Origin of the sequence: Clostridium sp. HBUAS56017, assembly GCF_007115085.1 — a bacterium.
GTDB lineage: Bacteria > Bacillota > Clostridia > Clostridiales > Clostridiaceae > Clostridium > Clostridium cibarium.
This window is the reverse complement of sequence record NZ_SULK01000019.1, coordinates 20,111-77,781: the sequence shown is the minus strand read 5'-3', so window position 1 is coordinate 77,781 and position 57,671 is coordinate 20,111. Positions and strand designations below refer to the sequence as shown.

Below are 57,671 nucleotides of genomic sequence, written 5' to 3'. Positions count from 1 at the left end.
TTTACCGAATCCCTTAATATTTCTGCAGTAAGCTTGTCCTTGTCTAAGGAAATACATGCTCCTAACTTAGCTGCTCTTGAAGCCATATAAGGTTGATCTGCTCCTAAAGGAATAGCAACAAATGGTACATTGTTAAACAACAAATCATTTGTACTGTTCATACCTGAATGAGTTACAGCTGCATCAGCATATTTTAAAATTTCCGATTGAGAAATATAATTTTTAACTACAAAATTTTCAGGAACTTCAAATTTTGATAAATCTGTATTATAAGCTGTCATAACAACAACCAGGTTTTCATCTTTAAAAGCTTCAAAGAATATATTGTAAAGGTTTATATCGTAGCTGCTAAATACTGTCCCTAGTGAAATATATATAACCTTCTTCCCTTCTATCTCTTTATAAGGAAAATCTTTTGTATCTTCTTTTCTATCATATATAGGAGGACCTATAAATTTAAAACTTTCATCATATTTTTCAATATTTGCAACGAAATATCTTGAAGTGTATGCAAAATTTATATCACCTTTATTAAACATTAAATTTTTTAACTTAGGCATCTCTATATTGTATTTTCTATTAAGTCTATCAGAAACTTCTTTGTACTTACCTTGTATAGGACTGGTTTTAAAAAACTCTTCAACTTCTTTTTTAAATTCTTTTGGAAGCATTTCTTCTGGAGTAGCAAATACTGCAAAAGAAGAAAATGAAGGTATTTTTAATATTTTAGCTATGACACCACCAAAAGGAAAGTTAGCCGAAAATCCAACATAGTCAAACCTTATGTCTTTGATTTCTTCCAAAATACTTTCAATGCTCTTTTCAAAGTTCATTACAATGTTATCTAAAATTTGAGACAAAAACTCAATATTCATCTTTTTTTCATTAGATGGCCTACTTTTCCCAAAGACATTTATCCACTCGCCGTAGGCTTTAAACACAGCACCTGTCTTTTCTATTCTTTGTCTAAAATCTTCATCGCAAAAATAAATTACTTCTTCTCCTTCTTTAATCAATTCTGAAATTATACCTAGTGTTGGATTTATATGTCCATAAGCTGGTACCCCTAAAAATAATGTTTTCCCCATTTCTTCACATCCTTTTTTTATTTTAGTAAATAAAATATTTAACAAGTAAATATTATTTACTAAATTATTACTCTACTGGATAGTGTTGTCAAGCATTTTTTTGTAAATTTATTTATTTCAATTGAATTAATCTACAAAATTGACATCCTCATAACAAAAATGGACAATCTTTAAATAAATAAGATATACTTATAATAAAATAATATGAATCTTACAATATTTAGTATAGGAAGGATATACCTAATGAATAGTTCAAATACACGAAAATTACAAACTCTTATATACATATCAATTGCTATGATATTACTTTATCCAGCAAATACCTTAAGCTATCTAGTGATCAAAATAAAGATTTCCGATTTTACAAATTTAAATCATTTAAGCTTATTTTTTTTAGTTGTTGATTTAATAGGGTTAATATCATTTAGAAACGTTGAAATTACTGCTGAGACAAAGGAAAAGACTAACTTAAGAACAAGACCTCTTTATCTTTTTAGTATTTTAATTATAGGATATGTTTTATTTGATAATAATTTAAAAACAGCTTCAAACACTAGTGCTTTTATGGCATTTATTATAATGGAAGCATATCTCATATTTATAATTTTATTTACTAAGAATAAGCTATCATTTATTTTGCAGGATAGAAAATTACAATGGATTAAAGCTACTCAAAATATAGCTGTAGATAAATGGAGTAATTTTACTTGGCGGTTGAAGATTTGGATTACTACTCATGAAAAAGTAGATTTTAGAGATAGGCTACCTAATCCTATTAGAGTATTAGCAATAGGACTTATAGTTACTGATCTGTTGGCAAACTATTCAAGTGTTACTTTATTCATAGGAATACTCTTTTTTATCTTGTTTTTTAATAGTTTTCTTATGTGTATTGAATGCTTATTTGGACTTCAAACATCTTTAATAGGCATTTGTACAGGCTATGAATATGTACCTAATAGTGATAGAGACTACTATAATGTATATATCACAGATTACGAAAATAAGCGTGAAATTCATTTTAGATCTTATGAAGAACTAGATTTAATTTATGGTGAAGAAGTTAGAGTTGTACATGGCATTTTTTCAAAATTAGCCATAAGTGTTAATGGAATTGTCTTAGAAAGAAAATCTTAGTACTTAAATATTATTTTAGCTCCCTACAAGGGAGCTTTTATAAAATCAACTATATTATTAATTCTCATTAAATATATGGTAAATAAACTCTTCAAAGTTTTCTCTTTGAGTATGCCTATTATTTATATATATTTTTTTTGAAGTTAATATATTATTTAATTTGTCAGCATCTAAGGAATTCATTTTTAGATATGCCTCTTCTTCATAAAGATTTCTTAGAATTTTCCCTAATGCTAAAAGGCTTTCATAATGGATTCCATTTGAAAAACCTCTAATTTTAGTTCTATCAGTATGATTATTTGAAAAAAATAGAGATTTAGCTAACCAGCCTTCATCTGCCCTTCCCCTATCAGTAGTATTAGTTAAAACATAATTAATATATTCTGTAAACTCAGTAAATCTTCCTGTATAAATCTTTATTCCAAGAATAGGATACCATAATCCTTTTATTTTTCCACTATTAGTTCCCGATGATCTATAAAACGCTAAAGTTACTCTTTCTATTCCATGAACAAATCTTATACTTACATCTATTAAACCAATCATCCTAAATGGCTTTCTTGAATATGAATTGGCTCTGAAACTTTCAGGGTATATTTTTAATATCTCAATTGAACTTGGCAAAACATATACCTCCTCTATTAACTTTTATACTTACAAAGCCATGTGATTTTAAATAGAATATATTAAATCACATGGCTTATTTTAATGTCAATTCATAGTTTTTATTTTTTCAAGCTGTTCTTTTATTTCTTTAATATTTCTATAACTTCCATCGATATTCATGAGCTTTTTTAGGAAAGTTTTTTCTTCTGAATTTAGATCAAGTTCTTCATACCAAGGCTTTTCTTCTAAGTCATTTTCTTCGTAGGAAGAATAATATAAATGAATTAGAAAATCACCTATAAACCAATGATCCATCTCTCTTACATATTTTTTATTATCTATAATTCTGGCTAGTCCAAAATCTATTAAGGCTAGTTCCTTATTTTCTTTTAATACTACATTTGGAAGTCTTATATCTCGGTGTACAATTTTATTATTATGCAATACTTCTACCAAGTCTAAAAGCATACTTCCAACTTCATAAATCTCCTTTTTGCTAAATTCATATCCATCTTCTACTATTAAATCTTCAAAGACTCTACCTTCTATATATTCTAATATATAGCCCTCTCTGTATTGATCTTTGAATTTTGAAATAAATTTAGGAAATCTAGGATCATTTAATCCTTGTAATATCTTTTCTTCGTAAAATAACTTTTCTCTAGTCTTTTCAAGCATGTCCATTTTTAATTGTTTAATTATACATTTCTCACCTTTGTCATTTTTAGCAAGATATGCAATTCCATATCTTCCTTCTCCTATTAGATTAAGAATAGAATACCCATCTACTATTTCTTTAGCTTTGTAATACTTATCCATAATACTAAACTTTCTTTATAATCTCACACAAGAATTATTATCTGCAATAGGACTTTTTGTCATAATTACTATATGATTTTTCCTCTTCGTCATCATAGGACCAACTATATTCTTTACTATAAGAGTCACTATAAGACTTACTATATTGTTTATCATATGAGTCACTATATGACTTGCTATATGATTTATCATATGATTTACTATATGATTTGCTTTCACTGCTCTTAGATTTACTTTCGCTGCTTTTTGATTTGCTTGCATTATCCTTAGAGTTTTTTTTCATTTTATAATATTTATGACCCTTACTTGACTCATGGTAATAAAATCCCATAAAATACACCTCTTTTGTTTTTGGTTAGATTTAGATTCTATACTAATATATTATGAAATGAATTTATGTTATGTTACCTATTTGAAAAATTAAGTATTAATATTAATTAAGCAACATTATTATATATAAAACACAAAAAAGCTTAGCCTAAAAAACTAAACTTTCTTGCATACCTTAATAATACTATTAAATATTATTGAACATTGTACATGCCTTTACTCTCCATATATTTAAATATAGATTCACCATGTTTTTGTTCTTCTTTTTGTATATGATTTAATACATCACGTACTTCAGTGTCCTTGAATTCAAAAATTGCAGTATCATAAGCCCCTGATACGTATTTTTCTGTCATTAATAGATCTGTACATATTTCCTTATCTGATAAGTTACTAGGAGTATCCTGAGCATTATTAACGTTTTGCCCAGCACTCTGATTTTGCTGCTGATTCATTTGAGGAACATTTCCGCTTAATATTTGATTAATTGTATCTAGATGATGCCTTTCAATTTGTTCATTATTCTTACAAATTTGTTTTAATTGCATATCCTTAGCTTGATCGGAATAATTAGAATATTTTCGTATGCACATTTCTTCATGACTTTTTTGATCTTCTAATAACATTCTTTCTTTTTGAGTTAAATTTACTGTCAAATTAAACACCTCCAACTTTATTTTGTGGAATATCTCTTTTTTTATACATATATTGCATCTAAAGCTTATCTTTAGTTCCATTACTATAATTTAATTCTACATATAAAAAAAACAGCAGTGATTATCTCACTGTTGTTTTTTATATACTTAAAGTCTAAATAAACTATTTAGTTCTTTTTAAAACTGTACGTTTAGCATGTCCTGAAAATAGTGGAACCTTTTCTACATAAACATCACTAGTTTCAAGACCAAACCATTTTGCTGGAGTAACGGTAATTTTCTTTATTAATAATTTTAAACCAAGTATAAGTGCATCCCAAGAGTTTAATTGCGATTCACATGAAAGATGTTCTTGAATTAAAATAAAGCGGAAATCACCAACTTTTCTATCTGGCATAGTTGTATAAGTTCTAGATTGTATTTCTATTTCACCACTCTCAACTAATTCAGTTGAAATTTGACGTAAGAAGACATTTAATTTTTGTTCTACTCTAAATCCAAGCTTTAGTTGAACTTTAACAATGTGAGATGTTCCAAAGGTATCTACTGTATATTCAGCTAAATAAGGTTCATCAGTAACTTCAATATTTACAAACCAGTAAACATCTGCTTTCTTAGGTCTTTTATCTAAAATAGAATACATTATTTTTCTTTCAATATGCTTGCGTTTTCTACAACCAGTTAAATATACAAGATTTGTTGCATATTTAGGACGATCCTCATCTTGACGTAATTGATCTAATTGTTCCATATAATCTTCTATTGGAACGTCTTCTAATAAACGCATCTTAATGTAGTAACCTTTAATCCAAATAATCATAACTGATAATATTGCTAAAGCTATTAATACAGCTACAAATCCTCCGTGAGTAAATTTAACTGCATTTGCAATAAAGAAAGAAAATTCTATTGAACCAAAGAAAATAAGTACGAACATAGCCACAATAAGTGGAGTCTTTTTCTTTAATAAATAGTTAAACAATAAAATTGTTGTCATTAACATTGTAACTGTTATAGCTAGTCCATATGCTGCTTCCATATGCTCTGAATTTCTAAAATAAAGAACTATTCCTATACAAACGACACATAAAAGTTTATTAATTGATGGTATGTATAATTGCCCTTTAGACTTAGATGGATACAAAATATGTAATCTAGGGAATAGATTTAACTTAATTGCTTCAGAAACAAGTGTAAATGCTCCTGAAATTAAAGCTTGTGATGCAATAATTGCAGCTAAAGTTGAAATTACTATAGCAAATATCAAAAGACCCTCAGGAACCATTTGATAAAATGGATTTAAATCTTTTATATGCGCATAACTAGGATTATGATTAGATGCCAATATCCAAGCCCCTTGACCAAAATAATTTAACAATAAACATATCTTAACAAAAGGCCAAGAACCATATATATTATCCTTCCCAACATGTCCAAGATCTGAATAAAGAGCTTCGGCACCTGTTGATGATAAAAATATACTACCAAGAATAAAGAAACCTGCCTTATTATCACTGCTAAATAATGTTTGAATTGCATAATGTGGAGACAATGCACGTAGTAATGTCCAATCATGAGCCATATTCATAATTCCAAATATCGCTAAGGTACAAAACCAAACAAGCATTATTGGACCAAATAATTTTCCAATAAAATCTGTTCCAAAGTGTTGAATAAAAAATAAAGCACTTATGATTATTATTACAATTACAACAATATTATTCTGATTATTCCCAAAAACAGAATTAAAGCTTGGAATTAGTTTTAATCCTTCAACTGCTGAAGTTATACTCATAGCTGGTGTTAACATTCCATCAGCAAGTAGTGCTGCCCCACCAATAATAGCTGGAACTACAAGCCACTTTGCACGCCTACGTACTAGAGTAAAAAGAGAAAATATTCCACCTTCACCCTTATTATCCGCGTTCAATGTTATAAGTACATATTTTATAGTTGTTAAAATAGTGATTGTCCAAAAAACCATAGATAATGTTCCAAGGATAAAATCTTCTGATACACTTCCTATTCCACCATTACCATTAAGGACAGATTTCATTACATAAAGTGGTGAAGTTCCAATGTCTCCATAAACTACACCTAACGCTACTAAAATTCCTCCTAAAGTGAATTTAGACATGTTTTTACCTTTAATAATTGATTTCATTTTTTGACTTCCTTTACTATATTTAATTTTTAATATTTGGATTATTTTTAAATTTCAGTCTTAAAGCTAAATAGAATCCAAAGTCTTAGTTAATAAATAGAATTTCCTAAAAATTCAAATCTTATTTATCATAACATTATTATAAAATAAGTCAATTCTTTTGCAATAAATTTATAGTATTTTTATTTTTCCACAAACTATTTAAAAGAAATCTATTCTATACTTCTATAATTACATCAATTAAGCAATAAAGATGTTAACTAATCTGTTGTATTTTTCTAGATATCAATACTAAATCATAGATATCGATTATACCATCATTATTTAAATCAAAACTTAAATCCCATTCTGTTTCTGTATCTTTGGTATTATATTTATTGGCAACTGATGCCATATCTAATAAGCTTACTGTTCCATCCTTGTCAATGTCACATATATCTCTCCACTTCGCATAAAGTTCTGTGTTTGATATTATTTTATCTGTTTCAAACTGCCATGGATTTATGCATTCTGCTTCTTTATACCATCCAGCAAATATATACCCTGCTTTTGTAGGCTCTATTGGCGCTGTTATTAAAGTATTACTATTAGCTTGTACACTTCCTACAGCACTTCCACCTTCACTGTTAAAGGTAACTGTATAATTTATTGTAGGCAGCTCTAGCTCTTGAAATATTATAGAGTTACTACTTGCATAAGTCTGTGCATAAGAACCTACAAATCCCTTAATTTTAAAATATAGATTACAACTATTGAAAGTTAGAAAACCAATATTAGTAACACTTTCAGGAATAGTTACTTCTGTTAAAGATGTACAATAATAAAACGCATAATCCCCAATGCTTGTAACGCTATTTGGAATTATAATATTTGTAAAAGCATAACAATGGGCAAAGGCATTAAAATCTATGATTTTAACAGTGTTTGGTATTGTTATATTCTCGAGAACTTTGCACATAATGAAAGCACGGTATCCAATTTTTATCACACCATTTGGTATTGTTATATTTGTAAGAGCTGTACAATTTTCAAATGCACTATTTCCAATATTCATAAGATTACTTGGAAGTGTCACCCCTGAAAGGGAAAAGCAATTGTAAAATATAAAACTACCAGTATCCGTAAGATTATTTGACAATTTCACACTTGATAGAAGCTGACAATTGTAAAACAAATAATTTCCTATACTTGTTACACTATCAGTCATTGTTGCAGATCTAAGAGCCTTACAATCTTTAAAGGCACCTTCACCAATATTTGTTACACTACTTGGAATAATTATATCCGTAAGAGAAATACATTCTAAAAACGCATAAGTTCCAATACTTTTAACACTATTTGGTATTGTTATCCCTTTAAATGCCTTGCAATCTTGAAAGGTAGAATTTCCTATGCTTCCAAGATTAGTGGGAAGTGTTATACCAGGAAGTGATATACAATATGCAAATGCACTATCTCCTATGCTTGTAACACTATCTGGTATTGATATACTTACAAGAGAGGAACAATAATAAAATGCAAAACTACCTATACTTGTTATACTATCTGGAATTACCACACTGGTTAATGGTTTGTTTTTAAAAGCATTACTTTCTATACTAGTAACAGTATGTCCATCTATGGAACTAGGTATTGTAATATTTGTATCACTGCCATTATAGCCTGTTATGGAATATGTTACTCCATCATCAGACTGCCAAGTAAACCCACTTGCATCTGTGCCAGTTGTACTTGCAACAACAGGCATGCCATTAAAGCTTATAAATAAGCTTATCAAAATAAATACTGACCATATCATCTTTAGTTTTTTGTTTCTCATCCCTATTCTCCTATTAAAAATAAAAATATTATATTGTTAATATTATCGTATTTTCATTTTTTTACTTAATCTCTTTTTAGAAGCTTAGTGATCTGTTGGTAGCATAAGTTTAATCTTTCAAGTAAATTAGAATTTACATAACACTCAAAAAGTTCTTGTTCTTGAAATTATAGCATATTATGTAAACTATGTTATAATAATCATTATATTAAATTCAAATCCAGTAAATGTAAGGAGCATATAGAAAAGAGGAATAAACTTGGAAGTAATAAATGTAACCCATGAAAATATAGAGATTTTTTCAGAAGTTTTAAATGACTCTGCTACATGGCTTAATTCTATAAATCAACCTATGTGGAAATATGAAGATATAACAAGTGAAGAACTACTAAAGAAATATAGCATAGAGGATATGAAATTATGTTATGAGAGAGGAAAATTAATTGGAGTATATATTTTACAATGGTATGACCCTCTATTTTGGGCAAGTTTAAAGAAGAATGAATGTGGAATACTACACAAGTTAGCTGTTTGTAGAGAAAGTGCAGGAAAGGGATATGGCCGCAAACTAATACAATCTGCTGAATTATTGTGTAAGGAACTCAACATCAAATGGTTAAGGTTAAATTGCGGCACATTTAGGGACAAACTGCGAAACTTTTATGAAGGCAATGGTTTTAAAATGGTAGACAGAGTATTTATCGATAATAGAGACCAAATTAGATATGAAAAATTTCTAAATCTATAAGAATTTTATCTACTTCCGCACTGGTCTGATATACTTAAAATACCGTTCCGGATTAAAATAAAAGTAAATTATTCTACCTGGTGAAGTATCAAAGCAGTAACCAGTGCCTGCAAAATCAAAAGTTGCCATTGCCTTTTCAATCTTTTCCTCCACACTACGATTTTCCTGCTCATAATCGAATGGCCCATGTTCAAAAACAATATACTCGGCTTCGGGAACATCAATCATAAGCATTTGTGGTGGCACTTCCCCTTTATAATCAAAAGGAAGACGTACACCATAACACTCTGTACGTGGAATACCCCAATCGCAGAGTCTGCCATCCGGGTCATTAATGTACGCCATAATCTGACCGCTGCCACTGTTAGATTCGCTCCCACCATCATCATCCAATTTACCCTTGATACTATCAAGTAAGCCGCAAATTGTTTCCGAGTCTTGTCCTGGAATAAGACTTTGCTTTTGCCAAAAATCCCAATACCCATTACTCTCATAGTTTTTAATGTGCAAAAATTTGTGTGCGGGAATGGTTACAAAATAAATTTTAACATCATCTGTAGATTTTATCATACCAATCTCTCCTAATCCTAAAAAGTAACGGTCGAAAGGGTTTATTTTTGTACGAAGAACGACAGGATTAGGCTTTTTTCGATATTCACTTGGAGATACACCATATGTTCTCTTAAAAGCTCTAGTAAAAGCTTCATGTGATGAAAAACCATAATCAAAGGCAATATCTAAAATGCATTTTTCGCTATCCCGAACCTCTTTTAGTGCAAATGCTAATTTCCTATGCCGCAGATAATCCCTAAATTGCATACCTGATATTTCTTTGAATTTTCTCGTTGTATAAAATTCGGAATAACCTAGCCTACGAGAAAGAAAGCGTAGTGTCAAGGCTTCATCATTATAATTTTTAATATATTTGTCAATTTCATCAACGATTATTTGAATTTGCTTCTGCCACTCATACATTCGCCTGTTCACCTCGTTTCAACCGTCTGCATTTATTATAAAGAAATAAAGAGGCTGCTGCTTGATTTTACTTGCTATTATAAGAGGTATTTTCTCATTCACAGTGAAAACACCAATATGTTTTCACTGAACCGTTGAGCCCCTTAACCCCAATAATAAACAACTTATTTAACTCTTTCAAACATTGGATGTTCTTTATTAAACTCAACTAAATCCCATAAGTTACCGTATAAATCTTTAAATACTGCAACCGTTCCATAGTCCTGATTTTTAGGTTCCCTAACAAACTCTATTCCTATTTTTTTCATTTCATTATAATCACGCCAAAAATCATCAGTTCCTAAGAAAAGAAAAACTCTTCCCCCTGATTGATTTCCTATAAAAGGCTCTTGTTCTGCCTTAGAAGCTCTTGCTAATAATATTGTTGTTCCATTTGAACCAGGTGGAGATACTACTACCCATCTTTTATCTTGCGCAGGTTGATATGTATCTTCTATTAATTGAAAATGAAGTTTTTTCGTATAAAATTCAATTGCTTCATCGTAATCTTTTACTACTAAAGCAATATGCACTACTGATTGAATCATAAATTTTCTCCTTCTTATATTACAGTGAATTATGTTTTACTTCCGTCCAAAATTTCTATTTTGTCAAATCATAACTTAAATCAATTAAATTATTGATTTCTTCTTTAGGAAAAGAGCTATTCAAAACAATTGTTATCCAGTGTTCCTTATTCATATGGTATGCAGGCAAGATTCCTTCTTGATCTCTTAATATACTCTTTAATTCTGGGTCACATTTTAAGTTTAATATCTCAACACTTCCTTTTCCAGTTAAGCCTAATTTAATTCTTGGTACATTCATAATTAGTCCATACCATTTGCCACCACCTTCATGCCTAAGCACTGCATAGTCTGGATACTTAAGCCATGGATAATCTGGTTCTGTGTAAAATTTTCCTTTTACATAATTAAAAATTTCTTCTCTTTCTATCATAAAAACACCTTCCGAAATTGCTATTTGTTTGTGTATTATATAAATAGTCTTATTTAGCACTTTTCCATTATGATATAACTGGTATAAAATCTGGTATAAGATCAATAGGCGATAATGCATACCCAATTGTAATTCCTGCAAAAATTTTTGCAATTACAGGTGTTTCTTTCTTCTTTAAAGCAAGGAATAAAGCAAGCACATCTGATTTTAATTTTCTCGCTCTATCTTTTAAATTCATCTTTTAAATCTCCTATATTCATCTTAACAGTTAATACTTATTTTTTATATCTTATCACAATTCCACATATTTTTCGATACACTAAAAACCATCATTAACACCACTGCAATTTTTTAATATTGTGTTGATTCATATGAATTTTATGGTAATTTATGTTACAATATCTTTATAATTTTAATCCAAGCTAATAATTTATGATGGAAAAATACTATTAATAATGAGTGGTGATTATATGATTTCATATGAAGCTGAAATGATTAAAGATGGAAGAAGTGTATATATAATAATACCTTTCAATGCAAAAGAAGTTTTTAATAAACCTAAAGGAACTATTTATGTAAAAGGAACTATAAATAACATCCCTTATAGAAATAAATTAATTTCAAAAGGAAATAACGTTCAAATTTTAATTATCAATAAGAAACTGCAAGATTTACTTGGCTATTGTGGTACAATCATGAAAGTTGAATTAATGATTACAGAAGATAATATTATATCTGATGTTCTAGATACACAAGATTTCATAGAAAATTGTAAGCTTGATGTAATTTCAGCAATTTCAACCCGTAAAAGTATTAGAAAATATACTGAACAAACTATAACAGATAAAGAGTTAAATACAATTTTAAATGCTGGTTTTTGTGCTCCATCTGCTAAGAATAAACGCCCTTGGAATTTTATTGTTGTTAAGAATAAAGACCAGCTAATGGAGTTAAGTAAGATAAATATCAATGGGAAAATGCTGCAAAATGCAAATTGCTGTATTATTGTTTGTGGAGATAAAATTTTGCAAGGTACAAAAGAATTACTAATTGCTGATTGCTCTGCCAGCACACAAAATATGCTACTTGCTTCACATGGTTTAGGGATAGGTGCAGTATGGTGTGGTGTAATTCAAAATTCTGATTGGAGAAAACAAATAGTTAAACAATTTAAATTGCCAGAATCTATTATTCCCATATCGGTTATATCATTAGGTTATCCTAAAGAAATTAGAAAATCTGAAAGTAGGTTTGATTTATCAAAAATACATAATGAAATTTGGTAAGTATAAAATTGTAAGGATTATGATATTCAGAATGTATCAAGGACTTATTTTAATAGTAAGTCCTATTCGCATACCTGAGTTGCTTAAAAAATCTATTTTTTAACTGGTGAATTTGCTAATGAAAATGTGTTAATTTTAGATGACTATTTTTTTGAAAATCACTTCTCCCTATCCCTGATTCATTCTATTATTTAGTTTAATATACTCGCTCATAAATCTAGAAAACTTTCCTTTTATGTTTCTTTTAAAACAAATATCTATATTAGTTAAGTGCTCAATTAACTCTCTTGGCTCTAATCCTACGTATTCAATTTCCAATTCGTAATCAGTAATATTAAGGTATTTATTTAAGTCCAAACAAACCTCAACATTATTGCTCCAATTGCAGACTTTCCTTAAAGTTTGTAGCTCACTTAAATATTTTACATCTCCTAATTTACAACCACATAAATCCTCTAATTCTTTACTTGTAATGAGTGTTGGTAACTCTAAAATTTCTTTTTCATATTCCTTTTTAATATGCAAAGACTCCTTTTTTGATATAGGAATTTTAACTTGCAATAATAACCTTGATTTTTTCTCTCTTACACGTACTGTTATATCTTTATTTATTGTAAAATCATTTACATAGTAATAATTTTTCTGCTCTATTACTTCGTTCCATTTAAATTTTTTATCTATAATGTCATATTGAAATCTACTTAATAAAACTTTATTTTCCTGCTCTATCATCACTAACCTCCTTAAATTATTTTATTGCACTTTATGCAATATTTTCTCTAAAATCTAAATCATCATTTTATTTTTATAATTCATTCTTATATCTCATATTTTACTACTTTTTCTATTTTTATGTAAACCAAATAATTGTTTAGCTTTATACACTTTTTAATCCATTAATGTGATTATTACATATTAATTATAAACTACTCCCCCATTATTAACGCTACTTCAATTTTTTAATATTGTGTTGATTTAAATGTGGTCTTATGCTAAAATTCTCATATATTTATTTTATAAATCACAAAAATATATTTTTTAGTTTTCTAGGGTTCCGCAACTTTTAGTTGGCAGGTCCGAGAGAAAACGCACAGTTATCTGTGTACACGGAAGGATAAAAGCCTGGGAGATATTTAATAATATTTCCATAGGCTTTTTTTATTTTCAATTTTTTAGTCAAAATAAATAATATAGGAGGTATTGTAATGAAAAAGTTTATTATTGAAGATTCCTTTTGGAATCTATTTCCTAATGCTAAAATTGGGGTTATTATCTGTAATGGCATAGATAATTCTATAAAGGATAAGGATCAATATGCAGAAATGATTTTAAATGCTGAAAAGAAAGCATTAACACATTTACAAAATCCAGAATTTAGTATTAACCCTGTAATAAAGGTATGGAGAGAAACATTCCAAAAATTTAAAACAAAGAAAGGTGCAAGATCATCCATAGAAGCACTACTTAAGAGAGTTCGTAATGGAAATCATATAGGAACTATTAATCCACTAGTTGATATCTATAACTCTATTTCGTTAAGGTATGCACTGCCTTGTGGTGGAGAGGATATAGACAAATTTGCAGGACCTATAAAATTAACTACAGCTGCTGGAGATGAAGAATTTATTCCACTTGGAACAGATGAAAACTCACCTCCATATGAAGGAGAAATAGTCTATAAAGATGATAATGGTGCAATTTGCAGATGCTTTAATTGGCGTGAAGCAGTAAGAACAATGCTTACTGAAAATACAAGTAATGCTTTTTTATGTATCGAATTGGTTGATGAGAGTAGATTAACAGAATTTGAAAACGCCCTTAATGACCTATCAAAATCAGTACAGGATAATTTAGGAGGAACAAATAAAATTTCAATTTTGGATATTGATAATAAAGAGCTAGTAATAGAATAATTTTAGGAGGATAAAGGAATGAGTGGTTTTAGCTATAAAGATATTTATATTGAGGATGGAAAAAGGGTGCTAGAAGTAAACATACTTCCTGAAAAGCATTGTAATTTTGATTGCATATTCTGCCCTATTGGAAGATCACACAATAAGGTTGATACACAACAATCATTTGATGAAATAGATAATTCATTAAATGAATTAAACAATATGATAGAAGATAATAATGTAGAATTAGTTTTCATTAATTCAAAGGGGGAAGCCCTTGTAAATGACAAAATTGATGATGTTATAGACCTAATTAAAAGTAAGGGAGTACCAGTAAGGCTCTTATCTAATGGCTACATATTAGGTAGAGATGAATACATAAAAATAGTCAATAAGTGCGATGAAGTTATTGGAGAGATAAAGGCAATTACTGAAGAAGATTTTCAAAAAATCCAAAGGCCAATTGAAGGATACTCTTTAGAAGAATATATCTCTAACATGGTTATATTTAATAAACAATATAAAGGTAAATTTATTTTAGAGGTAACAATTATAAAAGGTTATAATGACACAGATGAATCTATTAATAAGATTAAAGATGTTATTAACAAATTATCTCCACACAAGATAATCGTTGGAAGAATGGAAGATGAAAGATTTAAGAAAAAACTTGGTATAACTGATGAAAGATTTGAGGAAATTTCAAAGGCATTACTAAATAGTTAGTTAAACTAATGTATAAAGGAATTATATTTCAAACAAGGAGTGATTGCTATGTTTAGAGAAATGCGAAGAAAAGACAGAGAACTCAAAAATGATGAGATTATTGAAGTCTTAAAGAATACTAGTTACGGTATTCTATCAACTATAAGTGAAAATGGTTATCCTTATGGTGTACCAATAAGTTATGTCTTCTTTAATGATTCAATATATTTTCATTGTGCTACTAAAGGACATAAGTTAGATAATATATTGAATAACGATAAAGTATCTTTTTGTGTGGTTGGCAACACCTGTGTTTTACCTGAAGAATTTAGCACAAAATATGAGAGTATAATTGTATTTGGAAAAGCAATTGAAGTTTTTGATGATGAAAAAAATATGGCTCTTTTAGAAACTTTAAATAAGTATTCTCCAGACTTTATTGAACAAGGAAAAGAATATATTATTAAGGCAGGTAAAGCAACTAAGGTAATAAAAATTACTATAGATCATATTTCTGGAAAAGCAAGAAGATAGTTAAATGTCCAATCTTCATTTAAGATGCATCAAGGACTTACTTCTAATAGTAAGTCCTATTCCTATTTGAAAACTATTCAACTATTTTAATTTTAATATCTTTTCCCTTAGCATATAATTCTAAACGTTCTTTACTATATTCTAAATATTTTTCAATACTGTTTTTACCACTAAAAGAAAAAATACACATTAAAATTTCACTTACATTATCTGATATCATAGCTCTTTCTGAATCACTTGTAGGACTTCCAAATCTACCAATAGAATCAGTGAGCACAGGAAGATTTGCTATATTTATTTCTTCCTTTCCAATGCCTTTGTATTTTTCACCTTCCTTACCTATCATTAAAGTAACTGGAGACTTAAGGTTCTCAATATTATATGAACCCACAGGTAACTTGAATTTTAATGATATTAAATTATTTATGTCAACAATATTGTTTATTTTATAAACCCCTTTTCCCTGCAAAACTCTTCTAAGTAATGCTTCTGAAGACAATCTATATTTACTAGGTGATTTGCCTAGTTTTTTATATAATTCTCTTCCTTCTTTAATGTTAGGTAATGATGCTAAGTCCTCTATATTTATTTCTTCCTTTAAAACTTCACAATAATCGTTAACTTCTTTCCATAATCTATCACTGCTGCTTTTTAAATCAACATGCGCCTGTATACAGCCTAGTGTAATTTCAGGACAAATTTTCTTAAACTCTTCAGAAATTATAACATCTATCATAATAATTCAAACTCCTTTGTACTTATTAATTTTCTTCATGTTCTTCATTTATCATTATTACGCTTACAATTATACCATATAAAACCAATCCCTTTTGTAATATGATGCTTTACTTTCTGCAGTAAAATTTCTTTTTAAATATTTTAATTTTAAATGGTCATAATAATACAATAAAGAATAAAAGTAGGTGATAATATTGAAGGCAATAGTATACGAAGGCATAAGAAATGTAAAGGTTCAAGATGTTGATGACCCTAAAATTCAAAAGAGCGATGATATAATTGTAAAAGTAACCTCAACAGCAATTTGTGGTTCAGATCTTCATTTAATTCATGGTTTTATTCCAAACCTTCCAAAAGGCTTCATATTAGGTCATGAAACTATGGGAATTGTTGAAGAAGTTGGAAATGAAGTCACTAAAATAAAAAAGGGCGATAGGGTTATAGTTCCCTTCCCTGTTTCTTGTGGCCACTGCTGGTATTGCGAACATGATTTATGGAGCCAATGTGATAATTCAAATCCAAATGGTGAAGCTGGCGGAATATTCGGATATAGTGACACCTACGGAGGATATGATGGTGGGCAGGCTCAATTTTTAAGAGTTCCTTATGCTAATGTAGGTCCTAAAATTATTCCAGAAAACTTAACTGACGAGCAAGTATTATTTTTAACCGATATACTACCTACATCCCTTTGGGGAGTTGATATAGCTGGTGTAAAACCTGGAGATACAGTAGTTGTTTTAGGCTGTGGACCTGTAGGACTATTAGCTCAAAAATGGGCCATTTATAAGGGAGCTAAACGTGTAATTGCCGTTGATTGTATCGACTATAGACTAGAGCATGCTGAAAAATATAATCAGGTGGAAACAGTTAACTTTGAACAATATGATAATACAGGAGAATTTTTAAAGGAAATTACAAGCGGGGGTGCTGATGCTGTAATAGATTGTGTAGGAATGGACGGCAAAATGTCCAATATAGAAAAAGTAGAAAGCTTATTAAAGCTTCAAGGTGGCTCAAAATCTGCCATTGAAATATCAACACAAGCTGTAAGAAAAGGTGGTACCGTTGCACTTGTAGGCGTTTATGGCTCTAGATATAATGCATTTCCTCTAGGTGACTTTTTTGCTAGAAATGTAACATTAAAAATGGGTCAATGCCCTGCTCATTCTTATGTTGATCCTATTTTAGAATTAATTCAAAATGGCAAATTTGATGCAACAGACATAATAACCCATAAACTTTCCTTAGATAAAGGTGAACATGCTTATAAAATTTTTGATGGTAAAGCTGATAACTGTATAAAAGTTATTTTAAACCCCCAAGAATCTTAACATACAAAAAGAGTGGCTTATACCACTCTTTAATTATTTCTATAGAAGTTAAATTTGTTTCTATATTGCACTTAATATCTTTTACTTATTATATTGTATAGGTACACTTCTTAAATATATTATTTCCAATTACCATTTTCTTTTTTGTAAATTTACAGTTTAGCTCTCTGCTCTCAATAAACTCCTTTGTTACATTTACAAGAAGTTGCTTCTGATCCAATTCAACTAAATAATATGCTGACATATTGTTCAAAGAATCTGCTACCTGCAATACCCCAGGCTGTACTAGAAAATCAACAATATTTTCAATGAAACTCAGTTTCTTAAGATGTATCAAGGGATATATAATTGTTGCTTTTGGATACTTAGCTCTTACTACAGCATCATATCTAGAAAGGAATTTGCCTATCTTTTCATAATCCTTAATGTTGATAGTTTCTTTTACTACGGAACTCAATAGATTTCATTCATCATCTAATAAATAATCAATACTCACTCCAAATAACTTGGATATATTTTGAATATTCTCAATATCAGGCATACCTCTATCTGCTTCCCATTTGGTAATAGCTTGTCTTGAAACACATAATTTTTCTGCTAGTTCTTTCTGTTAGAAGAATATACTTCTAACATGGTTTTATTTAACAAGCAATATAAAGGTAAATTTATTTTAGAGGTAACAATTATAAAAGGTTATAATGACACAGATGAATCTATTAATAAGATTAAAGATGTTATTAACAAATTATCTCCAGACAAGATAATCATTGGAAGAATGGAAGATGAAAGATTTAAGAAAAAACTTGGTATAACTGATGAAAGATTTGAGGAAATTTCAAAGGCATTACTAAATAGTTAGTTAAACTAATGTATAAAGGAATTATATTTAAAACAAGGAGTGATTGCTATGTTTAGAGAAATGAGAAGAAAAGACAGAGAACTCAAAAATGATGAAATTATTGAAGTCTTAAAGAATACTAGTTACGGTATTCTATCAACTATAAGTGAAAATGGTTATCCTTATGGTGTACCAATAAGTTATGTCTTCTTTAATGATTCAATATATTTTCATTGTGCTACTAAAGGACATAAATTAGATAATATATTGAATAACGATAAAGTATCTTTTTGTGTGGTTGATAGCATATATGTTTTACCTGAAGAATTTAGCACAAAATACGAGAGTATAGTTGTATTTGGAAAAGCAATTGAAGTTTTGGATGATGAAAAAAATATGGCTCTTTTAGAAACTTTAAATAAGTATTCTCCAGACTTTATTGAACAAGGAAAAGAATATATTATTAAGGCAGGTAAAGCAACTAAGGTAATAAAAATTACTATAGATCATATTTCTGGAAAAGCAAGAAGATAGTTAAAGAAGATAAAATTCCAAATCAAAAATTTTTGGGGGGTAGGTTTATCCCCCCAAAAAACTACTTGTATCTTATCTTGTACCAGCTCATGTACTACCTTACTTTACGAAGAAATATGTCAAATACCGATATTATATCTTCCCCCATGGAAATTAATTAGATAGCAGCTATCAATATATTTTTCACATCTTCCTTTGTCATTTTGATATATCCAGTATTAGGCAAGAAAACTTTTTCTGTTATTCTATCTATATCTTCTTTTGGAATCCCTACTTCAGTTAATGTTATTGGAGCTCCAATTTTAACAAAATACTCTTTTGTCTTTTCAATGCCTTCTAATGCAATCTCTTCATCTGTTTTATTGACTATATCAACACCCCAAACATTAATAGCATATCTTACAAATTTGTTTAATCCATGTTTATATACATACTTCATCCAACTTGGAAACACAATTGCAAGTCCTGCACCATGTGGGATATCGTAAAACGCTGATAATGAATGTTCTATTTGGTGACTTGTCCAATCTTGATTTTTTCCTAAACCAATAACTCCATTGAGTGCCATGGTACTACACCACATCAGGTTTGACCTTGCTATATAGTCAGTTGGATTTAGAAGTACTATTTCTAAATTTTCTATTACATTTTTAATAATAGCTTCACTTAAATCATCACTTAGATTTGAATCATTTGGTTCACTAAAATATTGCTCAAACACATGGGCTAAAATATCAATTGAACCATATATAGTTTGTTCTTTTGGTAATGTATAGGTATATGTTGGGTCTAGAATAGAGAACTTTGGATATAACATTTTGCTCATATATCCAATTTTCAAATTCTTTTCCCAATCCGTAACTACACTACCTAAATTCATTTCACTTCCTGTTGCTGGTATCGTTAAAATAACTCCCAACGGGGTGGCATCATAACATTCTTCATTATTAATGAAAAAAGCTTTCCAAAAATCTCTATCTATTTTAGATCCAGCTGAGATTGCTTTTGAACAGTCAATAACACTACCACCACCAATAGCTAAAATAAAGTCTATATTATTTTCTTTACATATTTTAATTCCTTCATAAACCTTTTCTTTTCTTGGGTTAGACATGATTCCACTTAATTCAAAAACATTTTTATTTTCATTTTTTAATATCTTAATTACACTAGGATAAATCCCATTTCTCTTAATGCTTCCACCACCATAAGTTAAAAGAATGTTCTCTCCATAAGCTTTTAACTGTTCTGATAAATTTTTAATTGAATTTTCTCCAAAAAAAATTTTAGTTGGATTATAATAATTAAAATTATTCATAAGCTATCTCCTTATCATTTTATATTCTTTTATCTTTCAATAAGTTTTAAGTAGAAACTCCACTCCAAGTAGGTTGCCCTGTATATACTACAGCTTCTTCCTTGCCACATACTACCCTAAGAGCTCCAGCTGCAAGAGCTTCCATCTCAAATTCTCCAGCTATTGTCTTGACCACAGAAATCCAACTGATATATTCTTTTAACTTTGCCACTAGATATTGACTATTTGCTATTCCACCTGTCAAAATAATTGCATCTACTTTTCCTTTCAACACACAAGCTGCTGCTCCTACACTTTTACCAATTTGATAAATCATCGCATTATATACAAGTTTTGCATACTTATCGCCTGCTGCAATACGATTTTCAATTTCTTTGACATCGGCTGTTCCTAGGTGAGCAGTCAAACCACTTTCCTTTGACAATTTCTTGTACAAATCTTTTTCTGTAAATTCTCCACTATAACACATTTTCAATACCTTTATAGTGGGCAATGTTCCAGCTCTGGTGGGTGTCATAGGTCCATCACCATTAATAATATCATTTGAATCTATCATTCTCCCATTATGGTGTGACGTTACAGAAATACCTCCTCCAATATGACAAATAACAAGGTTACTTTCCTCATATTTTATATTATTTGCATTACAATACCTTAATGCAACTTCCTTCTGATTCAAGGTGTGGATTCTACTTTCTCTGTATATGCCATATAGTCCAGTAATTCTTGCAACTTCCTCAAATTCATCAACATCTGGAGGATTTACAACATAAGCCTTACCACCATATTTTTCTACAAAGATGTTGCAAATCTGAGCTGCCAGCTGTGCTGGATGCTGTCCTGACATTCCCTTACTAGCATGTTCAAGAAGTTTACTATTTATTATATATGTTCCCCCTTTAATTGGAACCAGACCACCTCCTCTTCCTACGAAGATGTCAATGTTTTTTATAAAAATTCCATTAGCCTTAAGTTCTTGCTCAATAATTTCTTTTCTATATACCAATTGATCCTGTATTTCTTTAAATTCTTTTAATTTATTAGTATCATGAGATACATTTTTACTAAACACTTTTTTTTCATTCTTAAATACTGCTATCTTTGTGGATGTTGATCCTGGATTTATAGCTAAAACCATGTAATCTTTCATTATATTACACTACCTTTCCCAATCAATAACCTTGTGCCACATATGCTGCAAGTACAATAGAATAATATTTGTCAGAAGCTTGAGCTGAACGGGATGTCACTATCACCGGAATTTTTGCACCAACTAATAAACCTGCAGTCTGTGCACCTGCAAATCCTGTTAAACACTTTATTAGTACATTTGCAGACACAAGATCTGGCATTAATAACAAATCTACATCTCCTGATACTGGACTTTCGTATTCCTTTATTTCTGCTGCTTCCTTGCTAGTTGCTAGATCAAATGAAATAGGTCCTTCTATAATGCATCCATGGATTTCTCCATCTTGATTCATTTGTTTTAAATAATTTGCATCCACAGTTTCAGGCATTTTAGGGTTTATATTTTCAACAGGTGCCAAAACTGCTACCTTTGGTTTTTCAACACCCATTGCATTCAAAACATAAACCCCATTTAGCAGAATATCCTTCTTTCTTTCCAAATCTGGATATATATTGACTGCTACATCACTTATAGCAAGCAACTTATGATACTTTTCTGTTTCACAAAAGCCAACTACAGATATAGTTCCACCTTTCTTTAAATCATTTTCTTTTTTTAAAATTGCCTTCATCATAGTAGCTGTTTCCAGCTTTCCCTTCATAAGTACATCTGCAATACTTTCATGAACCATCTTGACTGCTATATCCAAACATTCATCAACATCCATTGCAGGTACGATTTTATAGTCAGCAGCACTTTCACCCAACATTGTCAATATCTCCACAATTCTCTCTTCATTTCCTATCAACAAAGGAATTATCAAATTCTCTTTTTTTGCTTTTATTACTGACTCGAGAGTGTGTTTGTCATGGGCAGCCACCACTGCAATCTTGCTTTTTTTTTCTATACTTTGAACATTTTTAACTAAATCTTGAAAACTCTTAATCTGCATTTTTTCTATCACTCCTTGTATATATCTAGCCCTAAACCATGCCTCTATTATCCATTATTTTGTTACAAAAGATAATTTCCACCATCTGCCATACAAAATCTTCTTCTTCTTACAAATGATTGTGGTCCTGTTACCCCTTCACCTGTTGGTGTAGCAATAGTAGGTGCATTTGTTCCAGTACCGCCAATACCAAATGCTGCCATTGTCCCGCCATTTTGAACAAAAATAGTTGTATTTATAACTTTTCCAAAAGCAGTTACTCTGTTGATATCATTTGACCAAATAGATGCGGAATGTTTGCAATCATGCTCTGCTGCAACTGCTCTTTCCATTGCTTCTTGGAAATCTCTGCAACGTACAATAGGAATAATAGGCATCATCTGCTCAGTCTGAACTAAAGGATCATCATTCTGTGCTTCAAAAATAGCTATTCTAGGATCAATATCAATCTTAATACCTGCTGCATTTAAGATTACATTTGCGTGTTTACCAACATACTTTTTATTTGCAACATAATTGCCATTTGGTGATTTTACAACACAAATATCTGTTAATTTTTTTCCTTCTTTAGTATTTACACGATAAGCACCTACTGCTTCTAACTCTTTCATAAAGTTATCAAATATAGCATCTACTACAAATATCTCTTTTTCTGCTATGCAAAGTAAATTGTTATCAAAAGAGGATGATCCATAAATTCCTGCTGCCGCTTTTTTTAAATCAACTGTTTCATCAACGATTGATGGTGGATTACCTGGACCAGCTGCAATAACCTTCTTACCTGAGCTCATAAGTGTTTTAACCATTCCAGGGCCACCTGTTCCTACCAATAATTTAACTGATGGATGTGCCATAATTTCATCAAGTGTATCTAAAGTAGATTCTCTTGGCATGGTAAACAAATTAACAGGTCCACCAGCTTCATTAATGGCTTTGTTTACTAAATGTACTGTTATGGCTGAGGTTTTCTTAGCTGAAGGATGTACATTAAATACAACTGCATTTCCAGCTGCAACATTAGCAATAGCATTTCCTACAATTGTAGCAGAAGGATTTGTTACAGGTGTAACAGCCCCTACAACACCAAATGGTGCATAATATTCTACTGTAAGTCCCTTATCAGAGGCATACATGTTATGTGGAATAGCTTCTGTACCTTGAGATAGCATAACTGCACCTGTGTTTTTTTCTACTTTATCTTCAACTCTTCCGTAACCTGTCTCATCAAATTCCATCTTACCAAGCATCTCTATGTTTTCCATTATATTTTTACGGATACTGTCTATAAAACGATTTCTATCCTCCAGTGTATATTTAAGCACTAGCTCCTTTTGTGCAACTGTGGCTGCTACGCATGCTTCTGTTGCTGTTTCAAATACTCCTAACTGTCTCATAATTTTTTTCCTCCTATTTTTAATAAATTTAAATTATTTCTTACCTACATGTTTAATGTTTATATTATTGTTAATTTTCATAAGAACACGTTTATATATTTCTATTTCTTCAATTGCAACACCAGATATAATTATTTCAAAAAGACTTCCAAAAAATGGCTCAATCTTCTTCTTAAGACTTACCCCCTTATCTGTTAAATTTAAACAAAAAGCTCTTTTATCTTCTTTACTAGGTTGTCTTACAACCAATCCTTTTCTTTCTAAAATATTTAAAATCCTTGCTAAAGTTGGTTCATCCTTATCTACTTTATGAGCTAATTGCTTCTGGTTAATTTTATTTTCCTGGGATAATTTCAATAATACATTCCATTGTTCAAGAGTAATATCAAATACTTCAAGTTTTGAATTCAAAAAATATATTATTTTTTTATTAGTTTGATTTGTAATCTGTCCTATAGATTCATACATACATTCACCTCCGTATACTTGTTGTAACAATAATTGATATGCTTATTATATGCTTATTACCATTTATTGTCAAATATATATGTGTGTTTATATATTTAGATTAAACATCTACCAAAAACCATATAATATTTAATATCTTTTTTAGTATGTATTTCTTACCTATACCATGTTGGTAGTAATATAAACTATTGAACACATTAAGATTAATAGATAGATAAAAAAGTATAAGAAAACACATAAGAATTCAATTATCTGTATACTTGAATTCTTATGTGTTGTTATTTTCCCCCATTATTACAGCCGTTTTTTGTTCCATTGCTACCCAAACCTCTAGCTGTATAAAAGTTATTCCCCCCCCAAGAATCTTAACATACAAAAAGAGTGGCTTATACCACTCTTTAATTATTTCTATAGAAGTTAAATTTGTTTCTATATTGCACTTAATATCTTTTATTTATTATATTGTATAGGTACACTTCTTAAATATGTTAGTTCCAATTACCATCTTCTTTTTTGTGAATTTACAGTTTAGCTCTCTGCTCTCAATAAACTCTTTTGTTACATTTACAAGAAGTTGCTTCTGCTCTAATTGAACTAAGTAATAGGCTGACATATTGTTTAAAGAATCTGCCATCTGCAATACCCCAGGCTGTACTAGAAAATCAATAATATTTTCAATGAAACTCAGTTTCTTAAGACGTATCAAGGGATATATAATTGCTGCCTTTGGATACTTAGCTCTCACTGCAGCATCATATCTAGAACGGAATTTGCCAATCTTTTCATAATCCTTAATGTTGATAGTTTCTTGTACTACGGAACTCAATAGATTTTCTCCATCATCTAATAAATAATCAATACTAACTCCAAACAACTTGGATATATTTTGAATATTCCCAATATCAGGCATACCTCTATCTGCTTCCCATTTGGTAATGGCTTGTCTTGAAACACATAATTTTTCTGCTAGTTCTTCCTGTGTGAGACTAGCCTTCTTTCTACATTCTTTTATTTTCTTGCCTATACTCATTTTTTATTTAACCTCCTTGTTTATGTGTAAGACTATTATAATGATTATTACCCATAAAAAACAAGAAATACTAGATTACATTAATGATACGCTCTGTAGCATAGCATTATTATCAACCTTTTAATAATTAAAATACACTTGATTTAGAATATTGGAATATCAACACCTGATATTACTTTAACATTATTTTCATATGAATATTCTGAATGAAGGATTGTGAACTCACTTCTATTTGTAATGAAGTAATCTGTCTTTTTAAACATACTTCTCTCATTTTCTTTATTTTCTATACAAATACTAATACTACACATAGAGTTCTCAGTTACTAATTGTTCATCTATAAATTCACTAAGCAAATTGATTAAATTCATATTATTATTTGCAAATTCTTCATCAATGTATAAAATTAACAAATGGTCTGTTTTTAACTTAAAATTATTTATGAATTCTTTAATTACTCTTTCCCAAAGAGAATATTGTTCTGTAAAATCCATAAAAAATAGATATGTATTCTCCTTTTTTGGTATTTCAATATCTTTAATTTTTTTATTATTCTCTAATGCCTCATTATAAAACTTATTACAAAAATCAACGATATTTCTACTTTTAAAGAATTCTCTATTTTCTTTAATCCTTTCATCGCTCCAATTCCACCATTGAATAGTAAGAAGCTTTTCTATTATCTCTTCACTAAATCTATATTTTATTATCTTTGCAGGATTTCCTCCTACTATTGCATATGGAGGGACATCGTTAACAACATGTGAGTTAGCTGCTACAATTGCTCCATTATGAATTGTTACTCCTGCCATAACAGTTACATCATGACCTAACCATACATCATTTTGAATTAATATTTGTCCCTTTTCCTTATATCCACCTTCATAGTTATGCTCATTATTTTCTTTAAATAACTTTGATGTTCCTGTTGATAAATTAAGATAATCGTGCCCTAATCCCATAGTAAAACCCACACCGTGTGCGATTGAAACAAATTGACCTATGTGTAAATTATGAACAGCGTACCCTTTTGATATAGTAAGCTGAACTCCACTAGTAATTTCCCCATCTACTATATAAGAGTCTCTCCCAACACACACTGTAGGAAATGTACTTCCATTACTCATATTAATGTAGTGTCTTTTAGTTTCCGTATTTTTTTCAACTGGTACTGAAAAATTAATAACCATACTTTACCTCTTTTTTATTTATGTTAAAGCTATTTTGTACAAGTTATCTTACTGCTTTTTGCAATGATAATTTATATCATAATGCTCCCTATTATATAATACATTATCGGATGATTCTTCACTCGTGCTGTTTGTGAAATATTTCTGTATTGTTTGTGAAATGTTGCTGTATCTTTTAATCAAGTAGTATTAATATGTATTTTTCATCAATATCTGTATAATATTCTTACAATAAATTGTATACTTATTGTATATGTTAAAAGATTTGCTATTACTATAAAGAGTATATTAGATAGTAAATATAATTTGAGAGGTATATAATGAATTACAATTTTAATGATATAAAAACTTCAAGTACATGGGTAAAAATAAAAAAGATAGAATATGGCTGGTCATCTGATGAAAAATACTACATAGAAGATAATAAAAATATCAAATACCTGCTTCGTATATCTAATGCTGATATCTATGAGGAAAAAAAGAAAGAATTTGAAATCATTAAGAAATTTAACACACTTGATTTTCAAATGTCTAGAGCAATAGAATTTGGATATTTTAATGAACATAAAAATGTTTATATGCTTTTAAGTTGGGTAGAAGGTTGTTCCCTTGAAGAAAAGCTACATTCTTTACCTGAAATAGAACAATATCAACTTGGCTTATATTCAGGTAAGATTTTAAAACAAATTCACAGCATTCCAGTTGATCTTCAAGATGTTCCTTCGGTAAATAGAATTTCTAAAAAATTATTACAGTTACAAAGGTATGAAGATTCATCTGTCCGAATCCCAAATGATGAAATTGCCATAACATTTGTTAAAAACAATATTGATATGTTGTGTAAGTCATCCCCTGTTTATGAACATGGTGATTTTCATGTTGGAAACTTAATATACACACCTGACAAAAGAATTGGAGTTATAGATTTTAACCGTTGGAAATGTGGAGATAAATATGAAGAATTTTATAAAATTCAAAGCTTTGATATAGACCACAGTATTGCCTTCTCAATAGGACAAATCCAAGGATACTTTACTGGAAATCCTCCAATTGATTTTTGGAAATCACAAGCAGTATATGTTGCACATGCATCTTTATATTCAATTAAATGGGCAGAAGAATTTGGACAGAAAGATATCGATGGAATGACCAAACGTTGTCTTGAAGCATTCCATCATTATGATAATTTCAACTTGACAATTCCTAAGTGGTATTTAGAAAATAAAGATAAATATAGGATAGACTTTAAAAGCCTATCCTAATAACTTTGATTTGTTAATTTTCTCTTTACTACGATCTATGAGTATCATAAACTCCCTTATACACTAGCAACATTGCCAATCATAGACTACTTTTGAAAAATCCTCATCAGTGATATCTTTTAACAACTCATATACATAACTCTACATTATTCTATATCCGCTCTTCCACCTATATATGATATAAGCTCCTCATATAATGATTCAATATTGGTAAAAAACCCCTCTTCTCTAGTAGTAGAATCATTATTATCCTGCTTATATTCATTACATATAATTAAAATATCATTTAATATTCTTAATACTTCTTCATCATCTATTTCTTCAATTCTTTCAGAAAATTCATTAGCAAAATTATCACATGTAGATTCTCTTGAAATTACTTTTTCTAACTCTTCCTTTAACTTTAAAATTACTCCAAATTCAAAATCCATCATAGTATTTCCAATACAGTCTATCATTTCAACTCTATCTTTTGAATAACTACATTCTTCATACCAAAATTCAACTTCATCTACCAAATCACTTGGTATATTTCCTTTACAAATAGATTCTAAATATGAATTTGCAAGAGCTATATCAAGATTAAGTGGTTGAATTTCTTTTATAAATTTATAAAAGCTATTTTTAGATTTAGTGTTAATAAGAAAAACTAAAAACTCTTTTAATGATATTTGTTCATTTATAATCTGCTCCTGTAATGAATTTTTGCTTACTTGTGAAAGAAAAATTTTACTGGCTTTAGAGCCGCTTCTTAATTCATATGTGTATAAATTTTCCCTAGATGCAAATTCATAAATATTTTCATAATAAGTTCTAGCAATAGAACCTATTACCCTTCCTAATAACTCTTTAGTTTTTGTTGTATTAATCTCATTGCCAAATATATCTCTTTCAATTTTATCGTCACTTAGATTGGCTTTTATGTAATCTATTAAAATTACTTTTTCAGAGTCATATTGACCTTTAATATTGAATCTTTCATATCTACAATTCTTATAAAAATTGTTAAGTATCTGTAAAAAACCATTTTGTCTAGAATTGAATTTAATATCAATATGCTTTTTTATCCTATCATGTAACCCTTGATGACTGTGTGTAATTAAGCTTCTTTCAAAATCCTCTATTTCATCCTCTGATATATTTTCTACTAATACTATTAATGATTTTTGAAGTCTTTCAATACCAACAGATATAGGATATAGAAATGTAAAAACTTCACTTCCATAGTGAAATGACTCAATAGAATCTAATTCTTTTATTCCATTATAAATAAAAGTTCCAGCTATATCTATTTCTGCCCCCATATTAAAGTTTTTATAATGTTTTATATGATCATTAAATATATTTTTCATCTATAATCCCCCTAGACAATAAGATTTATATTCACGGCATTTTTGTATTATTGATACATATTGGCTAATCTCATTGTATAAAACATGTAGTTTCTTCAAATACATTTCAGCTAGTTGCTTTTGCATATATATAATTTCTTCTCTGTTAGATATTTCTTGCGGTACATCTCCCTCTGAAATTAAGATATATGTACGAGCAACATCATATTGCCTTAGAGCAATTTTCCAACATAGATTGTCCCTGAAGCCTACTATAGATTATTCCTGTACGCACTCCAACATGCACAATTTCATAAACTTGAGGCATGGGTATGCTCATTGTTTGCATTAATTTTGCATTATTGTATTCACGTTCAATAGCGCTATTAGGATATCCTTCATAAAACAATTTGCATACCTTATCATCCAGTTGTTCTAGAACCTCTGCTGTATTTCCCCTACCAATAACTCTCATAATTAATTCCAGCCCCCATATCTATCTGTAATAACTACTTTAAATTATTTATTAATATTTTTAAGACTTTCTAATTACTAATAATCTCTTCCACCAGAAGCATACTCATTCATATATATATCTAGTACACCTCTTGATGGTTGAATCATCGCATCTTCATAATGGCATTTCCACTGTACATTTCTATCCATTTTACCAGCTGTTATTCCATCAACAGTTTCTCCACTCTCTATAGGGTTATTATTATCATAAATATAAGAAAGTAAATTATAAGCATGATTAACAATCCAGTTTTGGTCAATACCATGAAAATGATATTGTAAATCCGGTAAATACAATGTACTCATTCCAATGGTATCTACCATCATGTCATTAGTTCCTTCAATATTAAAGAAGCGAACATTAACCGCAAAATAGATAAAACGGCTCTCTCTTTGAATTTTATGCTCACGGATTTGTGCTGCAGTAAACATCTTGCCAGATGTTTGAAATAGAATTGCCTCACATTGTGGATACATTTCCACAAGAGCTTCCATATAGTCCATTAGCATATCCCCACGTTCTTTATATTCCATTCCACGAGCCAACATATCCATAGCACTAACCTGATATTTACATTCTGCTAAAATCCTATCCCTATCTTCCATGCAATCCCACATCTGACTTTTAGTAAACTCATCGATCTTATGCTCTTCTCTATCTGTACAGCCAGTTATCATAAGTTGAACTGGCATTAAACCTTCTTCAAATTCTAATTTATGCTTCTTTACCGCAAAACCACAAATATCTTTATTATGACAGAAACATTCCACATCACCCAAATGTTTTTGCATAACTGAAGTCATAATTTCCTTATTAGGCATGTCGCATTTCTCTCTCATTAACAAATGTATAACAAATACAGAACCTGGTGATTCTTTATGACTTAGATCTTGCTGAAATACATCATGTGTTTTCTCTTGTTTCTTAAACTTATCAAATAATCCCATACATTCTCCTTCTATTCACTTTGATAATATATATTTAATCCTTGGTTGTATTTCCAAAAATCACTAAAGTAATTATAACATAAGCTAATGATATAAAAAGCATCATTTCCTTAACTTTAATACTTAAAAAAATTCTTTTAATTTTGTTTCTCAATTGTAATTACATATATTATAATGAAATAAATGTTATAATCAGATATAAATTATGCTGAAGTAAGCGTTATCTAACTAAAATAATTATTTAGGAGACAATTATGTGTACAAGTTTTATTTATCGAGGACAAGATACGATTATTGGAATTAATTTTGATAACAATGGCATGAAATATTCTATTGATACTAAGAATCCTAGCTGGTTTACTGTGCAAGTTGATGGAGGTCGTGGAAAATATCCATCATTTGGAGTGGATCGTTTTGGTAGGTTCTTTAATAATCTTGTAGTTAATTCAAATGGAAAAGGTTTATACAGAAGACCAAGCAAAAAAGTTACTCATACAACTAAACTTATAACAGATATACTTAAAGGAGTAATTTCCACTGAAAACTTAGAAGAATATTTAAGAAATGTTGAAGTTGTTAATGTCCCAGATTGGAGTTGCCATAATATGATTTGTGATTCCAATGGTAATGCTTGGGTAGTAGAACCTGGTCGTGGTAATATAAGTAGCCCAGCTAAATCTTCACCATTTTTTGTTATGACAAATTTCTCATTATGGGATTATTTAAATGAAAATGTTGAATGCAATTGTGACAGGTTCAAATCAGTAACGAGTGCATTTGAAAAAGCAGAGCAAGTAAATGTTGAAACAGCATTTAGTATACTTGATTCTGTAAGTCAAAGAAATGGAGAATGGATTACTACATTTTCTATGGTCTACTCAAAGAATTTAAATACAGTATATTATTGTTTAAATGGTGATTTTAATGAACGGTTTGAATATAAGTTTTTATTATCCTAAAGTTTGTGCTAGCAAATACTAATATAATTTGCTAGCCTCTTCACATAGCTTTTTTACTTTTGGATTAATTGTAGCTACCATGAGCAATCCCCTTTTAATTATTCTATTATTCAACTTTTCTATAATTTTTAAGTAGTCCTCTTTTGACATCTTGATTAATTCATCTAAATCATTTATTTTATTATAATCATCCTTATATATAAAATAATTTTCTGCATCAAACCATTTTTTCCATTCAATCATCATGTCTTTATTTACTCTCTTATTTATAAAAGATAAATTATTCACTTTATTTATTAGAATATCAAGAAAATCAGATATACTTTTTGTGGTGCCTTTAATGCTATTAAAAAGTGAATTTGGACATGGCATGAAATTTCCAAAACTATGAGTAAGTGATGCAAATCTTTGAATATGTACGTTTTTATTAGCCTCTTTAAATTCCATATAATGCTCACTCAAATATTTATTAGAATAGGCTCTTTGTCCTAGCATACCTTGAACCATTATCACATTACTATCACTTATTCTAAATTTTTCTGGATAAAACTTTGTTAATGAAAGTAAATAAACATACAAAAAAGAAGTAATAATATCATGATATTCTTCATTATCCCAATTCAATGCCCTGTATATATTATTTGCTCTAATACTGTTTTCTATATGAATACCCTTTAAATTCTTCCAATCAAAGATTAATTTAATATTATCATTATGCTCACTATTTAATTCAAATTTCTTAAAATCAAACTGAGCCAACCTTAGAACATCTTCTCTTGAAGATTGTTCATTTAATTTTTTAATTTCTTTAACTATATCATTCATAAATTATGCTCTCACTCTAAATCTTGATTTGTCTATCATAATGTAATTTTTTATTTCTTATAATACTGAAACATCTTTTGATAAAGTTCTCTTGTTTGTCTTTCATCTCCATACAACAAAGGATCATCAGCATAAGACATAGTCCAAAATGGTTCTTTATTCGCAATATCAGATGGCAACACTCTCCATAATGAGTACATTTTTGATCCAAAGATTCGTATATCCATAGCATCTTTATAATAAATTTCTTCTAACCTACTGAGCAAAAAGCAGCCAAAGGTATCATAATCAACATTATTATCTAAACAGTAGTTAAAAATAATTTTAATTGTACCTTCCATATCTAAAGTTCCCCACTCTAATTCTAATAGCAAATCATTATCAGGATGTTTTAAAAAAAGCTCATCAAGATATTCATTATATTCTGCATCCGACACTAATTCCAAATGCAACAAAATAGCATATGATAATAATACTTCAATCATAATATCTTCTCCACAAATTACCATTTAGTAGTTATTTTTGTCACTATTAATTTACATTTCCTATGAATTAATTAGTAATTATTATATCTCACATAAATTATTAAAATAAGTAAGGCAATAGTATATTGCTGCATTACTTATTTTTTACATATTATACATAGATATAGTTGAACACTTTTTTCAATTTCGTTGAAGTTAAAGGCAAATGGGTCTGGTCTATTACTTTGAATTAAACCAGAATTAGTATTTTCTAATGTAAATTTAGCTTTTTTAAAAATTTTTTTAATGTATCAACTTTAAGTGCTTGTACTATTGCTTCAATTGTCGAGACTGCCAAATAACCTTCATTTATCATTTGTTTATGATATTTCTCTGGTTTACTAATTCCACACTCATACAAAAAATATTTTACATATGCAGTAACAGTTTCTTTCTTTTTAAATAATCTACTTAAAATACCCATTTGTTCTTCATCCTCTCCCAAAACTTCTATTCGTTTTTCAGCACTTCATCCTTGTATCTCCAACAAAATCCTCCTGCATGCTTCTGCATCCCTTTGGCAGCATCTCTTATACTCTTAGAATTAACTCCTGTCTCTCTAACTGCTGATGCTACCGTTTCATATTCTTGAATAATTGTTCCATCATCATTTAATTGAATAATTCCTCTACCAACTCTTTTCCTATTTGAACACATACTTTCATTATTATTTGTATTTTCAGGCATCTTCTTCTGTTTCGCTAATACTTTATTTTTTTTCTTTTCTTCTTTCTCTCTTTGCTTTTCTTCTATTACTCTTTTCTTTTCCTGTTCAATTGCTATATTATTTTTTATTCTCTGTTCTGCTGAAGAAAGTAATCCTTCTATTTCACTATTCTCAATTTTGGTTAACATTGCTATGCATTCTTCTGCAGACTTTTTTGCACGTTCTCCATTATCCAAATAATAATTCATAGCTTTATAGCATTCTTTAAAAGAACTTACTATAAATGAAGATAATATATTTAAATCAAAAGGACTTTCAAGAAATACCCTTACGAAATCACTTCCACCTTCACTTTTAGTGCACGGTTCTTGTGAAAGCTCTAATCCATTTGCAGACTTTTTATCGATGATTATGTATTTTCCCTTTTTAGCTATTTTAAATTTTAAAAACGAATATAGACACGAAACATCAATATAGTTTCCACTATTCTTCCTATATCTTATCCAACTTACATCCTCACCATTATCTCTAATAATTTTTTGGATATACCCGCATATTTCAAGTTCTTCTTCACTAGGCTTAATCTTTTCCATATTCTTTCTTTGTTCATTGATTTCCTCGTCTAATTTAAACAATATATTACAAAGGATTTTCCCACATATTTTAGCATCCGATAAAGCCCTATGCGCATTATCATTTGCTAAACCAAGATGTTTTTCAATTGTACCTTGTTTATAATTTGTAAGTCCTTTAATATGTTTTCTAGATAAACTAAGAGTGTCAACATAATCAAAACTTGCATCTACCCCCATTCTTTTTAATGTACTTATAAGAAATCTGAAATCAAAACTTGCATTGTGTGCACACATAATTATTTTTTTCTGAGAAGCCTCCCCTAAAAAATCTAATAATTTAGGATAAACTTCATTCTCCTTTGGAGCTGTACTAATCATTTGATTTGTAATATGATTTACTTTAGTTGCAGCACTCGGAACATTAATTTGTGGATTTACTAATGTGCTAAATTCCTCCGTAGGCTGACCATCTATAAATCGAACAGCACCTAATTCAATAATCCTATCATATTCAGAATTTAGGCCTGTTGTTTCAACATCAAATGCAATAAATGATCTATGCAACATTTCTATTGTTTTTGAATTTATATTTATAACATCAGCACTTACATTACCTTGATGAACAACCTGGTCTTCCACATTCTGTATTGATAAATTTTGTAGCTTAACATCTGATTTCTTTCTTTTTTTCTTAAATATATCGAAAAAACCCATAGCCTTCTCCCCCCCTATTTTTAACTGAATTACTCATAAGTTCATTAACTATATATTACTCTTTTGTTTTCCTCAATTCCACTGATAATCCAATTAATTCACAAACTACTCTCTTTTTATTTTGGTTCTCCAAATATACGCTTCCCCGTCCAGTTATATCTGACTTGATTCTCTATGATCCTCATTCGGTAACTTTAATCTTAAATCTTAAGTATCTGATTAATAGTCTGCCTCATAATACTTACGTCTATCTTAGTTTTTATTGTTGGCTCTGTTAGATATAATTGTTGATTTATAGTAATAATAATAGGTAGTTAAATTTAAACTACCTATTGCTTGTCTATTTAATAACTTTAGATATATAAATCCATTAATATTTCATCATAATAATCACCATTAATATTAAAGAAATTTTTATGAACGCCTACTTCTACAAATCCATGCTTTTTATACAGTTTAATGGCATTATGATTATCCTCTTTAACACCAAGACTAATATTCTTTATAGATTTATTATCTTTTGCAAATTTTATTAACTGCTCTATAGCAAAACTACCAACTCTGTTTCCCCAATATTCTTTTTTTACTGAAATTGCGAGTTCACTATTATGACCTATTCTTTGTCTGTTCTCACTACTTATTTGAGAAACACTCACAATTCTATTATCAATTACACCTAACAACATAAGAGAGTTTTTATCTTTATTAATATTTTCGATATATGCTCTCTCTTGTTCAATTGTAAGTTTAAACTCACCTTCTCCAAAAAGTAAATTATTACTTTCTCCACCAACAATATTCAAATATTCAATAATATCGTTAGCATCGTCTACTGTTGCCTTTCTCAAAATTAATTGTGATCCATTCTTCAATTCAACTTTATCAATAATATTGTCAATATGTTTTATGCTCATAAACTCAACCCCTTTGAAAATTATTATAACTATAACACCAGCATAAATATATAATATTATATACAAATTTAGGCATATTAACAACTTTTTGTTGCATAAACAAGAGTTCTGTTTTTATACTCATAATGTCCTCTCATTATTCTTTTATGGTCTAATGCAAGGTTCTTAGCAAATTGAATATTACTATTTGCGTTATTCAATATTAATCCTTTTTGTCTTTATTTTGTAATATAATTGTATTGTACCAAAATTATACAAACAAAAAAATTTTCATCTATAGAAAGCAGTTTATCTTGATGATACTTTTGAAAAATATTAATGAGAAATTGAAAGATAATAGAAAAGATCATACATACAAATAAATATGCCAAGTTTTTAAAAAGAATCGATTTAGATGCTGTTAATAAAATGCGTAATGATGAATTACAGAAATATCACTTTTTAAATTATGATTTAGGAGAGGACTTCGTACATAACAGCTTTGGATTCTGTATAGAAAAGGATAAGAAAGTATTATCAGCTTGTACCCCATGTTTACTATCAAAAAAATCAGCTGAAATTTCTATAATAACAAATTCTAATTTTAGAAAGAAAGGTCTTGCTGCTCTTGTAGTGCAAAATTTATTTTATATTGTCTTGATCATGATTTAACCCCTCATTGGGATGCTGCAAATTATCCTTCATATTTACTAGCTCAAAAATTGGGGTATAAATTTATTGGTGAATATAAAATATATTATCTAAAATAATCGCAAGTAGATATTTATTTGAGTTCTCCAACTCAATTTATTATTTTTACTATCATATGAGAAATACCATTCATATAAAATGGATAGTATTGTCTCATATCTAATAGTTTTATTTCTTCCATGCTGGAAGTTTATCTAACATCTCTTTTGCTACATTATTTGCAGCACTCCCATCTAATCCTTGAGTTTTTATAATATACCCTGTCATAGATTCTAACTTTTCCTCATAAGATTGCATTGTTCCATCTGGTTTTGCACAATAAATACAATAATCTTTGCTTTCATCTCCCATTGCATAATCACTTTGAGTTTTCATTGGCATTCCACAAGCTATACATGTTTTCATATTATTTTTCCCCTTTCTATTTTTTTAGTAAATTTAAAAATAATAATTTTTTCCAATCTTCTTGTCCAAAATATGCTGTAATATATCTCATCTCAATGTACTAAAAATTTAAAGCCTACAACCATAAAAATAGCTTCCAATAAAACCATACATACATTTAATATTAAGGCAATATAACCTATTTTATTCTTATTTAGCTTTAAAGAAAGTACTGATAAAAACAGCCCTATAGGACATAAATAGAAGGGTAAAAAATATGCTCCTGTTGAAATTTTTATATAAGGTATAAATTTTAATGGTATATCTACAATTACCATGATTGTAAATAATATTATAACTAATGATACTTTTGAAAATATATCACTTAACTTTTTATTATTTTTCAACATAAACTTCCCTCAATTAAAATGTTGGGTCACTAGTATTAGTTATACTTGACCAATCAGCATCAAAATATACAGTATCATTTCCATTTACCCACTGATTTGCATCTTTTGATAGCGCTATTTTTCCATTCACATTAACTTCTAAAGAATCTAAATACCATGCTTGTCCAATTGAATAATCTTTATGTTTCTTTTCAAGCCATACCTTGTCAACTAAATTAGGTGAAAAATCCATATCATTTATATATAAGTAATATTCATCATTATCTCCATTTTCAAAGTCATTATAAAATGCTTTATCTAATTTCCATTCTTTAGTATCACCAGTTTTTAATTTAATACCAAAATATATATCATCATCAGTTCCTGCACCAGATTTTGTTCCTGTTTTCACTATAGCTGTAAGTGAGCTAATTGGAGATTCACTTGCTCCAACATCCAAGTTCCATCTATCAGTAAAATTACTATACTCTCCACTTTCAGCCTGCTCTAATAATTTGGTGCATTGATTTTCTGCTGTAGAAAAAGCTTTATTTAATCTATCTTTTCTTCCATTTTCATTAAGATAATCTACAGCAACTTTATAATCAGTGTAAGTATATCCTATACCACTATTTAAACCTGCTAATAAAACATTACACCATCCATTTTCTTCTGATGTTGACGCTGAAGTATTATAAATTTTTTGTGAAACATTATTCATTAAATCAAAAGGAATACTTCCGGTTTTAGAATATATATTTGCCAAATTTTTATTTATATATAAATTCTGATCTTGGTTTCCTAATGTAGCCCAAACATATGGATCTGCCATTTTCTCTAATTCGCTATGTCTACTACGTGTATCTTCATTATCTAAATACACACCACATTCTGGATTAACATAAATACCATGACAGGCTAAATCACCACTTACATGAGATACCCATCCAGCTGCAAAAGCTATTTTTTTCTTATCTCCACAATCTAGAGCTTCTTTTAATTGTTCTTTAGCAAAACTGCCTACTTTATAATAGTGATATCTATCAGCCCATGGTGCATATCCCCCAAGTTCAGATGGTTGAAAATATCCTAAATCAGGGCCGAGCGATCCCCAAGCTGCTATATTAGGATATTCTCTTAGTGCTTGTCCTATTATACTTGCTGAAGACAGATTACTTTTTACTTTCTGAATTAATGCATAATGTGCTGCTGGTTGGAATGACTTAGCTTCTTTTGAATCTATGCTCAAAACCCCCAATACAACTATGCACCCTATAATTGATCTTATAATTTTTTTCATTCTAAAATCCCCCTCTTTACACACTTTTTTGGTGCAAATTTTTTCTCAACTTTTCTCGAGTGTTTTTTGTTAAATTATAGTTTTTTTAATATTTATTGTCAATATCTCTTCTTTTTGTATTTAAACAATTTTGGTGATTTAAACCTATCTTGCTATACCTCTACATATATTTCACGTTTTTTAATTACCTTTTTATATTCACAAGTAATAAAAAAACTGTAGGATATTTTTTAATAAATCTCCTACAGTTTTTTTTAATATATGGTAAATTTCCTCACCATATCATATTCCATTCTCATATTTAACGAAGCTCATTCCAGTATCCTTTATTAGCATCAATCAAATCTTTTAATAGTTCCTTGGCAACATCAGTATTTACAACCGTACGGTTTAATACTAGTGCCTGTAATGCTTTTTGATAGCTTCCCTCCAAACAAGCATCTACTGCTAGTTTTTCATATGCATATTGATTTTCTATAAGTCCCTTGTAAAAAGTTGGTATACTCCCTACAACTAAAGGTTCCACTCCATTACTTCCAACACGGCATGGAACTTCTACCATAGCACCAGAAGAAACATTCTCAATAGTTCCCTTATTCTCTGTAATTGTTAAAAAGATTTCATTGGTGTTATTGGCAATTGCTGTAGCCAAGTCAACTATATACTCAGCATGACATCCCACGTCACTAGTAATCTCATACTCTGTGCCTTGTATTTTACCTAGTGATATAATTTTATTCATCCTACCATAGGTTTCTTTCTCATTTCCATCCATTACTTCATTAGCTCTTGTATACTCTGGATTTTCTTTCTTTGCCATCTTTGATGGATATAAATAGTATTGTAAATATGTGTTTGGTAAATATTCATCATAATCATTTATCATCTGACTCATAAATTCAAAAGTTGATTTCCATGATTTTTCTTGGAAAAGAGGTTCTGTTTGTACATCTACTGGGGTTTTGAGTATTTCTCTTAACTTAGGTAAATAATCTTTTCCAGTCTTCTTGTCCAAAACATGGGTAAACCATCCAAAATGATTAAGTCCAAAATATCTAGGTTCTAAATCCCTCCTACCTACTCCAAGCACACTTGCGTAAATCTCCATAATTGCAATTGGCATATCACAAATATTAATAATTCGATAGTCATCAGGGAACACCCTTTTCGTTGCCTCTGCAACAATTGCAGCAGGATTAGAATAATTTAAAATCCAGCATTCTGGGGAATAAGTTCTAATATCCTTTACTAAGTCTATAACAGCAGGAACACTTCTTAAACCATATGCAAATCCTCCAGCTCCACAAGTTTCCTGACCAAGACAACCATGTTTAAGTGAAATTTTTTCATCCTTTTCACGCATCTTTAATCTTCCTGCTCTAATTTGCATAAGGGCAAAATCTATATCCTGAAATGCTTCTTTTTTATCAGTAGTCCATATTATTTCCTCTAACTCTGGATAATACTCTTTAAATAATATTTTTGCATACTTACCCACTACTTCTTGACGTTCCCTCTCAATATCATATAGTACAATTTTTCTTAAAGGAAATCTTTCTTTTTGATTACATAACATTGCAAGCATATCTGGTGTATAACGGCTTGCTCCCCCAACAATACATATAGAATATTTTTTCATTTTACATCTCTCCTTTTTTCATATTTAATAAATTAACAAGTTTTTCTTTTTCATCTTCTACAGTCATTCCAATAATAATCTGTACATTACTTCCTTTAATAACAACACCTTTTTGCTTAGCCTTACTTATTATTTCTTTATTTACCTTACTAACGTCCTTTACATCAATTCTCAAACGTGTAAAACAGTTATTTACCTCTAAAATATTGTAAACTCCACCTAACCCTTCAATAAATATCTCAGAATCTTGATCATCATTAGCATTCTTCTCAACAATAGCACTGCCATCTGCCTGAATATTAATTTCATTGTCAGAGACCTCTTCCCTACCAGGAGTCTTAATATCCAGCTTTTTAATTAAGAAAACAAATACTAAATACCATACTACAGCCATTATAATTCCCACTGTAAAGAAAATATATATTTTTGAAAGTTTTGGACTTATTACAGAATTACAAACTAATGTATCCAATAATCCATAAATTGAATATGTCCTTGAACCTAGTATCCAAAGTAGCATTTCTGAAAAACCGGTAAGCAAACCATGTACCAGCCAAAGCAAAGGTGATATAAAAAGAAATGAAAAATCAAGTGGTTCTGTAATACCTGCTACCACTGCAACAAAAAGTGCTGGAATAAGTAATCCCTTTACGGTCTTTTTATTCTGTGGTTTTGCAGTTTTTATCATAGCAAGAACAACACCTACACTTGCAAAGATTTTTGCAAATCCAAAGGTTGCAAACCTTATTGATGGATCAATAGCTGTTAAATGAGCACTATTACCCATTTCAGCATAAAAAATATTAACAGCCCCCTGTGCAGCGTCACCAGCAACATTTAAAGTTCCACCAATTCCAGTGAAGCAAAATGGCATCCATAATAAATGATGCAAGCCAGTTGGTATTAAAAATCTATTTCCAAATGCATATACAAATACACCAAGTGAACCTGCACTCTTCATAAATCCTGATAGTGCATTAATACCATAGTTTACCGCAGGCCATACATAACTAAGCACAATTGCTAATATCAAAGTAATTGGAATCATTACTATAAATACAAATCTTGATCCACCATATACTCTAAACATATCTCCAAACTGTACATCAGCCAACTTGTTAAATACATATCCAGTAATACATCCTAGTATTATTCCTAAGAAAACATTCATATCTACTACTTGAAATCCTAAAACAGTATTTTGTCCAGTTCCAAATAGCCCCATAGCTCCTGGCGTAGCTAACATATTTTGTGATGTAAGCCATGCATTATTACTTGCTAAGAACATAATGTAAACTATTAATCCTATGATAGCTGCATCAACCTTTTTCTTCTTTGCAAATGCTGTTGCAATTCCAACACAAAAGATAATAGAAAGATTATTTAACATAGCATCCATCATCTTTTTTAAAAGTGTACCAATAAAAACTATAAATGATGGCATAAACTCTAGTTGCATAATAACAGCAACAGCAAGAGCAATTCCCATAACTGTTAAGAACATAACTGGTTGTACTGCAGCTTGTGAAAATTTTTGACCTAATAACAATATTTTTTTTCTCATGATTTAGTACCTCCTTCTTTTATTTATTTAAAATATATCCTAGTTTATTTACGCTAGCAATAGAGTTTCCACGCTTATGAAAATGTTTACTGAAAGTGAAAAAGTTCACTAAAAAAATGGTATAAAAAAAAACTGATAACATGGCTTATCACAAACTTTCTTCCGCAATAATCCATTTTATCAGTTACTTTTATCCATATAGGCTCTTAATATTATTTTTCAGATAAATATCTTTTAGAGTATTCACTTAGTGCTAATTCTAACAAAATTATGAGGTTAGCAGTAAATAAATTTGGTAAGTAATGCTCCCTATCTGATTTTATACCAGCTATCTCCAGTGTCACATGAGATATTTTTGCCAAAGGTGAATCTTTACTGGCAGTAAAAGCTATTACTTTAAAATTATTTCTAATAGCTTCGTTGACCTTTTCAATAATCTCAGCTCTGTATCCTGAATAAGAAAAAAACAAGTATAAACCAGATTTATTATTTTTAAAGGCCTCATAGTGATAACTACTAGCTGCATCAAATCCAAATATCAATAGCTTTTGTAAATAATATTCCCTAGCACTATCACAAACTCCTAGTGAATCTAAATATATCTTTTTATCTTTAAATTCTCTTAATGCCTCTACAAGTATATTAATATCACCCTTTAAGTGCTCATTCATACACATGTCGCTACTATTATTAAAAAAATCTAATTTTGAGGAGTTATTATTAGCAGCGAGAATAGTATAATACATTTCGCTATATCCACTATACCCAAGCTTTTTTGATAGTTTTACAATTGTTGCCTTTGAAACAAAGCATTCCTTTGCAATTATATCTATACCAACTTTTTCATTTTTATTAATATAATTTTGTACTTTATTTAAGATTACTTTTTCAAGTTCCGTTAATGTTACATCATTCCCCATTTATAAACACCTTCTGCTCATAAAATGTATTTTCTATTAGTATATCATTTCATTAACATTTAATCTATTATATTACCATACTTTTTATACATCTTTCCACTTCAATTACATAGTTTTGTAATTTATATGCTCTATAAAAAATTTTGTATAAACTAAATAAAAATAAATTATCCCCAAGGAATAAATGTTCTAATTCCTTAGGGATAATTTTTTTAGCCTATAACTTCTTTTGCCATATTAATCATATCATCTTGACTTAATTCAGTATAATCCACATTCAAGATACAATATGATATTCCATCTTCATACCACGTAACTGTTTGATTTTGATTAACTTCTATTTCGTCGCTTCCATATCCGATTTGAAGAAGTCCTTTATTTTGCAATTCTTTTTCTTCATCTGTTGGCTTATATCCTTCTGGAACTGCCTTGTATTGATTGCTAGTATATTCAATATTTATTCCTTTATATTCTACTGTTACAGTATTTTTTAATGTGTCTTCATCCAAATATTTCTGATCTATTTTTTTAGCATACACAGTCAAACTCTGATTCTTTTTAGAACCTTCTTTTGTGTAATCAAAATCTGCACCCTTGTATTTCTCAACAGCAGCTCCTTTATCATCACGGATTTCATTGTTTGAATAGTTAAATGTATTAAATTTAAACCCATTATTAAAGGCTTCAACATATTTAGGTATAAAGCCAGCACTCTCTTTTACTTTATCTTTACTTGGAAAATTTTTAACTTCAGTTTGACGAGATGATGAACTAAACATTGCAAAGTGATTAGTTGCTGCAACACATGTTACTGTTGTTGCAACAATAAGCATTCCAGCAATTATAACTGTCTTTGGTTTTAATAATCTATGTTTCATAACAAAAACTCCTTTATCTTCTTTTTCTTTTAATATTTCATTTCTAATTTTAAAAAACATATTTTCAGGTACTGAAGCATTATCTGATTTACTAATTAAACATTCTTTAATTTTTTTATCTATATTTTCATTAAATCTTTTATTCATTAAGTCTCACCCTCTTTAAATTTCTATGATTATATTCATCGTCACACTTAATTAAACTTCTTTTTAATTTTTTCCTTGCACTATGAAGCCTTGACTTTACTGTCCCTTCAAAGCAGTCCATTATTTTTGCAATTTCCTTAACTGTAAGACCATTAAAATAATATAGAACAATTACTGTTTTTTGTTTTAAATCAAGCTTTTCAATTTCTGCATAAAGATTATTTTTTTCTTCTTTTCTTAAATATTGCTCTATAGAAGCATCAATACTTTCTTCATCAGCTTTTTCAAATATATTGTCAACTGGCAGCGATTTCTTATCTTTTTTTGCATATCTCCATGCAATTCGCGTAAGCATTTTAAAAAACCATGATTTAAAAACCTGAGGATTTTTAAGACTTTTTACATTGTTATAACAACTTATAAATGCTTCTTGTACAACATCTTCACTTGTATGCTTACTACCTGTAATAAGATATGCATATTTAAATGATTCGTTTTTATATATTTCAAACAATTCACCTAATGCGTTCATATCACCAGCCTGGATTTTTATGACGAGCTCTTCTTCACACAATTTACTGTCTCCCTTCGATTCTTATTGATGCATCTATATATTAGAGGCATTAAATACTTAATCGGTTCATTTTTAGAAAAAATTTTTTTATATCTTTAATCTATAGAATTAATTATATTCCTTATAATAGGGTATTTAAAATGAAAGTAGCCTTAGGCAAACTATACAAATGCCTAAGACTACTTTTACAATTCACTTATAATATGGTTCACCTATAAGGCACTGAATCTTATTCCTCCTTAAAAAGGTCCTAATGGAATAAGACTCAGTGCTTCTTAACATTCTTAATACAACTCTTTTAAAATAAACTGCTAAACCCTAGCTAACCTGTTTTATGTAGTGTTTGCTTCTAACCATTCTCATTTGTGAAATGGAGTATATAGCTAGTGCAACCCATATAAAGCAAAATCCTATCATATCCAAAGCTGTGAAGCTTTCATGATACACAAAAATTCCAATAAGTAGACTTATAGTTGGCGAAATATATTGAGTGAAGCCAAGCACTGACATAGGAAGTCTTCTTGCTCCACTTGCAAAAAGCAATAATGGAATCGCTGTAACTACACCAGCACCTATAAGCAAAATAATTACAACTACACCTTCCTTCTGAAATGCACTCACTCCACTAAATTGCCTTGCTGCTATATACGCTAACGCAGCTGGAGTTAGCATAGTTGTTTCCAGGGTTAAACCTACTATAGAATTAGCCTTAATTGATTTCTTTATTGCACCGTATAATGCAAAAGAAATAGCTAAACCTAATGAAATCCAAGGGATTTTACCATACTGCAAAGTTTTGATTATTACGCCAATAAATGCAACAAAAAGTGCCCCTCCTTGCAAAAAGCTTAGCTTTTCCTTAAAAATTACAACCCCAAGTGCCACTGCAAATAATGGATTTATATAATACCCTAGACTTGCGTCTACAATCTTATCTGAGTTAACAGCCCAAATATAGAGCCCCCAGTTAAAGGCAATCAAAATTGATGCAATAAATATATAAAGCATTTGTTTCTTATCCTTCGCTATACGTCTAAGCTCTCCCCATTGTTTGGTCACTGCAATAATTATAATTGTAAAAACAAAGGCCCAAACTATTCTGTTAGATAAAATCTCCATTGAAAACACACTATCTATAAGTTTCCAGTATACGGGCAAAACACCCCATAATGTATATGCAGCAGCTGCATATATTACACCAATATTCTTTTCATTACGCATTTACCTTCCCCCTTCTTAAATAACTACTTTTCATATTTTCTCATATTTAAGATATGACATCCTATGTTTTATATATATTTAATTACTTTTTGCTATTATTGAACCATTCAATTGTTGCATCTTTCATTTCCTTCGGAAGTATTTTATTATATACCTCATCATATAGCCATGCCAATGTCTTATTACTTAAATATTTTCTCATTTCATCTTCTGCTTCTAACATTACAACTTTTATTAAACAAGGACATTTTGTATGCGTATCTGGTAAATTATCTTTATCTAATAATATATTATTTTGTCTAATCTCTGCACATTGAAAAAATGGTTCACTTCCTTCTACTGCTTCGACAACATCCCAAAAAGTTATCTCTTCAGCACTACGAGCTAGCACATAACCACCTTTTACACCTGGTATAGATTTTATAATTCCTGACTTACTTAATTTTGCATATACTTTTGATAAATAAGTTTCAGAGATACCTTGAAATGTTGCTAAATCCCTTATTCCCACAGATTTACCTTCTTCTGAGTTTACCATATATAATAAACAATGTATTGCATATTCTACTCCTACTGAGAATTTCATTTTTCATACTCCTTTGATATATAATCTTCTCTTAATAATATCCTATTATTTATTCTCATTCAAGATAATCATACATCATTAAATATATATCTTTGGCAAAAAATGTCTATTGACAAAAGAAATAAATAATCATATTATAATCATAGACAATAGTTATCCACGATATTAATTGTCTGTAATGATAGCTATATATTTTTTAAAAGAAAGAAGGAATATAAAATGTTTACAGAAAAGTTTTTTGAGGTACTAAATCATGAAGGAGTAGTTTCTATTGTAACTTGTGCAAATAATGAAGCTCATGTCGTTAATACATGGAATAGTTATTTAATTATTGTAGAAGAAAATAAAATCCTAATTCCTGCAGCTGCTATGATTAAAACGGAAGAAAATATTAATGCTAACCCTAAAGTTAAATTGACTCTTGGTAGTAAGGAAGTAATGGGCTATCAATTTATGGGAACTGGGTTTCTGCTTGAAGGAACTGCTAAATTTTTAAAAGATGGGGATAACTTTAAAATGATGAAAGAAAAGTGTCCATTCCTTACAAGAACATTAGAAGTTACAGTTACCTCTTGCAAACAAACATTATAATTTTCTAGATCTAAGGAGAGAAATATGCCTAGAAGAATAAATAAATCAGATTGTGTAGGTTGTGGAACTTGCCAGAGAGTATGTATTGTTGGATGCATCGCAGAAGAAAGAGATAGAAAAAGAATAATCAACGAATCTGCTTGTGTTGACTGTGGAGCTTGTCAATTAGCTTGTCCTAAGAAATGTATTTCTCAAAAATAACTGAAATGATGAATTTAAACATGGAATTTTTTTAAATAGTAATTATAAAGCCGTACCACAAAGAGGTGGAACGGCTTACTTTGAATCATTTTAAATTAAACAAGCGCTCTTTCTATTTTGAATAAATAATTCTTTCTTATGATAGAAAAATAATGAATCAGCCTACTTAATTTTTAGCCGATTCATTTTATACTACATTTTGAAGTTCTAAGAGAACGCAGCAAGTCCTTTTTTCTTTCTACATATACTATCGATACCTATTTTTTTATAAGTTCGTACCCAACGTTGAACAGTAGATCGATGACCTATATTAAATTGTTTTGCTAAAGTAATATAACCTCCTTCACCTCTTAAATAAGCATTAATTACTTTTAACTTTAATTCATCGTCATATTTTACCATAATAAAATACACCCCCAAAGTTAGATTTTTGGCCTAACTTTAAGGGTGCATACCAAGACAAGCTATACAAACGCCTAAGACTACTTTTACAATTCACTTATAATATTAAAAAAGTTTCAACTGTACATCTTCAACTTTCACTCTTGATGACACCATTACTTCGCTTTCTTCTTCTCCTACTATATGATCTGACAACATAACTCTTAATCCATTTTTTAATTTTGAAGTAACTAAATTCATTACATAAATATTATCAAACCTATTAATTATAGAATCGCCACCTAATCCTGTTAAACATATAAGTTGAGTTTTACTTTTCTTTGAAATATCCATTAAAGGCTTTAATAAATGTTCTGCATTTGTCTGTGCAAAGGGATTATCCATAATAAGGACCTTTGATGATTCTTTTCTGGAAAATATATCTCTATCTTCTCTTCTCATATAGGATAGAAGACTAGATAATATTACAAAAGCAGATAAGAACCCCTCACCCCCTGAATTCTTAGAGACCTCATCCCAAGTAATTTGTTTTTGTCTATTTTCTTCTATTTTATAAAGCTTAATATTAATATTTCCTATTGAAATTATCTCATCATAAAGTTTTACTATAGTGATGCTATTTTGAATATATTCACTTATACTTTCATTTTTTTCTAGAAGACCTACACAATAATCTCTTATATTTTGAATATATTCTTTAAGTTTCATCATATGTAATTCTTTGTTTTCTTCCATATTAACTACTGAAATTTTAAGCATTTTTATTGATTTTCCATTAATATTTATTGAAGAATTCTCATCGATTTCATCAACATTTTTATTAACTAAAGAAATATACTCGTAAAGATTAGTTAAAATATTTTTTTCTTCTTTATTGATTATTTCAATATCGTGCATAAGTTTTTCTACTAATCTCTCATATGAATCTAAAATTATTTCAAGTTGTTTTAATAAACTATTGGGATTATTACAAACTTTTTTAAGACTATCTATTGCATCAATAAATAATAAATCATTATTAAACATTTCGTCATTAGCTATAGTATCAACTATTTCTACAAGCTTTTTCTCATTTTCTCCTATGCTTTTATTAATAAGTCTATAGTCTCTTTTAAGCTTTCCAGTAATACTATCCAATTTACTGATATTAAATTCAACTTCTATTGAAGTCTCTATTTCAAAGTCATATTCATTTAATCCATTTTTGTTTATCTTTAATAGGTTAAGTTCTTCACTAATAGCAACTTTTTTGCTGTTCAATTCCTGTTCTTTTATATTTAAATTAGCAAGCTCTTCTTTGAAATTCTTATTAAATATTTCGCTTCTGTCTTTTGGTTTATCTCTATTTATAAGTTCTTTAATTTGATCATATAAATTTGATTTATTTGCTTCTTCCTTTGCTTTTCTATTACCATATTCTGAAATATTATCCTTCATCCCATCAATTTTTTCCTCTATTTTTTCAATATCATTTATCAACTTACTTTCCTTGTTACTATCATAAATGACATCCTTAAAATCATTTTCTTCAATATTATACAATGAGATTTTATCACTTAATTCTTTTTCTACTTTTCTAAATTTTTCATTTTCTTTTTCAAATTCTTCTTCTAACTCAGGCATACTTTCAGAAATCTCTTTTGTAATAACCTCATATTCGGAATATAAATCTTCTAAATCACTGTTTATAATATTACCATTATTATAACCTTTAAATTTTTCTAGCTTTGTACTACATTCATCTATTTTATCTTCCAAATTTCGCATTAGCTCTTTAAGATTTTCAATTTTCCTCTCAGTTTCTTTAAATTCTTTCCTACTTTCATCTATTTTACTTAAATATAATCTTTTCTTTTCTAATTGCATATCAAACTGCTCTTTATCCCCTTGATACTGTTCATATTTTGAAACTAAATAATTATATTCAGTTAACTTTCTATTACTCTCTTTAATATTCTCCTTTAACTCGTCACTTTTATCATCATTTTCATTAATAGCATCTGTCAATTCACCTATAATATTATTAAGTGAAATTAATCCTTCTTTATTTATTTTTATTGCCTCTTCTTTTTCTTTTAAATCTCTATTTGTTTTTTCGTACAATTCCTTAGTCAATTTTGAATTATTAATAAAGCCCTTTTTATCGTTATAAAAATCTATTGACTTTTTCTTTTCAAATATATAATTATTAATTTTAAAAATTTCCTTTTCTTTTAGTTCTAATAGCCTTTTTAATTCCTCCTTATTTAATAATTTATTGTTAAATGCAGTATAAAATCGTATATCATCAAATTCAATTATATTTCCACTTCTGTTTTCTATAAGACAATCTATATTCTCTCTTGATATTATTGGAATAGGTACTGATGTAAAAACCTCTATTTTATCTTTTTCTAGTATATTAATTTCTCTACTGTTCATGATTAAGGAATATGGTATAAATGGGTTTTTCTTAACCAATTCTATATTATCTTCTTCAGACAATTCATTCTTTTTAAGATATTCCATACCATAAATAATATTAATTTCTCTATTTTTCAATTCATCTATAAAATCCTTTGGAAGATTATCTATTTTTCCTGTATTTAATCTATAGATCTCTCCTTCAATATTATGTTTATCTTTGTAAAGCTCTTGCAAATCTATATTTTGCATCTCTATCTTTTTATTAAAACCATTTACAATCTCTTCCCTATCAAATATTTTATTTTCATCTAAATTTATATACTTTACTATATCCTTCCTCTTTATAATATCTTCTTCATAATTCTTAATATCTTTTAACACATTATCAAATTCTACTTTTAATCTACTTTCTTCCCTTCCGCTTTTATCATTTTCTGATTTTTTAGCATTTAGTAATTTATCTTTTTCTATAGTATCCTCTTCAATTTTTCTCTTTTCTTTTTGAAATTTTTCTATATCTAAAGATATATCTCTACCAAGAACTATTAGATCTTCTTCACGATAATATCCCTCAATATTTCTTAACAAATTCTCATTATAAGTTCTGTTAAATTTATCTTCCACTTCATCAAAAGCCTTTATTTTTGTACTTAATTTACCTTCTTCATTTGAAATTTTATTTAATATTTTTTGGAATTCTTCAATATTTTTTTGTAAATCAGCTTTTTGTGAACTAGATAAATTCAGGCTATCTTTGTTTTCACCCATTTCTATATTTAAAGCATTATATTCATCCTTTAAATATTTTTTAATAGTATACCCAAGATCATTAATTCTAGGTGCATTATCTTTTTGCTTATCTCGTATAGCTTTCAGCTTCGTTTCTATCTTTTGAAGCTCCTTGGAATACTCCTTATATCGCTCATAAACATTAGCACAATTTAAAATATTATGTTCTTTTTTTAATTTATTTAAGCTTTCCCTAGCTTCTTCAATTTCCTTAATTTTATTATCTATCTCTTTTTCAAGCTTATCTATTTCATCAATTACTAAATATATGTTCATAGATAGCTCTTCATATTTTATTTCCTTTAATTCTTGTTTGTTTTTTAGTAATTCTTCATCAAGTCTACTTAAGTTATTTTCTTTTTCTTCTATATAGTCACTAAAGGCCTTTATGTAATTAGCTATTTTATTTTCATGCATCTTTAATTTAGTTTCATTTTCTTTAAATTCTACTGCTGCAGCTTTTACTGCTACTGACCTTTCAGTAAATATCTCAATTTTACTCTTTCTATCTATATCACTTTTATTACTTTTATATTGGCATATATATTTTTCTAGAATATCTCTATAATTCTTTATTCTATCTTCATCTTTACTTAACTTTTCTTCTATATTAGGTAAAAACCATTTCTTAATTAAGCCTTCAGTATTTTTAGCTTCCTTAAAAAGCTGAGACAAACCAGACTCAGTTAAATTAACTCTTTTAATAATATTTTCCCATTCCTTATGATCTATCCCATACTCTCTTAGCTTGTTAAAATATGCTCTAGAAGTAACTGAATTATTCATATCATAATAATTAAAATCAAATTCTGGATCTTTTTTTATTTCATCAAATAGCTTTTTACTATTGGCAAAACTCTTTATCTTACGTCCTTCCCCGTCCTTCTCAATAATGGGAATGCTTTTTATATCATATTTATTTCTCGATTTATATTCATATATAAAATTGATAATGTCTAATGTTTCTTTAGAGTTTTCATCTGATACAACTTCTTTTTTCTTTACCATCATTCCAGTTAAAAGATATCCTGCATTATCATCTAAATTCCATTCCATCATAATGTATGTAGGCATTTTTCCTGTAAAATAGCTATCAAAAGTTCTATAATTTAAATCTCTATATCTATTTCTTACAAAAGGAGCAATCATCATTTGAACAATAACGGATTTTCCTCCACCATTTTTCAAATTGAGCATTGTATTTTCACCATTTAAATAAAATAATTGATCATCTATTTTTGAATTATTGTTATTATAATTTAAATTTACTAACCTAAGATAATTAAAATTACTCATGTACTTCCTCCCCTAATGCTTCAACTACTCTATTATAATTTTTTCTATTTAATAAATGCCAATCCATAAAATAATCAAGCTTTTTAGTAGTTTTTATCATATCATCACTTTGAATATAATCTATCAATCCTTGATTATCTAAAAATGAAAGTATTGTATTTACAAAACCTTCTTTAGTAGTTTTTGATCTATTTTGCTTTTCAGAACCTTTTAAGGACTCAAATTTTTCTAAAATATTGCTAAAAGCTATCCCTCCCTCTTCTATATCTTTATTAATAGCACTTCTTTCTACTCCTTCTTTAAGCTTTTCAGCTATAATATTTAAGAATTCTCCAACCTTTAGAAATTCTCTACACTTACTACTTAAACCAGTTGCTCCATAAAAAGAAACTATTAAAGTCATAATAACAAATTGAGATAAATAGTAATCTTTTTCATTAGCTCCTGATTTACATAATACTGACTTAAGCTCACCTTTAGAATATCCTAAAAAATCATTATCCTCCTTAGGAATAAAATATACTACTGTTCCAAACTTTTTTACTTCACAGTTTAATTCATCAGCTGATATTTTAACTAATTCTTGAACATTCTCATTCTCTGAATAATATTTATAAAGTGCAATCTCATCTTCCTTTAATTCCCTTTTCTTCATTAAATAATATATTATCCTATTACTAATCCTTATTTCTTCTAATGAATAATTCAAACTTATCTCCCCTCCTTTGTTATTACTTCAAAACTTAAATCTGAACATATAAAATTTTTATAGTTTCCATTTTCATCAATTATATTTTCTATTCTTATGTTTTCATTTTTCTCTAGCTTATTTATTTTTATATCTTGTATAGCTTGAAACCTAGGATTTAAATCCATTATCTCTAAAATTGATTTATTAAGCTGAAATTCTATTTCTCCATTATCGATAAAACTTTTTCTCTCTTCTTTGAGTTCCTTAATATTTATCTCTCTTGACTTTATCATTTCTACCATTACTTCTCTAAAAATCTCTACTGTAGGTAAAAGGTTAGTTTTTGTGATTTCACTTATTCGCGTAAGCTCAGCTAGATTTTTTAATGTTATTTTCCCATTATCTAATGCTAACTCTAATATAGTACTTATAACTACATTGCATTTTTCTATCCTTTCCTTCTTTTTCTTATTAATCCAATCTTCACTTTCATCTTCTGCAAAATTTAGTAATGTTTCATCATTTTCTTTTGGGATTTCTTTTATAAGTGTTTGATATGTAAATGCTTTATTTATATTGTAACTCTTTATAGGCTCCTTTAAGAAAAGAGGAGCTAAAAATCTATCAATGCTCCCTATAAGTTTAGGATTTTCCAATATCTTATTGTATAGTTCTTTTTTTAAATCAAATCTTTCAATAAGAGACATCTTAGATATGTTTTCAAGTTCTTGTCTGTATATTTCTTTCAAATCATAATGCTTTAATAAAATTTTTTGTTCTTCATCTATTGTTCTGCCTAAATACTCATTTATAACTCTTAAATTTTTTAGATTTTCTTCTTCTTCTTCAGTTAAGTCTCTGATATTAATTTCCTTATTTTCAAATTCTTTAATGTTATCTTCAATTGATTCTCTATGCAACTGAAACTTTTTATTGCTGTCTCTTAATATTTCTAAATTTCCTTCAGTAATTTTCTTGTATTCATCAACAGAGTAACTTAATGGAAGTTCTTTTATTCTTCTAATATCCTCATCCATATTTTCAATTCTGCTTTTCATATTTCTAAAGATATCTTTTATATCATCAACTGCTTTTTCATATGAAGCTTTTTGTAAATGTAACTTGAAAATTATTTCTTTTATAGTTATCTTTAAACTTTCTTCTACTTCTAAAGTTGATAAAATAAGCTCATATCCATCCTCACTGATTCTATAAACTACACGTCTTACATCTTCTATATAATCAATTTTATTCTTCAAAAAGCTAATATTTATATCTTCATAATCACCCTTTTTAAAATTCATGGCTTTAAAATACATAGCTTTTCCTTCGTTACACAATACTGTATTAACAATAAATTCTGCGATTTCTTTACTATCTTCAAAGGTAATTTGTTTTTTGTAATATACGTTATTCACTTCATCTATAAAAACAGCTATATCATCAATTGTGCATGGCTCTTCTTTTAATGATTGCTCCATTATAAATACCAAAACTGAAATTATTAAATTATCTTGTTCATATCCCTCTGTAAAACCATACTTATCCAAAGTTCTTTTAGAAATACTATTTCTAAATAATAAAGAATAAGCACCTATTTTTTTCATACGTTCATATTGCTGATTTAAAAAATCTAACTTCATTCTTCCTCCATCAAATCACATATATTTAAAATTTCCTGTGGAATATACAAATTATTCTTTAATATTTCTTCTATTTTGACCTTGTACTTTTCACTAAATTCTTTGATAAATTCTCCTTTTAGATTTCTGTTTTGCCCTTCCTTAGTTTTAGGTAAATCGTATTTTTCATCTATTGCCTTATTTATCATTTTTTCATATCCTACATTAAAAAGCCGAATATCGTATTTATCTTTATAGCAAAAAAGTAATCCTTCATATATTAATATTCCTTCATAATCTAAATCACCAAAATAATAAAGAACATTATCTCTATTAGAAAGATAATTCTCTACAGAGATTTTATAATCTTTAAAAGTCTTTCGAATATTTTTGCCACCACCATAAATAACTGTACTTATGTCAATATCAAAAATACTATTCTTTGTATTTATTAAGTATTTCCTCATAGTATAAAAAGTATCTTTGTTTTCCAAGATTAATATGTTTTGAGGTTGTTTCTTAGACTTCGAATAATATGCCAAAGGTTCTGAAGTGTCGTAGTAATTTAGAAGCTTTAAATCCACCTTCAAATTTTTTAATATAGTTTTCCCTTTTTCCTTCTGGATAAACTTCTCCCTACCCCATATCTGAAAAGATCTTTCATTCATTGATACTGCTGTATTTAATAATTGTACCTTATTCTTAAGAAAATCACTTAATTGTAATATGTATTTTCTATTCTCTTTATATTTATCAAGGTTGCTTTTATAATATGAAATATCCAATTTGCTGTATATTTTAAAATTTAGCTCATCTATAAACTCGGAATTATCTTTTTCTTTCTCAATTAATTTATATCTAGAATATAAAGCAGGCTTTTTACCGTTTCCACCACTAGCTTCAATAGGTTCTATTTCATTTTCTTCTATCAATCTATTAATTAATTTATACAACTCCAAATATTCCTTTATGTTATAGGTATCTTTTATTTCATCTAAAGTTATTTTCTTCTTTTTGAATTTATCAGTTAACTTCATACATTCACCTTCTTTTAATTACAAGCTACATCTATACAAATATTACACATATATGTTATTAATCCAATATTTACTTAAATTATACCATCAGATTTTTATTATAAATAGTTAAAGATTCCAATAACTTTATAATTTGCTCCAACTTTAACTTTTATATTGGATTTTCGTAACATGGATGAAAACTTTAAAGTCGTAATAATAATTGTTCCTTAGGTGTTTTAATATTACGGCAATAAAAAAAGACTAACAGCTTTTTATCAGCGTTAATCTTTTAATATTATTTCTGCTTTTACTATGTCGTCATGTGATGCTATCCTAGCTTTTTAATGAAATCCGTATAAGTCCCCATTTTATCAGCATATTCTTGAGAATATCATTAAACAAGCTCTCTTTTTATCTCCAATAAATAATTCTTTCTTATGATAGAAAAATAATGAATCAGCCTACTTAAATTTAAGCTGATTCATCCCTTACTATATCATTGCAATTATGCACTATTCTTCAACATTAACTTTAATGGATCTTCAATAAATTATTTAATATTATTTTTCTAGATATAAAATACCGTATTTTAACCCTATCTATTTATTAACTTTAGAATTCACATAATCTATGTCTTCCTTTAAAGCTTCAACTTCATCATCACTTATATTGTTAAAAATATCATTTTGAACAAGTAATTTATTCATTTCTTCTAACTCTTTACCCAATGAATTAAGTACACTTTTTTCATGTCTTGCTACTCTTGCAAGTACTGTACTATATACTATTAGAGATTCAATATTATTTAAATTTAATTCATTATAAAACTCAACAAAACATCTTCCTGCAGATTGCCCAATTGTATATTTTTCTTCTAAAATATTTTCATAAAATGTTTCTGTAATTAAGTATTTTAATTTATAATAGTTAATCATTTTTTACACCTCTTAATTTAATTTATATATAATCTCAACTTGAATATTAGGATATTTTTTCATAAATTGTTCTATAACATATTTGCAACTAGGACAAGGATATAAATCATCTAATCGCTTAAAAACAATGAACCAGCCTACTTAAATTCCGACTGATTCATTTCATCTTTTCACTATATTATTGCAATAATGGATTGTATTTAGCTAATCTTTTATAATATATTGATGTGACCTTTATATTACATATTCATATCCTTCGACCAATTTTAAAACAATATTTTTTTCATACTCATCAAGGCTATTATAGCAATCTAAATCTTCTTCATTAAAACCTAGTTTTAATAATGTCGCAATAGCTAAATGTCCGATTGTATAAACTCCAATCAAAACATGTGAACTTTCCCTATAATCACTTATCTCTATTAACCTTTTTATTATACTATCTGTTTTATATTGAAGTTTAACAATTTCTTTCATTGTATTACTTAACACAAAAACATTATTTATTTCTAAAAATTCTTGAAGTTGTTCATTAACATATTCTCCTTCTTGAATCTTTTTTATTATTTTACTATTACCCATTCTATTTATCACTCCTTGAATAAATTAAGTATACTTTCTCGTTCTTGTCTATAGTTTTCCCATAATTGCGAAGATACATCTTTCAAACCTAGTTCATCCGCAATTTTAATTTCTTTCATATATGCACGTAATTCCTTTATCACTCTAGGATTTTGTTCATATAACTGCCTCATTCCTGGTAATCCACTAGCTAAATCATCTAAATAATGTTGATATTCATGTATCAAGGCACTCATTGATGCGTTTTTATCTATTATCAACTGTCCTGGTGCACCTGGAACCAGCCCTGGTGAATACGCCATTGTACCATCTCTATATACTATTTCTACCCCATTATCCTTCATAGCATTTATTAATTTATTCCACTCTGCAGGATTAGATTTAAGCCCTGAACCTAAGACATCTCTTATTGGATCTGCTGGATTTTTTCTATAAAAATCTTTAACTTCCTCAGCACCACTACCACCCTTAACCTTCTTAAGAAGTACCATCTGCGCTATAAGTCCAGCTGTATACCCAGTACAATAAACTAATCCCTTTTCATCCTTTGCATCAGATACTTGTTGTGCTATCCCTTCGACTATGATAGAAGGATCATCAAGGACAGCCTTTATCATTTCATTATCCTTATAAAAGTCTTCTTCCGCTCCCTTAAGCCAGTCTGGAGTGTCCCCAGTTACCTTAGTGATTGCAACAGCTACTGCACCTACGGCATATACTGAAACACCTATAACTAATCCAACTAACCCTTTAATTAAATCTTCTACTGATTTTATCACTCCGTCTACGAAGTTTCCTACCATTTGAGAAAAATCTATAATTCCATCCACTATTCTTTCCCATGTAGTTACATATCTCGTATATGTTTCATGAGCTCTGCTGGCATAATTATTGTCCATCTCTTCATAAGGGACTACCTTA

61 protein-coding genes, 2 pseudogenes and 1 riboswitch (1 of these 64 cut by a window edge) are annotated in these 57,671 nt (G+C 28.9%); of the genes and pseudogenes, 14 read left to right on the top strand and 49 right to left on the bottom strand.

Annotated features, from left to right (window positions below):
* Positions 1 to 1,088 carry the 5' portion of a macrolide family glycosyltransferase gene (locus tag FAY47_RS15310; RefSeq protein ID WP_143317772.1) on the bottom strand. It extends 127 nt beyond the left edge of the window, so only the first 1,088 of its 1,215 coding nucleotides appear in the window; it begins with the start codon at positions 1,086 to 1,088; its stop codon lies beyond the left edge, outside the window.
* Positions 1,089 to 1,331: 243 nt separating this feature from the next.
* Here FAY47_RS15310 and FAY47_RS15305 point away from each other — a divergent pair, with 243 nt between their 5' ends.
* Positions 1,332 to 2,225 carry a hypothetical protein gene (locus FAY47_RS15305; RefSeq protein WP_143317771.1) on the top strand — a complete coding sequence of 298 codons (894 nt, stop codon included), beginning with the start codon at positions 1,332 to 1,334 and terminating at the stop codon, positions 2,223 to 2,225.
* Between the two features lie 57 nt (positions 2,226 to 2,282).
* On the opposite strand, the gene FAY47_RS15300 is transcribed toward FAY47_RS15305, so the two are convergent.
* The 6 genes from FAY47_RS15300 to FAY47_RS15275 form a co-directional block, all read right to left on the bottom strand.
* Positions 2,283 to 2,849: a hypothetical protein gene (locus FAY47_RS15300; protein WP_143317770.1), complete on the bottom strand. Its 567-nt coding sequence runs from the start codon at positions 2,847 to 2,849 to the stop codon at positions 2,283 to 2,285.
* A gap of 87 nt (positions 2,850 to 2,936) precedes the next feature.
* The gene (locus tag FAY47_RS15295; RefSeq protein ID WP_143317769.1) at positions 2,937 to 3,650 is read right to left on the bottom strand and encodes a protein kinase family protein; all 714 of its coding nucleotides are present in this window, start codon (positions 3,648 to 3,650) and stop codon (positions 2,937 to 2,939) included.
* Between the two features lie 37 nt (positions 3,651 to 3,687).
* Entirely contained in the window at positions 3,688 to 3,981 is a 294-nt protein-coding gene (locus FAY47_RS15290; protein ID WP_143317768.1) for a hypothetical protein, read from the bottom strand.
* 193 nt (positions 3,982 to 4,174) lie between these two features.
* On the bottom strand, positions 4,175 to 4,636 hold the full coding sequence (locus tag FAY47_RS15285; RefSeq protein ID WP_143317767.1) for a spore coat protein: 462 nt from the start codon (positions 4,634 to 4,636) through the stop codon (positions 4,175 to 4,177).
* 163 nt (positions 4,637 to 4,799) lie between these two features.
* The gene (locus FAY47_RS15280) at positions 4,800 to 6,800 is read right to left on the bottom strand and encodes a KUP/HAK/KT family potassium transporter (RefSeq protein ID WP_143317766.1); all 2,001 of its coding nucleotides are present in this window, start codon (positions 6,798 to 6,800) and stop codon (positions 4,800 to 4,802) included.
* 256 nt (positions 6,801 to 7,056) lie between these two features.
* Positions 7,057 to 8,619 carry a leucine-rich repeat protein gene (locus tag FAY47_RS15275; RefSeq protein ID WP_143317765.1) on the bottom strand — a complete coding sequence of 521 codons (1,563 nt, stop codon included), beginning with the start codon at positions 8,617 to 8,619 and terminating at the stop codon, positions 7,057 to 7,059.
* A gap of 259 nt (positions 8,620 to 8,878) precedes the next feature.
* Between FAY47_RS15275 and FAY47_RS15270 the strand changes: the two genes are divergently transcribed.
* Positions 8,879 to 9,367 (top strand): GNAT family N-acetyltransferase, encoded by a 489-nt coding sequence (locus FAY47_RS15270; protein WP_143317764.1) that lies wholly within the window; start codon positions 8,879 to 8,881, stop codon positions 9,365 to 9,367.
* Between the two features lie 9 nt (positions 9,368 to 9,376).
* On the opposite strand, the gene FAY47_RS15265 is transcribed toward FAY47_RS15270, so the two are convergent.
* The 4 genes and pseudogenes from FAY47_RS15265 to FAY47_RS15250 form a co-directional block, all read right to left on the bottom strand.
* Positions 9,377 to 10,342 (bottom strand): helix-turn-helix transcriptional regulator, encoded by a 966-nt coding sequence (locus FAY47_RS15265; protein WP_143317763.1) that lies wholly within the window; start codon positions 10,340 to 10,342, stop codon positions 9,377 to 9,379.
* Positions 10,343 to 10,506: 164 nt separating this feature from the next.
* Entirely contained in the window at positions 10,507 to 10,929 is a 423-nt protein-coding gene (locus FAY47_RS15260; protein ID WP_143317762.1) for a VOC family protein, read from the bottom strand.
* Between the two features lie 55 nt (positions 10,930 to 10,984).
* Positions 10,985 to 11,341, bottom strand: a complete 357-nt coding sequence (locus tag FAY47_RS15255) for an MmcQ/YjbR family DNA-binding protein (protein ID WP_143317761.1) — start codon at positions 11,339 to 11,341, stop codon at positions 10,985 to 10,987.
* Positions 11,342 to 11,414: 73 nt separating this feature from the next.
* Positions 11,415 to 11,579: pseudogene (locus FAY47_RS15250) on the bottom strand (DUF1232 domain-containing protein); the annotation flags it as partial.
* Between the two features lie 232 nt (positions 11,580 to 11,811).
* Here FAY47_RS15250 and FAY47_RS15245 point away from each other — a divergent pair.
* Positions 11,812 to 12,627, top strand: coding sequence for a nitroreductase family protein (locus tag FAY47_RS15245; RefSeq protein WP_185966852.1), 816 nt, complete (start codon positions 11,812 to 11,814; stop codon positions 12,625 to 12,627).
* Between the two features lie 168 nt (positions 12,628 to 12,795).
* Here FAY47_RS15245 and FAY47_RS15240 read toward each other — a convergent pair whose 3' ends face one another.
* Positions 12,796 to 13,359 carry a CYTH domain-containing protein gene (locus tag FAY47_RS15240; RefSeq protein ID WP_143317759.1) on the bottom strand — a complete coding sequence of 188 codons (564 nt, stop codon included), beginning with the start codon at positions 13,357 to 13,359 and terminating at the stop codon, positions 12,796 to 12,798.
* 303 nt (positions 13,360 to 13,662) lie between these two features.
* Positions 13,663 to 13,758, top strand: a riboswitch (guanidine-I (ykkC/yxkD leader).
* Positions 13,759 to 13,832: 74 nt separating this feature from the next.
* On the opposite strand from FAY47_RS15240, the gene FAY47_RS15235 reads away from it, so the two are divergent.
* From FAY47_RS15235 to FAY47_RS15225, 3 genes are read left to right on the top strand one after another with little or no spacing between them, the layout of a single operon-like run.
* On the top strand, positions 13,833 to 14,540 hold the full coding sequence (locus FAY47_RS15235; RefSeq protein ID WP_143317758.1) for a B3/4 domain-containing protein: 708 nt from the start codon (positions 13,833 to 13,835) through the stop codon (positions 14,538 to 14,540).
* A gap of 18 nt (positions 14,541 to 14,558) precedes the next feature.
* On the top strand, positions 14,559 to 15,248 hold the full coding sequence (locus FAY47_RS15230; RefSeq protein ID WP_143317757.1) for a radical SAM protein: 690 nt from the start codon (positions 14,559 to 14,561) through the stop codon (positions 15,246 to 15,248).
* Positions 15,249 to 15,296: 48 nt separating this feature from the next.
* Entirely contained in the window at positions 15,297 to 15,761 is a 465-nt protein-coding gene (locus FAY47_RS15225; RefSeq protein ID WP_143317756.1) for a pyridoxamine 5'-phosphate oxidase family protein, read from the top strand.
* A gap of 73 nt (positions 15,762 to 15,834) precedes the next feature.
* On the opposite strand, the gene FAY47_RS15220 is transcribed toward FAY47_RS15225, so the two are convergent.
* Positions 15,835 to 16,497: a phenylalanine--tRNA ligase beta subunit-related protein gene (locus FAY47_RS15220; protein WP_143317755.1), complete on the bottom strand. Its 663-nt coding sequence runs from the start codon at positions 16,495 to 16,497 to the stop codon at positions 15,835 to 15,837.
* Between the two features lie 196 nt (positions 16,498 to 16,693).
* Between FAY47_RS15220 and FAY47_RS15215 the strand changes: the two genes are divergently transcribed.
* Positions 16,694 to 17,833, top strand: a complete 1,140-nt coding sequence (locus FAY47_RS15215) for a zinc-dependent alcohol dehydrogenase (RefSeq protein ID WP_143317754.1) — start codon at positions 16,694 to 16,696, stop codon at positions 17,831 to 17,833.
* 88 nt (positions 17,834 to 17,921) lie between these two features.
* Here the strand turns inward: FAY47_RS15215 and FAY47_RS15210 are convergent, their stop codons facing one another.
* Both FAY47_RS15210 and FAY47_RS15205 read right to left on the bottom strand, forming a co-directional pair.
* Complete coding sequence (locus FAY47_RS15210; RefSeq protein WP_143317753.1) at positions 17,922 to 18,290, bottom strand: hypothetical protein; 369 nt, start codon at positions 18,288 to 18,290, stop codon at positions 17,922 to 17,924.
* A 6-nt stretch (positions 18,291 to 18,296) separates the two neighbouring features.
* On the bottom strand, positions 18,297 to 18,401 hold the full coding sequence (locus FAY47_RS15205; RefSeq protein ID WP_143317780.1) for a helix-turn-helix transcriptional regulator: 105 nt from the start codon (positions 18,399 to 18,401) through the stop codon (positions 18,297 to 18,299).
* A gap of 36 nt (positions 18,402 to 18,437) precedes the next feature.
* On the opposite strand from FAY47_RS15205, the pseudogene FAY47_RS15200 reads away from it, so the two are divergent.
* Together FAY47_RS15200 and FAY47_RS15195 are read left to right on the top strand one after the other, a co-directional pair.
* A pseudogene (locus tag FAY47_RS15200) lies at positions 18,438 to 18,692 on the top strand (radical SAM protein); the annotation flags it as partial.
* A gap of 48 nt (positions 18,693 to 18,740) precedes the next feature.
* Positions 18,741 to 19,205 (top strand): pyridoxamine 5'-phosphate oxidase family protein, encoded by a 465-nt coding sequence (locus tag FAY47_RS15195; RefSeq protein ID WP_143317752.1) that lies wholly within the window; start codon positions 18,741 to 18,743, stop codon positions 19,203 to 19,205.
* Between the two features lie 157 nt (positions 19,206 to 19,362).
* Here FAY47_RS15195 and FAY47_RS15190 read toward each other — a convergent pair whose 3' ends face one another.
* From FAY47_RS15190 to FAY47_RS15160, 7 genes are all read right to left on the bottom strand, one after another.
* Positions 19,363 to 20,523 (bottom strand): iron-containing alcohol dehydrogenase, encoded by a 1,161-nt coding sequence (locus tag FAY47_RS15190; protein WP_143317751.1) that lies wholly within the window; start codon positions 20,521 to 20,523, stop codon positions 19,363 to 19,365.
* A gap of 46 nt (positions 20,524 to 20,569) precedes the next feature.
* Positions 20,570 to 21,673, bottom strand: a complete 1,104-nt coding sequence (gene buk / locus FAY47_RS15185; RefSeq protein WP_143317750.1) for a butyrate kinase — start codon at positions 21,671 to 21,673, stop codon at positions 20,570 to 20,572.
* 22 nt (positions 21,674 to 21,695) lie between these two features.
* Positions 21,696 to 22,619, bottom strand: coding sequence for a phosphate acyltransferase (locus FAY47_RS15180; protein WP_243129632.1), 924 nt, complete (start codon positions 22,617 to 22,619; stop codon positions 21,696 to 21,698).
* Between the two features lie 50 nt (positions 22,620 to 22,669).
* A complete protein-coding gene (locus FAY47_RS15175; RefSeq protein ID WP_143317748.1) occupies positions 22,670 to 24,001 on the bottom strand; it encodes an aldehyde dehydrogenase in 1,332 nt (443 codons plus the stop codon).
* Between the two features lie 33 nt (positions 24,002 to 24,034).
* Positions 24,035 to 24,469, bottom strand: coding sequence for a MarR family transcriptional regulator (locus tag FAY47_RS15170; RefSeq protein WP_143317747.1), 435 nt, complete (start codon positions 24,467 to 24,469; stop codon positions 24,035 to 24,037).
* Between the two features lie 457 nt (positions 24,470 to 24,926).
* Positions 24,927 to 25,499, bottom strand: a complete 573-nt coding sequence (locus FAY47_RS15165; RefSeq protein WP_143317746.1) for a helix-turn-helix transcriptional regulator — start codon at positions 25,497 to 25,499, stop codon at positions 24,927 to 24,929.
* 143 nt (positions 25,500 to 25,642) lie between these two features.
* Positions 25,643 to 26,689 (bottom strand): CatB-related O-acetyltransferase, encoded by a 1,047-nt coding sequence (locus FAY47_RS15160; RefSeq protein WP_143317745.1) that lies wholly within the window; start codon positions 26,687 to 26,689, stop codon positions 25,643 to 25,645.
* Between the two features lie 320 nt (positions 26,690 to 27,009).
* On the opposite strand from FAY47_RS15160, the gene FAY47_RS15155 reads away from it, so the two are divergent.
* Positions 27,010 to 27,951 (top strand): phosphotransferase, encoded by a 942-nt coding sequence (locus FAY47_RS15155; protein WP_143317744.1) that lies wholly within the window; start codon positions 27,010 to 27,012, stop codon positions 27,949 to 27,951.
* 146 nt (positions 27,952 to 28,097) lie between these two features.
* Here FAY47_RS15155 and FAY47_RS15150 read toward each other — a convergent pair whose 3' ends face one another.
* The 3 genes from FAY47_RS15150 to FAY47_RS15140 form a co-directional block, all read right to left on the bottom strand.
* Positions 28,098 to 29,303: a hypothetical protein gene (locus FAY47_RS15150; RefSeq protein WP_143317743.1), complete on the bottom strand. Its 1,206-nt coding sequence runs from the start codon at positions 29,301 to 29,303 to the stop codon at positions 28,098 to 28,100.
* 202 nt (positions 29,304 to 29,505) lie between these two features.
* Complete coding sequence (locus FAY47_RS15145) at positions 29,506 to 29,757, bottom strand: hypothetical protein (protein WP_143317742.1); 252 nt, start codon at positions 29,755 to 29,757, stop codon at positions 29,506 to 29,508.
* Between the two features lie 77 nt (positions 29,758 to 29,834).
* Complete coding sequence (locus tag FAY47_RS15140; protein ID WP_143317741.1) at positions 29,835 to 30,746, bottom strand: DUF4261 domain-containing protein; 912 nt, start codon at positions 30,744 to 30,746, stop codon at positions 29,835 to 29,837.
* Between the two features lie 254 nt (positions 30,747 to 31,000).
* Between FAY47_RS15140 and FAY47_RS15135 the strand changes: the two genes are divergently transcribed.
* Positions 31,001 to 31,705: a hypothetical protein gene (locus FAY47_RS15135; RefSeq protein ID WP_143317740.1), complete on the top strand. Its 705-nt coding sequence runs from the start codon at positions 31,001 to 31,003 to the stop codon at positions 31,703 to 31,705.
* Positions 31,706 to 31,723: 18 nt separating this feature from the next.
* Here FAY47_RS15135 and FAY47_RS15130 read toward each other — a convergent pair whose 3' ends face one another.
* From FAY47_RS15130 to FAY47_RS15110, 5 genes are all read right to left on the bottom strand, one after another.
* Positions 31,724 to 32,530, bottom strand: a complete 807-nt coding sequence (locus tag FAY47_RS15130; protein WP_143317739.1) for a hypothetical protein — start codon at positions 32,528 to 32,530, stop codon at positions 31,724 to 31,726.
* A 50-nt stretch (positions 32,531 to 32,580) separates the two neighbouring features.
* On the bottom strand, positions 32,581 to 33,015 hold the full coding sequence (locus tag FAY47_RS15125; protein WP_143317738.1) for a hypothetical protein: 435 nt from the start codon (positions 33,013 to 33,015) through the stop codon (positions 32,581 to 32,583).
* A 250-nt stretch (positions 33,016 to 33,265) separates the two neighbouring features.
* The gene (locus FAY47_RS15120; protein ID WP_207706251.1) at positions 33,266 to 33,499 is read right to left on the bottom strand and encodes a hypothetical protein; all 234 of its coding nucleotides are present in this window, start codon (positions 33,497 to 33,499) and stop codon (positions 33,266 to 33,268) included.
* 5 nt (positions 33,500 to 33,504) lie between these two features.
* Complete coding sequence (locus FAY47_RS15115) at positions 33,505 to 35,010, bottom strand: exonuclease domain-containing protein (protein WP_143317736.1); 1,506 nt, start codon at positions 35,008 to 35,010, stop codon at positions 33,505 to 33,507.
* Between the two features lie 353 nt (positions 35,011 to 35,363).
* On the bottom strand, positions 35,364 to 35,924 hold the full coding sequence (locus tag FAY47_RS15110; RefSeq protein ID WP_143317735.1) for a GNAT family protein: 561 nt from the start codon (positions 35,922 to 35,924) through the stop codon (positions 35,364 to 35,366).
* 333 nt (positions 35,925 to 36,257) lie between these two features.
* Here FAY47_RS15110 and FAY47_RS15105 point away from each other — a divergent pair, with 333 nt between their 5' ends.
* A complete protein-coding gene (locus tag FAY47_RS15105; protein ID WP_347562803.1) occupies positions 36,258 to 36,575 on the top strand; it encodes a GNAT family N-acetyltransferase in 318 nt (105 codons plus the stop codon).
* 207 nt (positions 36,576 to 36,782) lie between these two features.
* Here the strand turns inward: FAY47_RS15105 and FAY47_RS15095 are convergent, their stop codons facing one another.
* From FAY47_RS15095 to FAY47_RS15050, 10 genes are all read right to left on the bottom strand, one after another.
* On the bottom strand, positions 36,783 to 37,019 hold the full coding sequence (locus tag FAY47_RS15095) for a zinc ribbon domain-containing protein (RefSeq protein WP_143317733.1): 237 nt from the start codon (positions 37,017 to 37,019) through the stop codon (positions 36,783 to 36,785).
* Between the two features lie 92 nt (positions 37,020 to 37,111).
* Positions 37,112 to 37,408: a hypothetical protein gene (locus FAY47_RS15090; protein ID WP_143317732.1), complete on the bottom strand. Its 297-nt coding sequence runs from the start codon at positions 37,406 to 37,408 to the stop codon at positions 37,112 to 37,114.
* Positions 37,409 to 37,421: 13 nt separating this feature from the next.
* Entirely contained in the window at positions 37,422 to 38,687 is a 1,266-nt protein-coding gene (locus FAY47_RS15085; RefSeq protein ID WP_143317731.1) for a zinc dependent phospholipase C family protein, read from the bottom strand.
* Positions 38,688 to 38,988: 301 nt separating this feature from the next.
* The gene (locus FAY47_RS15080; protein WP_143317730.1) at positions 38,989 to 40,326 is read right to left on the bottom strand and encodes a 6-phospho-alpha-glucosidase; all 1,338 of its coding nucleotides are present in this window, start codon (positions 40,324 to 40,326) and stop codon (positions 38,989 to 38,991) included.
* Position 40,327: 1 nt separating this feature from the next.
* Complete coding sequence (locus FAY47_RS15075) at positions 40,328 to 41,890, bottom strand: PTS transporter subunit EIIC (protein ID WP_143317729.1); 1,563 nt, start codon at positions 41,888 to 41,890, stop codon at positions 40,328 to 40,330.
* Between the two features lie 212 nt (positions 41,891 to 42,102).
* Positions 42,103 to 42,810: a MurR/RpiR family transcriptional regulator gene (locus FAY47_RS15070; RefSeq protein WP_143317728.1), complete on the bottom strand. Its 708-nt coding sequence runs from the start codon at positions 42,808 to 42,810 to the stop codon at positions 42,103 to 42,105.
* A 212-nt stretch (positions 42,811 to 43,022) separates the two neighbouring features.
* On the bottom strand, positions 43,023 to 43,835 hold the full coding sequence (locus tag FAY47_RS15065; RefSeq protein WP_143317727.1) for a hypothetical protein: 813 nt from the start codon (positions 43,833 to 43,835) through the stop codon (positions 43,023 to 43,025).
* A complete protein-coding gene (locus FAY47_RS15060; protein WP_143317726.1) occupies positions 43,828 to 44,409 on the bottom strand; it encodes an RNA polymerase sigma factor in 582 nt (193 codons plus the stop codon). Before FAY47_RS15060 ends, FAY47_RS15065 begins: the two co-directional genes overlap by 8 nt.
* A 318-nt stretch (positions 44,410 to 44,727) precedes the next feature.
* Entirely contained in the window at positions 44,728 to 45,630 is a 903-nt protein-coding gene (rarD, locus tag FAY47_RS15055; protein WP_143317725.1) for an EamA family transporter RarD, read from the bottom strand.
* 82 nt (positions 45,631 to 45,712) lie between these two features.
* Positions 45,713 to 46,216: an Rrf2 family transcriptional regulator gene (locus FAY47_RS15050; RefSeq protein WP_143317724.1), complete on the bottom strand. Its 504-nt coding sequence runs from the start codon at positions 46,214 to 46,216 to the stop codon at positions 45,713 to 45,715.
* Between the two features lie 219 nt (positions 46,217 to 46,435).
* Here FAY47_RS15050 and FAY47_RS15045 point away from each other — a divergent pair, with 219 nt between their 5' ends.
* Together FAY47_RS15045 and FAY47_RS15040 are read left to right on the top strand one after the other, a co-directional pair.
* Positions 46,436 to 46,807 (top strand): pyridoxamine 5'-phosphate oxidase family protein, encoded by a 372-nt coding sequence (locus FAY47_RS15045; RefSeq protein WP_143317723.1) that lies wholly within the window; start codon positions 46,436 to 46,438, stop codon positions 46,805 to 46,807.
* 24 nt (positions 46,808 to 46,831) lie between these two features.
* Positions 46,832 to 47,008: a 4Fe-4S binding protein gene (locus tag FAY47_RS15040; protein ID WP_143317722.1), complete on the top strand. Its 177-nt coding sequence runs from the start codon at positions 46,832 to 46,834 to the stop codon at positions 47,006 to 47,008.
* A gap of 207 nt (positions 47,009 to 47,215) precedes the next feature.
* Here the strand turns inward: FAY47_RS15040 and FAY47_RS15035 are convergent, their stop codons facing one another.
* From FAY47_RS15035 to FAY47_RS20655, 9 genes are all read right to left on the bottom strand, one after another.
* Complete coding sequence (locus tag FAY47_RS15035) at positions 47,216 to 47,410, bottom strand: helix-turn-helix domain-containing protein (protein WP_143317721.1); 195 nt, start codon at positions 47,408 to 47,410, stop codon at positions 47,216 to 47,218.
* A gap of 105 nt (positions 47,411 to 47,515) precedes the next feature.
* Positions 47,516 to 51,901, bottom strand: coding sequence for a hypothetical protein (locus FAY47_RS15030; RefSeq protein WP_143317720.1), 4,386 nt, complete (start codon positions 51,899 to 51,901; stop codon positions 47,516 to 47,518).
* Positions 51,894 to 52,610: a DUF6063 family protein gene (locus tag FAY47_RS15025; protein WP_143317719.1), complete on the bottom strand. Its 717-nt coding sequence runs from the start codon at positions 52,608 to 52,610 to the stop codon at positions 51,894 to 51,896. The genes FAY47_RS15030 and FAY47_RS15025 overlap by 8 nt, the downstream gene beginning before the upstream one ends.
* A gap of 2 nt (positions 52,611 to 52,612) precedes the next feature.
* Positions 52,613 to 54,235 carry a hypothetical protein gene (locus FAY47_RS15020; protein ID WP_143317718.1) on the bottom strand — a complete coding sequence of 541 codons (1,623 nt, stop codon included), beginning with the start codon at positions 54,233 to 54,235 and terminating at the stop codon, positions 52,613 to 52,615.
* Positions 54,232 to 55,251, bottom strand: coding sequence for a Wadjet anti-phage system protein JetD domain-containing protein (locus FAY47_RS15015; protein WP_143317717.1), 1,020 nt, complete (start codon positions 55,249 to 55,251; stop codon positions 54,232 to 54,234). The genes FAY47_RS15020 and FAY47_RS15015 overlap by 4 nt, the downstream gene beginning before the upstream one ends.
* A gap of 581 nt (positions 55,252 to 55,832) precedes the next feature.
* Positions 55,833 to 56,168 (bottom strand): hypothetical protein, encoded by a 336-nt coding sequence (locus FAY47_RS15010; protein ID WP_143317716.1) that lies wholly within the window; start codon positions 56,166 to 56,168, stop codon positions 55,833 to 55,835.
* 12 nt (positions 56,169 to 56,180) lie between these two features.
* A complete protein-coding gene (locus tag FAY47_RS21205; RefSeq protein WP_143317778.1) occupies positions 56,181 to 56,297 on the bottom strand; it encodes a deaminase domain-containing protein in 117 nt (38 codons plus the stop codon).
* Positions 56,298 to 56,402: 105 nt separating this feature from the next.
* The gene (locus FAY47_RS15000) at positions 56,403 to 56,750 is read right to left on the bottom strand and encodes a hypothetical protein (protein ID WP_143317715.1); all 348 of its coding nucleotides are present in this window, start codon (positions 56,748 to 56,750) and stop codon (positions 56,403 to 56,405) included.
* 8 nt (positions 56,751 to 56,758) lie between these two features.
* Positions 56,759 to 57,671, bottom strand: a 913-nt coding sequence (locus FAY47_RS20655; protein ID WP_207706250.1) for a hypothetical protein, incomplete at its 5' end; no start/stop codon positions are given.

Bases quoted from the DNA above. Each gene is read 5' to 3' on its own strand.
- FAY47_RS15305 (WP_143317771.1), top strand. From the start codon at position 1,332: ATGAATAGTTCAAATACACGAAAATTACAAACTCTTATATACATATCA.
- FAY47_RS15295 (WP_143317769.1), bottom strand. From the start codon at position 3,650: ATGGATAAGTATTACAAAGCTAAAGAAATAGTAGATGGGTATTCTATT.
- FAY47_RS15290 (WP_143317768.1), bottom strand. From the start codon at position 3,981: ATGGGATTTTATTACCATGAGTCAAGTAAGGGTCATAAATATTATAAA.
- FAY47_RS15280 (WP_143317766.1), bottom strand. From the start codon at position 6,800: ATGAAATCAATTATTAAAGGTAAAAACATGTCTAAATTCACTTTAGGA.
- FAY47_RS15275 (WP_143317765.1), bottom strand. From the start codon at position 8,619: ATGAGAAACAAAAAACTAAAGATGATATGGTCAGTATTTATTTTGATA.
- FAY47_RS15265 (WP_143317763.1), bottom strand. From the start codon at position 10,342: ATGTATGAGTGGCAGAAGCAAATTCAAATAATCGTTGATGAAATTGAC.
- FAY47_RS15260 (WP_143317762.1), bottom strand. From the start codon at position 10,929: ATGATTCAATCAGTAGTGCATATTGCTTTAGTAGTAAAAGATTACGAT.
- FAY47_RS15255 (WP_143317761.1), bottom strand. From the start codon at position 11,341: ATGATAGAAAGAGAAGAAATTTTTAATTATGTAAAAGGAAAATTTTAC.
- FAY47_RS15245 (WP_185966852.1), top strand. From the start codon at position 11,812: ATGATTTCATATGAAGCTGAAATGATTAAAGATGGAAGAAGTGTATAT.
- FAY47_RS15240 (WP_143317759.1), bottom strand. From the start codon at position 13,359: ATGATAGAGCAGGAAAATAAAGTTTTATTAAGTAGATTTCAATATGAC.
- FAY47_RS15235 (WP_143317758.1), top strand. From the start codon at position 13,833: ATGAAAAAGTTTATTATTGAAGATTCCTTTTGGAATCTATTTCCTAAT.
- FAY47_RS15230 (WP_143317757.1), top strand. From the start codon at position 14,559: ATGAGTGGTTTTAGCTATAAAGATATTTATATTGAGGATGGAAAAAGG.
- FAY47_RS15225 (WP_143317756.1), top strand. From the start codon at position 15,297: ATGTTTAGAGAAATGCGAAGAAAAGACAGAGAACTCAAAAATGATGAG.
- FAY47_RS15220 (WP_143317755.1), bottom strand. From the start codon at position 16,497: ATGATAGATGTTATAATTTCTGAAGAGTTTAAGAAAATTTGTCCTGAA.
- FAY47_RS15195 (WP_143317752.1), top strand. From the start codon at position 18,741: ATGTTTAGAGAAATGAGAAGAAAAGACAGAGAACTCAAAAATGATGAA.
- FAY47_RS15190 (WP_143317751.1), bottom strand. From the start codon at position 20,523: ATGAATAATTTTAATTATTATAATCCAACTAAAATTTTTTTTGGAGAA.
- buk (WP_143317750.1), bottom strand. From the start codon at position 21,673: ATGAAAGATTACATGGTTTTAGCTATAAATCCAGGATCAACATCCACA.
- FAY47_RS15175 (WP_143317748.1), bottom strand. From the start codon at position 24,001: ATGAGACAGTTAGGAGTATTTGAAACAGCAACAGAAGCATGCGTAGCA.
- FAY47_RS15170 (WP_143317747.1), bottom strand. From the start codon at position 24,469: ATGTATGAATCTATAGGACAGATTACAAATCAAACTAATAAAAAAATA.
- FAY47_RS15165 (WP_143317746.1), bottom strand. From the start codon at position 25,499: ATGAGTATAGGCAAGAAAATAAAAGAATGTAGAAAGAAGGCTAGTCTC.
- FAY47_RS15160 (WP_143317745.1), bottom strand. From the start codon at position 26,689: ATGGTTATTAATTTTTCAGTACCAGTTGAAAAAAATACGGAAACTAAA.
- FAY47_RS15155 (WP_143317744.1), top strand. From the start codon at position 27,010: ATGAATTACAATTTTAATGATATAAAAACTTCAAGTACATGGGTAAAA.
- FAY47_RS15150 (WP_143317743.1), bottom strand. From the start codon at position 29,303: ATGAAAAATATATTTAATGATCATATAAAACATTATAAAAACTTTAAT.
- FAY47_RS15145 (WP_143317742.1), bottom strand. From the start codon at position 29,757: ATGAGAGTTATTGGTAGGGGAAATACAGCAGAGGTTCTAGAACAACTG.
- FAY47_RS15140 (WP_143317741.1), bottom strand. From the start codon at position 30,746: ATGGGATTATTTGATAAGTTTAAGAAACAAGAGAAAACACATGATGTA.
- FAY47_RS15135 (WP_143317740.1), top strand. From the start codon at position 31,001: ATGTGTACAAGTTTTATTTATCGAGGACAAGATACGATTATTGGAATT.
- FAY47_RS15130 (WP_143317739.1), bottom strand. From the start codon at position 32,530: ATGAATGATATAGTTAAAGAAATTAAAAAATTAAATGAACAATCTTCA.
- FAY47_RS15125 (WP_143317738.1), bottom strand. From the start codon at position 33,015: ATGATTGAAGTATTATTATCATATGCTATTTTGTTGCATTTGGAATTA.
- FAY47_RS15115 (WP_143317736.1), bottom strand. From the start codon at position 35,010: ATGGGTTTTTTCGATATATTTAAGAAAAAAAGAAAGAAATCAGATGTT.
- FAY47_RS15110 (WP_143317735.1), bottom strand. From the start codon at position 35,924: ATGAGCATAAAACATATTGACAATATTATTGATAAAGTTGAATTGAAG.
- FAY47_RS15095 (WP_143317733.1), bottom strand. From the start codon at position 37,019: ATGAAAACATGTATAGCTTGTGGAATGCCAATGAAAACTCAAAGTGAT.
- FAY47_RS15090 (WP_143317732.1), bottom strand. From the start codon at position 37,408: ATGTTGAAAAATAATAAAAAGTTAAGTGATATATTTTCAAAAGTATCA.
- FAY47_RS15085 (WP_143317731.1), bottom strand. From the start codon at position 38,687: ATGAAAAAAATTATAAGATCAATTATAGGGTGCATAGTTGTATTGGGG.
- FAY47_RS15080 (WP_143317730.1), bottom strand. From the start codon at position 40,326: ATGAAAAAATATTCTATATGTATTGTTGGGGGAGCAAGCCGTTATACA.
- FAY47_RS15075 (WP_143317729.1), bottom strand. From the start codon at position 41,890: ATGAGAAAAAAAATATTGTTATTAGGTCAAAAATTTTCACAAGCTGCA.
- FAY47_RS15070 (WP_143317728.1), bottom strand. From the start codon at position 42,810: ATGGGGAATGATGTAACATTAACGGAACTTGAAAAAGTAATCTTAAAT.
- FAY47_RS15065 (WP_143317727.1), bottom strand. From the start codon at position 43,835: ATGAATAAAAGATTTAATGAAAATATAGATAAAAAAATTAAAGAATGT.
- rarD (WP_143317725.1), bottom strand. From the start codon at position 45,630: ATGCGTAATGAAAAGAATATTGGTGTAATATATGCAGCTGCTGCATAT.
- FAY47_RS15050 (WP_143317724.1), bottom strand. From the start codon at position 46,216: ATGAAATTCTCAGTAGGAGTAGAATATGCAATACATTGTTTATTATAT.
- FAY47_RS15045 (WP_143317723.1), top strand. From the start codon at position 46,436: ATGTTTACAGAAAAGTTTTTTGAGGTACTAAATCATGAAGGAGTAGTT.
- FAY47_RS15040 (WP_143317722.1), top strand. From the start codon at position 46,832: ATGCCTAGAAGAATAAATAAATCAGATTGTGTAGGTTGTGGAACTTGC.
- FAY47_RS15035 (WP_143317721.1), bottom strand. From the start codon at position 47,410: ATGGTAAAATATGACGATGAATTAAAGTTAAAAGTAATTAATGCTTAT.
- FAY47_RS15030 (WP_143317720.1), bottom strand. From the start codon at position 51,901: ATGAGTAATTTTAATTATCTTAGGTTAGTAAATTTAAATTATAATAAC.
- FAY47_RS15020 (WP_143317718.1), bottom strand. From the start codon at position 54,235: ATGAAGTTAGATTTTTTAAATCAGCAATATGAACGTATGAAAAAAATA.
- FAY47_RS15015 (WP_143317717.1), bottom strand. From the start codon at position 55,251: ATGAAGTTAACTGATAAATTCAAAAAGAAGAAAATAACTTTAGATGAA.
- FAY47_RS15010 (WP_143317716.1), bottom strand. From the start codon at position 56,168: ATGATTAACTATTATAAATTAAAATACTTAATTACAGAAACATTTTAT.
- FAY47_RS15000 (WP_143317715.1), bottom strand. From the start codon at position 56,750: ATGGGTAATAGTAAAATAATAAAAAAGATTCAAGAAGGAGAATATGTT.